Here is a 52,620-nt window from a genome sequence, read left to right on the forward strand (position 1 = left end):
CGAGGCCGGCACGGCGATCAGCAGCCCGACGAAGCCGAACAGCGCGCCGAAGGCGAACAGCGCGAACATCAGCCAGACCGGATGAAGGCCAACGCTCTTTCCCACCAGCCTCGGCTGCAGGATGTTGCCCTCGATGAACTGGCCGACGAAGAACACGCAGGCCACCGCCAGCACCATGGTCCAGTCCGGCCAGAACTGGACGAAGGCGACGCCGACGGCGAGCACCAGCCCGGTCAGCGAGCCGACATAGGGGATGAAGGAGATCAGCCCGGCGAAGAGGCCGATCAGGATCGCGAAGTTGAGGCCGGTCAGCGTGAGGCCCGTGGCATACATGGCGCCGAGCACCAGGCAGAGCGTACCCTGGCCGCGCACGAAGCCGGCGGTCGCGGTGTTGATGTCGCGCGCGATCGCCCGCACCGTCTCGACATAGTCGCGCGGCACCCAGCTGTCGACCTCGGCCACCATGCGGTCCCAGTCGAGCAGCATGTAGAAGGCGACGACCGGTGTCACCACGAACAGGCTGACCACCGAGACCAGCGCCACGCCGGAGCTCCAGATCGAGGTGAAGACGGTGGTGAGCAGGCCGAAGCCGGAGGTGAGCAGCGAGTTCAGCCCGTCGCGCAGGCTGGCGGCATTGACGCCGAATCTCTGTTCCAGCCATTGCGGATCGAAGCTGGTGATCAGCGCCTGCAGGCGGGTGAGATATTCCGGCAGCTTGCCGGCGAAATCGGCCATTTGCGTCGCCAGCACAGGGACCAGGATGACGAAGGCCAGCACCAGGACGACGATGAAGGCGATCAGGATGACCACCGTCGCCATCAGCCTGGAGAGGCCGAGACGCTGCAGCCGGTCGGCGACCGGATCGAGGAAATAGGCGAGCACCATGCCGGCGACGAAGGGCAGAAGGATGCTGGAGAAGACATACAGGAACAGCGCCAGGAACACGGCCGTGCCCAGCCAGAAGAAGATCTGGCGGCGGAACGCCAGGGACGCGGCCTCGCCAGCCGCCGCTGCCTCGGCGGCCGCTTCGATGGATCCTTGGTCAGGTGCCCGGTGTGGAGCCTTCGCCATAGCCACTCATATGCCTCAGCCAGGCCACGAGATAGGCCGCGGCCGAAGCTACGGTCAAGACCCCGGACAGCACTATGAGCGCGGGCCTGAGCGGATCAAGGTGGAGCGAAAACGCCAGTTCACCCAGCACCACCGCCGCCAGCACGATCTGGATTGCGGTGTTGGCCTTCGACACATAGAGCGGCTTCACCTCGACCGGATGCGCCATCACTGTCGACAAAAGCACCGCGCAAACGATCAGCGCGTCGCGCGAGACCATGGTGACGACCAGCCACAGCGGCAATTGCCCGATGAAGCCCATGACCACGAACACCGAGACCAGCAGGAGCTTGTCGGCCATCGGGTCGAGATAGGCGCCGAGCTTCGAAAACTGGTTGTAGCGGCGGGCGATGAAGCCGTCGACGCCGTCGGAGACGCCGGCGACGAGGAAGCCGGCGAAGGCCCAGTCCCAACGCGCCTGTAGCATCGCCAGCACCACGGCAGGCACCAGCAGCAGGCGCATGATCGTGATCATGTTGGGGATGGTCAACAGTATGCCCCGTCGCGTCTTGTCTAGAGATAGATGATGGAGATGGCGGGTGGGCGCAAGCACTACGCTCCTCATTCTCTGACGTTGGCGATTGGCGAAAGCTGCGATGCGGGCCAATCTCCCCTTCAGGGAGAACACCAGAATGTCGTATTTGTCGGGGGCAAAACCGCTGCACCGCCGCGTCATCCTTGCTCCCCGAAACCATTCATGCGAAGAGCCCGCAAGCAAAGTGGAAACAGCGACGAGCCGGACATGACCAAGCGCGATACAGCCGAGCGCAAGAACGGGCTCACCTATGCAGAGGTGGGTGTCGACATCGATGCCGGCAACCTGATGGTCGAGAAGATCAAGCCCTTGGTGCGCGCGACGCGTCGGCCGGGCGCCGATGGCGAAATCGGTGGCTTCGGCGGGCTGTTCGACCTCAAGGCCGCCGGGTTCACCGATCCGGTGCTGGTTGCCGCCAATGACGGCGTTGGCACCAAGCTGAAGATCGCGATCGACGCCGGCAAACACGACACGATAGGCATCGACCTGGTCGCCATGTGCGTCAACGATATCGTCGTGCAGGGCGCCGAGCCGCTGTTCTTCCTCGACTATTTCGCCACCGGCAAGCTCGATCCGGACCAGGGGGCGTCGATCGTCGGCGGCATCGCCGAGGGCTGCCGCCAGGCCGGCTGCGCGCTGATCGGCGGCGAGACGGCCGAAATGCCCGGCATGTATCACGGCAAGGACTATGATCTCGCGGGCTTTGCCGTTGGCGCCGCCGAACGCGGCCAGTTGCTCCCCACCGACGACATCGTCGAGGGCGACGTGCTGCTCGGCCTCGCTTCCTCCGGCCTGCATTCCAACGGCTTTTCGCTGGTGCGCCGCATCGTGGCTAGCAGCGGCCTTGCCTGGAGCGACCCGGCGCCATTCAACGACGAGGCCACGCTTGCCGAGGCGCTGCTCGAGCCGACGCGCATCTATGTGAAGTCGATCCTGAAAGCCATCCGCAACACGCATGGCATCAAGGCGCTCGCCCACATCACCGGCGGCGGCTTCCCGGAAAACATTCCGCGCGTTTTGCCCAAGGATTTTTCCGCCGAACTCGACCTCAACGCCATCGACGTGCCGCCGGTGTTTTCCTGGCTGGCCAAGACCGGCGGTGTCGCGCCGGAAGAGATGATGCGCACTTTCAACTGCGGCATCGGCATGATCCTGGCGGTGGCCTCCGGCCAGGCGGCGCAGGTGGCGGCCGTGCTGCAGGAGGCCGGCGAGACGGTGACGCCGATCGGCCGCATCGTGCCGCGTCGCGACGCCGGCGTCATCTATCGGGGCTCGATCGGCCTATGAGCAGGAAACGCACGGTCGTCTTGATTTCGGGGCGCGGCTCCAACATGACGGCGCTGATCGCGGCGGCGAGCGACCCGGCCTATCCGGCCGAGATCGTCGGCGTCATCTCCGACCGCGCGAACGCCGCGGGCCTTGCCATCGCCGCCGCGCGCGGCATCCCCACCAAGGTGATCCAGCGCTCGGACTATGGCAGCAAGGAAGCGCATGACGGCGCGATCGACGCGGCCCTTGCCGGCTTCGGCGCCGAGATCGTCGCGCTGGCCGGCTACATGCGCATACTGGGCGCCCGCTTCGTCGAGAAATGGCTGGGACGGATGGTCAACATCCACCCTGCCCTCCTGCCCGCCTTCAAGGGGCTGGACACGCATGCGCGGGCCCTGCGCGCCGGCGTTCGCATCCATGGTTGCTCGGTGCATTTCGTCACGCTCGACATGGATGACGGCCCGATAATCGCCCAGGCCGCCGTGCCGGTCATGGTCGGCGACAATGAGGACACGCTGGCCGCCCGCGTGCTCAAGGCCGAGCACCGGCTCTATTCGCTGGCGCTGGGGCTGGTCGCCGAAGGCAAGGCGCGCATGGAGAACGGCCACACCGTGCTTGCCCATTTCGCCGACGACGCCGAGAACGGTACCTCGGTGGTGATGGCGCCCGACCCGCTGCGCGAGGAGCGTGACCTCGAGCAGCTGGCGCGCATCACGCCTTGAGGGATTGAGGGTGGCATGGCGACAAGACAGCTCCTCGTCCTGCGCCACGCCAAGTCGAGCTGGGACGATCCAAAACTCGCCGATTTCGACCGGCCGCTCGGCCCGCGCGGGCTGAAGACGGCGCCGCTGATGGGGCGTGAGCTTGCCCGGCGCGGCTGGCTGCCGGACCTCGCCCTGGTTTCACCGGCATTGCGCACCCGCGACACCTGGCGGCTGGTCGCAGCGGAACTGCCGAAGAGCGTGACGACCGATTTTGCCTTGGCGCTCTACGCGGCCGCAGCGGCGGACATTCTCGCCAAAGTGCGGCAGGCAAAGGCCGGCAGTCTGCTGGTGCTCGGCCACAATCCCGGACTGGAAGATTTCGCCCGGCGCCTCGCGGGCCCAGGATCGGATGCCGGCGCGCTGCAAAAGCTCGAGGAAAAATTCCCGACGGCAGCGCTTGCCCGTTTTGATGTTGACGGGGATTGGGCGCATCTCGGCTTCGGCGGCGCGCGGCTGACGCATTGCCTGTGGCCGAAGGATCAGAAGTAGCGGCGCTTTGATTGCGAAAGGTCGGCGGGACGAGCCCGCCGCCTTGCTCCGAATGTCCCGTGAATTCAATTCCCCCAGATGCCCTGCCCCGATTCCGGCGGGAAGGATTGAGTGGTGGCCGGGTCGGTCACGGTCATCATGTCAACGCCCGCGTGCTTCGTCATGGTCTGCTTGCGGATCGAGGCGGTGAAGGCGTGGTCGACCTTGGCAGCCCGCTGGCTGGCGTTGTTCGAGCCGTAATGGTCGCTGCCGGCAAAGGCGCTGCTGGTAGCAACGAGCATCGTGGCAGTGATGAAGGCAATTCTGGACATGTTAGTGGTTCCTGATTTTGAAGATTGACTGGCAGGATTGGGTGATCTGGACGCGGTCAGCGGCCCCAGAGCCCATCGGCGATATGTCTGGCAACAGGGTCGGCGATATCCAGGTCGGATTCGGCAGCCGGCTTGGGGTCGACGCCTGCATGCCTCACCTTCATTGGTATCGAGGCGGTCAGTGCGTGGTCGACCCTGGCAGCCGGCTGGCTGGCGTTGTTCGAGCCGTAGTGGTCGCTGCTGGCGAAAGCGCTGCCGCAGACAACGAGCATCGCAGCCGCAACAAGAGCGGTTTTGGTCATATCAATGGTTCCTTATTCCTAGCGTGGGGCGGCGGCCTTGGGAGGATGGCCCCGCTGCCAACAAGACCCGAATCGGCCCGGATTTATTCCCGAGCCAGATCTTTTCTTCGCCGACCGTGGCGAAGGATGGCCGGGCTTTCTCCGAAAAAATCCACCTTGAACAAAGGGATAGAAGAGGCGGCTGCCTGACCGATTCAGGTCGCCGCCTGCTCCACAAGAGCAAAGCGGCGGGACAAGCCGGTTTGAAAAGCGTGGGCGACCGCCCTGCCCTCTCAAAGACCGCCTGCGCTCATGCCAGCTGGATGTTTGCCTTGTGGGCGGATCGATATTATCCGTTGTGTGCGTGCATCTCATCGGCCGCTGCCGGCTGCGTTCGTCGAAAGGTCGACGAGACTGCGACGGGCAGGATACCTGAACTGCGATAGAAAATGCGGCTGCTGCTTGTCGAAGACAATCGCGAACTGGCTGATTGGCTGGGCAAGACGCTGCGCCAGGCCAATTATGTCGTCGACATCGTCCATGACGGCGAGGATGTCGAGCATGCTCTTGCCGCCGGCGACCATGCGCTGGTGATCCTCGACCTTGCGCTGCCACGCATGGGCGGCCTGGACGTGTTGCGCATACTCAGGGCGCGCGGCAACCGCGTGCCGGTCATCGTGCTGACCGCGAACGCCAGCCTCGACGGGCGCGTCAAAGGCCTGAACGAAGGCGCCGATGACTATCTGGCCAAGCCGTTCCAGGTCGAGGAGCTGGAGGCGCGCATCCGTGTCCAGTTGCGGCGCGTCAACGACCGGACCGCGCCCCTCGTCGCTTGCGGCGATCTCGTCTTCGATACCAACACGCGGCTGTTTTCGCTGGCAGGCGAGACGCTGGCGCTGACGCCGCGCGAGCACGCCGTGCTGGAGCAGCTGATGGTCAAGGCGGGACGCACTGTGAGCAAGGCGGCGCTGTCGTCGGCGATCTTTGATTTCGAAACCGACGCCGACCCCAGCGCCATCGAGATCTATGTGCATCGCCTGCGCAAGAAGCTCGAGGGATCTCGGGTCCAGATCGCCACCTTGCGCGGCCTCGGCTATCTGCTACGCCATGAAGATTAGGCGTCATGAGGATTAGCAGCCTCCGCCTGCAATTGCTGGCCTGGGTGGTGCTGCCACTCGCCGGGCTCGCCACCATCAATCTGTGGACCAGCCATGGCAATGCGCTGGCGACCGCCGATCTAGTCACCGACAGGATGCTGCTGGGCTCGGCGCGGACCATTGCCGAGCGGGTTGCCATGACCGACGGCGTGCTCGACGCCACCATCCCGCCGGCGGCCATCGAGATGTTCGATACCGGCGACCGCGACCGCGTCTACTATCAAGTCAAGACAGCCAGGGGCCGGCTGCTGACCGGTTATCCCGACCTGCCCGAGGCGCCCAAGGCACCCAGCACAGAAGCAACCTTCCGCGACCAACGGCTGCGGCTGCTTACCTTCAGCCACACTGTGATCGGCGCCGGGGCGGATTCGCCCATAACAGTCACCGTGGGCGTCACGCTGGCCGGCCATGACGCCATGGTGAACCGCCTGTGGCTGAGCGACTTTACGCAGCAACTGGCACTGGTCGCCATTGCCGGGGTGTTCGTCCTGCTCGGCCTGCATCGCGGCCTGGCACCGCTGATCAGGCTGCGCGACGCGGTGCGGTCGCCCAGTCGAAACGACCTCGATCCGGTCAAAGTGCCCGGCGCGCAAAGCGAGATTCGACCGCTGATCGACGCGCTCAACGCCTATATGGAGCGGGTGCGGGCGCAGATGGCGGCGCAGCGCCGCTTCATCGCCAATGCCGCGCACCAGTTGCGCACGCCGCTGGCGCTGTTGTCGACGCAGGCGAGCTACGCTCTGCGCGAAAGTGCGGCCGACCAACGCCAGGAGGCGCTGGTTGCGCTGCAGGCCAGTTCCGGCCGGCTGGCGCGGCTGGCCGAACAGCTCTTGACCCTGTCCCGGGCCGAGCCTGGAAGCCGGCGGCCGCGCGCCGATCGCATCGACCTGACGGAAGCCGCCCGCCATGTGCTGGAGACGCAAGCGCCGGCAGCGCTCGCGCGCAACATCGATCTCGGGTTCGACGAAAGCGGGCCGGTGCCGGTGGTCGGCGACGGCACCATGTTGCGCGAGATGATCGTCAACCTGGTCGACAACGCGCTGCGCTACACACCGGCTGGCGGCACCGTCACCGTCGGGCTGGCCGCCAGCGATGGCGAAGCGGTGCTGACGGTCGCCGACGACGGGCCGGGCATCCCGGCGGACCAGCGGGAGCATGTCTTCGAGCGCTTCTACCGCCTTGGCGACGCCGCCCAGGAAGGCAGTGGTCTCGGCCTCGCCATCGTGCGCGAGGTGGTCGAAAATGCCGGCGGCCGCGTCAGCCTCGCGGATGGCGCGGCCGGCGGCCTGGTGGTCGAGGTGCGGCTGCCGCTGGCTGGCGGCTAGCCTGCACCGGTTTTGGGAAGCCTGCCGCTCACTGCGTCTCGTGCAGCGGCTGCGGCCGCCACTTCGCCAGCCGGTTCTCGACCAGCGTCATCAGGTACTCGGCGCCGAGCGCCACGACCATGACGATGACGATCGCGGCATACATGCCGGCCGCGTCGAACGAACCCTTGGCGATGTTGATCAACAGGCCGATGCCGAAGCGCGAGCCGACGAACTCGCCGACGATGGCGCCGATGATGGCGAAGCCGAAGCTGACATGCAGGCTGGCGAAGATCCAGCTCATCGCCGACGGCACGATCACCGAGCGCGTCAATTGCCAGTCGGAGGCGCCGAGGATGCGGGCATTGGCGATCATCGCGCGATCTGCCTCGCGCACACCCTGGAAGGCGTTGTGGAAGACGACGAAGAACACCATAACGAAGGCCAGCGCCACCTTCGAGGCAAGGCCGAGGCCGAGGATCATGATGAAGATCGGCGCCAGCACGACGCGCGGGATCGAGTTGATCACCTTGATGTAGATGGAGAAGATGTCGGCAGCCATGCGGTTGCGGCCGAGCGCGACGCCGATGATGATGCCGGCGACCGAGCCGGTGACGAAGCCCAGCACCGATTCCTCCATAGTGACATAGAGGTGGTACCAGAGCGGACCTTCCGATGTCCCCTCAGTGATCCATTCATAGAGCCGCCCGGCGATCGCGCTCGGCATGGCGTAGAAGAAGGGATCGATCCAGGCCATGCGGCCGGCGACTTCCCACAAACCGAGGAAGGCGATCAGGATCGCCAGCCGCCAGAAGATGACGGTGTGGCGGCGATGCGCGGCCGCCTTGGCGGCCGCCGCCTCGATCTCGGCGTCCGAGGTCCCCGGCCTGAAGCTGCCGGTCGAGATATTGATGGTGGCGTCTGTCATAAAGGCCTCCCTCACGCCGCAGCGCGGGCGTAGCTAGTCTCGACCTCTTCCTTGAGGTCCGCCCAGATGGTGCGCGAATAGTCGATGAAACTCTGCTCGTAGCGGATGTCGGCCACCACGCGCGGGCGCGGCAAGTCGATCGTGTAGACGGATTTCACCGTCGCCGGCCCGGCCGTCAGCACATAGACCTTGTCGGCCAGCGCGATGGCTTCCTCGAGATCGTGGGTGACGAAGACCACCGATGCCCTGGCCTCGGACCACAGGCGCAAGAGCTCCTCATGCATGAGCACGCGGGTCTGCACGTCGAGCGCCGAGAACGGCTCGTCCATCAGCAGGATCTCGGGGCCATTGATGAAGGTCTGGGCCAGCGCCACGCGCTTGCGCATGCCGCCGGAAAGCTGGTGCGGATAGTGGTGCTCGAAGCGCGCCAGGCCGACGCGTGCCAGCCAGTTGTGCGCCGAGGCATGGGCCTCCGCCTTCGGCTTGCCGCGGAACAGCGGCCCGGCCATGACGTTCTCGATAACGGTGCGCCATGGAAACAGCGCGTCCGTCTGGAACACAAAGCCGATGCGAGGGTCTATGCCCTTGACCGGCGCGCCCATGACGCGGACCTCGCCGGCGCTCGGGTTGGCGAGCCCGGTGACGAGGTTGAGCGTCGTCGACTTGCCGCAGCCGGTCGGGCCGACAACCGCGACAAACTCGCCGCGTTCGACCGTCATGGTGAAATCGCGGATCGCCGTCAGCGACTTGCCGGTGGGGGAGAGGAAGCGGCGGCTGACATTGATCAGCTCGATCGCCGGAGCGGTCTTTTGGACGGCCATGATTGTGCAAACTCCAATAGCGGGCGACCGCCGCGCGGGGGATCGCCGGACGTGGAAACAGGATAGGGCGCCGGCACGAGGTCGGAACCTCGCGCCGGCCTGTCCGCTATTTCACGTTCTTCACGAATTCCGTTGTGTAGGTCTTGGAAAGGTCGATCTGCTTGCCCTGCAGTTCCTTCTTGAAGGCCGACAGCACGGTCAGCACCGTCTCAGGGCCGCCCTGCGGCATCACGCCGTCCGGAGTGAACATCGCCTTGCCGGCATCGAGGGCCTTCACATAGCCTTCCTTGTCGCCGGCATAGTAGTCCTTCGGCATCTTTTCGGCGATCTCGGCGCCGCTGTGTGTATTGATGAACTTCAGCGTCTTGACAAAGGCATTGGCGAGCTTCTGCACCGTGTCCTTGTGCGCCTCGACCCAGTCTGTCTGCATGTAGAGGGACGCGGCCGGATAAGTGCCGCCGAGCGCCGCCTTGGTGCCTTCCAGCGTGCGCATGTCGACGAGGACCTTCGCTTCCCCGGTCTTGAGCAGCCGGCTGATGGTCGGCTCCGTCGTCATGCCGGCCTGGATCTTGTCCTGCTGCATGGCGGCGATGAAGGTGTTGCCGGCGCCGACCGGGACCGAGGTGAATTCGCCGAGCTTCACGCCGTTCTTGACCGCGAGATATTCGGTCAGGAAGTTGGTCGAGGAGCCGAGTCCAGTGACGCCGAGGCTCATGCCCTTGAAGTCGGCCGGGGACTTGATCTCGGGATGCTTGGCCGAGACGAGCTCGACCTCGCCGGGAGCCTGGCTGAACTGGACGACGGATTCGACGAACTTGCCCTTGGCCTGCAGGTCGATGCTGTGATCGTAGAAACCAACCACGCCCTGCACGGCGCCCGCCAGCATCTCGTTCTCGGCATCGACGCCGGCAGGCTCGTTGAGCAGCTCGACGTCGAGGCCCTCATCCTTGAAATAGCCGAGCGCCTCGGCGAGCTTGGCGGGCAGGTAGATCTGTTTTTCATAGCCGCCGACCATGATCGAGATCTTGTCGGCCGCCGAAGCCGTTGTTGCGCCCGCCGCTACGATGGCGAGTGTCAGCGCCGCTGAACGCAAGGCGCACTTCGAAATGAAACCGGTCACGAAATTTCCTCCACCTGGGCGGCGCGCCTTGGGGCGGCGCCGCATTTCCTCCTTGCCGGCCGCTCCCAGGCCGGTCACGGCAAGCGCCGCGACGCTGTGATGGCATGCCTAAGCTTTCAGGTGGCTTTCAGTCATTTTAGCGGCTGCCGAAATGGAACCCGGCGTGATTGCCGGCTAGGAGGCGCCGAGACCCAGCACGTCGCGCATGGTGTACTCGCCGGGCGGGCGGCCCGCCACCCAGAGTGCGGCGGCGATCGCGCCCCGCGCGAACATCGAGCGGTCGCCGGCCGAGTGCGAGAGCGTCAGCACCTCGCCATTGGCCAGGAAGCTGACGCTGTGCTCGCCGACGATGCTGCCGCCGCGCGCCACCGCGAAGCCGATCTCACCGGCCGGACGCGGACCGGTGACGCCGTCGCGGCCGCGCCGCGCCACGTCTTCCAGCGCGACGCTCCGTCCCTGCGCGGCCGCCTCGCCCAGCATCAGCGCCGTGCCGGACGGCGCATCGACCTTCGAGCGGTGATGCGCCTCGAAGATCTCGATGTCGCAATCGCCGGGGCCGAGCGCGCGGGCCGCCTGCTCGACCAACCCGGTCAGCATGTTGAGGCCCAGCGAGTAACTGCCGGAGCGCACGATGGCGATTTTCTTCGCGGCGTCGGCAATCGCGGCAAGCTCGGCGCCGTCGAAGCCAGTCGAGCCGATCACCAGCGCCGGGCCGCCATGCAGGGCGCAAGCCTCGGCAAGCTCAGCCGACGCGGCCGGCGTGGTGAAATCGATGACGACGTCGGCGAGCGCCAGCGCGTCGTCGCGGCTGACCAGATCCTCACCCGTGGAGCCTGGCCGGTGGAAGCGGGCGGCGAGTTCGAGGCGCGGGTCGGCCGCCACGGCTTCCACCATCGACCGGCCCATGCGTCCAAGCGCGCCAGCGATGGCTATCTTGAGCGACTTCGGCATTGCGGCTCCCGTGGCAAAACGAGTCAGAACAATCAGCTGGAACAACGCTTTGCAAGATTGATTCACTCGACGGGAGCGCCATTCGTCTTCAGCATCATGCCGGCGATCTCCTTCACCAGCTTGGCGGCGACCAGCGCCGTCTGGTTGGAGAGGTCCTGGCGTGGATTGTATTCGACGACGTCGGCGGCGACGATTGGCTGGTCGATTGACTGGATCAGGCCGATCACTTGGCGGGTGGTGAACCCGCCTGGTTCGCGATGGGAAATGCCGGGCGCGAAGGCCGGATCGAGAGCGTCGATATCCATCGAGACATAGACGGGCGTCTTGAGGTCAAGCTGCAGCCCTTCCTTGAAGTGCCACATCTCCACCACCTCAACACCGAAGCGCTTGAACTGGCCTCGGTGGTGGTCGTTGACGGTGCGCAAGCCGATCTGGATCAGCCGGTCGGCAAGCCGCTCCTCCATGATGCGCGCGAAGGGAGACGTGTGCGAGCGCGGATTGTCGTCATAGGCATGGTAGATGTCGGGATGCGCGTCGATATGCAGGATCGTCAGGCTGGGATTGCGGCGCCGCGCCGCTCGTAGCACCGGCCAGGAGATCGCGTGGTCGCCGCCGAGCGAGATCAGCGGATAACCGGCATCCAACGCGCGGCCGACCTCGTTTTCGATCCGCTCCCACGGATCGCCGGGTTGCGTGAAATCGATGTCGCCGTGATCGATGAAGCGGTCGCTCAGGTCGAAGCCGGTTTCCGACCATGAACTGTAGGCATCGCTTTGCAGCTCGCGCCGGATCAGCGCCGGCGCTTCGGCCGCACCGCGCAGCCAGGAAGAATTCTCGTCATGCGGAATGCCCAGAAGCGATATCTTGCTCACGTCATCCTCCCTCGTCGCAACTGATAGGTTGCCTCTATAGACGCGGGAGCTGGCGGCTGCGACGGGAGGCGCTTAGGCCAGATCGCGGGATCAGGCGCTAAGCTCTTGCGCCTTGCGCAGCCACACCTTGTTGTCGTGCAGCGCGGCACCGCCGTAGGGCGCGGGCGCATCGGCGCCGGTCAGCACGTTGATGCCCTCGCCGCGTTCATGCGCGCTGTTCGGCCAGATGCCTTCGGCGATCACCACGCCGCGCCTGATGCCGTCGAAGAATTTGGCGTGCAGCACCAGCTCGCCGCGCTGGTTGCCGACCTCGACGCGGCCGCCATCGGCAAGTCCGAGCTCGGCGGCATCCTCGGGATGCAGGAGCAGCACCGGCTTGCCTTCCTTTTCCTTCGACACGGGCGTCTCGGCAAAGGTTGAGTTGAGGAAGTTGCGCGCCGGCGAGGTGGTCAGCCGGAACGGGTGCTCTTTATCTGCAACCTCGATTAGTTCGACATGGTCGGGGAATTCCGGCAGCCGCTCCACCGGCCCGAACAGGCCCATGCTCTTCGGCGGCCGGTTGGGCGCCGACTGCCCCGCCCAGTCGGGACGGAAGCGGAACTTTCCATCCGGATGGCCGAAGCCGTTGATGAAATGCGCCGCCTCGAAATCAGGCTGCACATCGACCCACTTCTGCTCCTTCAGGCTGTCGAAGCTGCCGAGCCCGCGTTTGCCGAGGATGATGTCGATATGCTGCCGCTCGGTCAGGCCAAAGCCCGGCCTGTCGCCGACGCCGAGCCGTTTTGCCAGCTCCTCGATGACATAGTGGTTGGTGCGCGGACCTTCCGGCGGATCGATCAGTTTTGGTCCCGCCGTGATGTGCTGATTGCCGCCGCCCTTGTAGATGTCGTCATGCTCCAGGAACATCGTCGCCGGCAGCACGACATCGGCGAGGCTGGCCGTGTCGGTAATGAACTGCTCGTGCACGCAGGCGAACAGGTCGTCGCGCAGGAAACCCTGCTTCACCAGCCGCTGCTCGGGCGCAACATTGACCGGATTGGTGTTCTGGATGAGCAGCGCCGTCACCGGCGGTCCGCCATAGAGCGCGTCCGCTGCCCCGGTCAGCACCGGGCCGATGCGCGAATGATCGAGATGGCGGATCTTGGGATCGCGCATCGCCGTACCTTCGAGCACGTCCTGGTTCAGCTTGAAGATGCCCGAATTGGAGTGGAAGGCGCCACCGCCCTCATATTGCCAGGCGCCGGTTACGGCGGCGATCGAGGCCGCCGCATGCATGTTGACCGAGCCGTTGCGCTGGCGCGAAAAACCGTAGCCCAGGCGGAAATAGGTCTTCCTGGTCGTGCCGACGAGATGCGCGAAGGCCTCGATCTCGGCGACGTTCAACCCGGTGATCGCAGCTGCCCATTCCGGCGTGCGCGTCTTGAGATGTTTCTCCAGCCCGTGCGGATCGTCGGTGTATTTCTCGAGATAGGCGCGGTCGGCAAAGCCGTCGCGGAAAAGCACATGCATGACCGCGCAGGCCAGCGCACCGTCGGTGCCGGGCTTCAGCACCAGGCCCATATCGGCCTGCTTCATCGTCGCGTTCTCATAGACGTCGATGACGACGATCTTGGCCCCGCGTTCCTTGCGCGCCTTGATCGCGTGCGTCATGACGTTGACCTGCGTGACCACGGCATTGGTGCCCCAGATCACCACGCAGTCGGACTTGGCCATCTCGCGCGGATCGGGACCGCGCAACGCGCCTGCCCCCACCATCCAGCCGGTCCAGGCGAGGTTGGTGCAGATCGAACCGAAGAAGCCGGAGTACTTCTTCGCGTGGCGCAGCCGGTCGATACCGTCGCGCTGCACTAGGCCCATCGTTCCGGCATAGTAGTAGGGCCAGACCGTCTCGGAACCGTACCGCTCCTCGGCCTTGATGAACTTCTCGGCGACGAGGTCGAGCGCCGCATCCCAGCTCGATTCCTTCCAGGCGCCGTCGCCTTTGGCCCCCGCCCTGACGAGCGGCTTCAGCAGACGGTCCGGGTGGTGGACGCGGTCGGCATAGCGCGCGACCTTGGCGCAGATCACGCCTGAAGTGTAGCTGTTGGCCTTGGCGCCATAGACGCGGCCAATGCGTTTCTCATCGAGTAGCTCGACTTCGAGCGCGCAGGTCGACGGGCAGTCATGCGGACAGGCCGAATGGCCGATCCTGAGCTTGGCATGTTGGTTCATGGACCCTGTCTAGCGGCTTTAAGGCGCGGCGTGTAGGTCCAGATTGGGCGTGGATTTGTGCTGGCTTGCGAGGATGTGCTGCGCAGCGCGGTTGCGACGATGTAATCTTTGCGCGGCGCCCGAGCTGCCAATCTCCCCCTTGCGGGGGAGATCACGCGCTCGACCGCGCCGCCTCGAACTCCGCCCCCTTACATCCCGAACCACCGCGCCCGGCGGCTGGAGCCGAAATGCTCCTTGTCGGCCCTGAGCGCCAGCGAGGCTTCGTGGTAGGTGCCGGTCGGCTTCGGACCGGAGAAGAAATCGACCTCGACCTTGCCGATGCGGCCGCCGCCGAACTCGATGTAGCAGGTGCCGAAGCCGTCATATTGTTTCGCCGTGCCGCTGTTGGAGAGCTTGACGATCAGGTCACTGGCGACGGCGCGCGCGGCGCCCTCGGCGAACACGCCGGCTTTCGGCGTGCCGGTGTTGGCGCCGTCGCCCACGGCATAGACCCCGGCAAAGCTGGTCTCCAGGGTCCTCGGATTGACTGTGATCCAGCCATTCTCGGTCATGCCGCTGGCAATCACCACGTCGGGCACGCGGTGCCGGGGCACGCCGAGGAACAGGTCGAATGGCATCTCCACCCCGTCGTCGAGGATCGCGACTTTCCTCGCATTGTCGATGGAAGTGACGCGGCGGCCCGGAATGAAGCCGATGTTGCGCTCGACGAAGGCGGAGACCAGCGCGCGCGAGGTTTCCGGCGACGGGGGCACAGGGCTCGGCAGCGGCAGCACGAAATTGACCTCGCAGGCCTCGCGCACGCCGCGCTTGACCAGATAGTCGTGCAGCATGAGCGCGCATTCGCTGGGCGCCGGCGGGCATTTGTAGGGCGCGCCGCAAACCCCGACCAGCGCCCTTCCCTTGGTGAAGGTGGGCAGCACGTCGCGCAGCCGCTCGGCGCCGGCGACCGTGTAGAATTCATTGGTTCCGGCGAGCCCCGGCGTCGCCTCGAAATCATAGTCGGCGCCAAGCGCCACGATGAGGAAATCGGCCTCATGGACGCCGGCATCGGTGGTGACGCGCCGGCTTTCTGGGTCTATCGCCGTGACCGTCTGCCTGAGCAGGCGCACGCCCGGCTTGGCATAGTTGGAGTAAGGCAGGCGCACCTGATCCGCAGTCTTGTGGCCGAACATGACGTCGAGCTTGGAAAAGCCGAAGACGAAGGCGTCGCTCTTGTCGATCAAGGTGACGTCGATGTTGGCGCCGAAGGTCTCGGACAGCAGGCTGGTGAGTTCGAGGCCGCCAAAGCCCGCCCCAAGGACGAGGACGCGCGGTTTGCTGGAAGTGTTCATGTTACCCTCTGGTTGTTTGCTTGGAATGACGCGCGTCGTACCCGGAGTTCCCCCTAGTACCAGTGGCTGAGCGTGGCGGCGTCCTCGGCGAAGATCACGCCGAAGAAGCCGTCAATCATTCTCAGCGTGTCGGCATCGCTCATGCCGGGCAGCGCCGGGAAGTCGCCTTCCATATCCACCTTGGTCCTGCCACCCATCGGCGTGTAGCTATGGGTGAACCGCGCGCCGTCGAAGGCGCCGCCGGTCAGCCTGGTTTCGATGCCGCGCGGCGGATCGAGCGTATGCTGGACCTGCATGACGAAGGTGGTTCCGTCGGGATTATAGACCTCGGCGTCGAGCGTGACGACATTGCCGGCCACGCCGGCGAGCCGATGGCTCTTGAAGGCCAGATGCCGGTGGTTGCCGGCGCTCATATATTGGAACAGCCGCTCCAGCGTGGTTTCGAAGACGGCGATGGCGGGCTTGCTGTAGTGCACGGTCATGGCGGTCAGCTCCTCCGATGGTGCTTGGGCGCGCGGCCGGGAAGGGTCTCGCCGCTCCCCGGCCGCGGCTCACGCGGCCACGGCTCAGGCTTGCGGCTGCGGGACGATGCGGATGTAGGGCTTCGGCGCCTTCCAACCGTTCGGGTAGATCTTGGCCGCCTCGTCGTTCGACACCGAGCCGGCGATGACGACGTCCTCGCCCTGGCGCCAGTTGACCGGCGTCGCGACCCGGTGCCTGGCGGTGAGCTGCAGGGAATCGATGACGCGCAGGATCTCGTCGAAGTTCCGGCCGGTGGTCATCGGATAGGAGATCAGCAGCTTGACCTTCTTGTCGGGCCCGATGACGTAGACGTTGCGCACTGTCTGGTTGTCGGCGGCGGTGCGGCCCTCCGACGTGTCGCCGACGGTCGCCGGCAGCATGTCGTAGAGCTTGGAGATCGAAAGCGTCGGGTCGCCGATCATCGGGTAGTTCGGCGCGTGGCCTTGCGTCTCCTTGATGTCCATGGCCCAGCTCTGGTGCCTGTCGACGGGATCGACGCTGAGCCCGATGATCTTGACGTTGCGCTTGTCGAATTCAGGCTTGAGCTTGGCCATGTAGCCGAGCTCGGTGGTGCAGATCGGCGTAAAATCCTTGGGGTGGGAGAAAAGGACTCCCCAGGAGTCGCCGAGCCAGGAATGGAAGCTGATATGGCCTTCGGTGGTCTCGGCTTCGAAGTCCGGGGCGGTGTCGTTGATGCGGATAGACATGTGCGTTCTCCTCTTGGGAATGGGTTGACGCGCCCATACTGGCCGGCCCGCGTTCCTCCACCGTTCCCCGAATGCGCTTTGCGTGTGCCGGCCCTTTCCATCGATGCAGTTGCATGACTATGGTGCGCGGGGCGGCTGGGGAGTCAAAATGCGCGTAAAGGTGGATTTGCTTGGCCAGTTTCGTGTGTCCGTCGATGGACGCGCGTCTTCCGCGGCGGCGTGGCGGCGTACGAGCAGCGTGACGCTGGTCAAATTGCTGGCGCTTGCACGGCGTCACCGGCTGCACCGCGAGCAGGTGATGGATGCGCTGTGGCCGGACCTTGAACCTGATGCGGCGGCCGCCAATCTGCGCAAGGCCGTCCACTTCACCCGGCGCGCGCTCGGCGCGCATGACATCATCGCGCTCGACGGCGAGATCGTGGCGCTGGCGCCCGGCGCCGAGCTTGCCGTCGACGCCACCCTGTTCGAGGCCGAAGCGACGGCGGCGCTGCAGGCGAACGATCGCGCGGCCACGGAACAGGCTGCCCAGCGCTACGCCGGCGACCTGCTGCCGGAGGACCGCTACGCCGAATGGGCCGAGGAGCCGCGCCAACGGCTGCGCGAGCTCTATGTGCGCGTGCTGGAGGCCGCCGGCCTCTGGGAACGATTGCTGGCGGTCGACCCCGCCGACGAGCGCGCCGCGCGGGCACTGATGCAGGTGGCGCTCGACGCCGGCAATCGCGGCGAGGTCGTACGGCAGTTCGAGCGGCTGCGCGAAAGCCTGCGCGTCGATCTCGGTGTCGGCCCGCAAGCGGCAACGGTCGTCATCTACGAGAAGGCGCTGGCGCTCGGCGGCGCGCAGCCGACCGGAATCGCCGAGCGGGTGCGCGGGCTTTTGGCTTGGGGCATTATCCAGCTCAACAGCGGCGACTTCGGCGATGCCGGGCGCAAGGGCACGGAAGCTCGCACCCTGGCGATTGCCGCCGAACTCGGGCGCGAGGTCGGCGAAGCAAGCGCGCTGATCGGGCTCGCCGCACATATGCAGGGGCAATGGCAGGAGCTTTTCCAGTCCGAGTTCGTCGACTGGGTTCGCGGCGCGCCAAGCGTTGCCTCCAGCGTCTTCGATGGGCACCTGTGCCTGGCGGAATTCTGCCTCTACCGGGCCGGCGGACACGAGCATATGGCCAAGGCGGCGCGCGAGCTGCTCGGCATCGCCGAGGCCGCCGGATCGGTCCCCGGCCGCGTGCTTGCCTCGCTGATCCTCGGCGAGGCGGAGCTTTTCTCCGGCCGGCTGACCGCGCCCGAGGAGCTGTTGACCCGCGCCGGACAGCTCAGCGCCGAGGCCGGAGCCCCGTTCGGCGAGGCGCTGGCGCTGCATCGGCTTGGCGAGATCGCTTTGGCGCGCGGCCAGAAATGGCGCGCCGGCCGGCTCCTGCAGAAGGGATTGCGCCTTGCCGAATCGACGTGGCTCGCCCCGCATCTGCTGATCCGTTTCCAGGCACTGGCGGTCGAGGCGGCGGCGACGCAATCGCAGGCGATTGAGGCGATCCGGCAAGGTGACCGCCGGCTCGCCGAAAAATGCACCTGCCAGCCCTGCTCGATGGGGTTTCGCGTCGCATCCTCGATCGCGCTGGCCGAGGCCGGCGAGCTCGACCAGGCGAGCCGGCGCATCGACGAGGCCGAGCGGTTGGCCGGCATGTGGCAAGGCGGACCCTGGGTCGCCGCCGTCTGGGAAGCGCGCGGCGTGCACCGCCAGGCGCGGGGCGAAAGCGACCAGGCCTCCGCGCTATTGCGCGAAGCGGCCGCCCGCTACGCCGACCTCGGCCGCCCGCGCGACCAGGAGCGATGCCTGGCGCGGGCGCAGGCAGTGGAGGTGCGGCTGGCGGGGTAAGTGGCACCTCCCCTTCTCCCCTTGTGGGAGAAGGTGGCCGAGCGAAGCTCGGACGGATGAGGGGTGCTGGACGGAGTGCTACTTCGAAGATTCTAGACGCTTGAAATCTCTCGATATTCTCACGCCGCGTTTCTTCCAACACCCCGCATCCGTCTCGGCGCTGCGCGCCGATCCACCTTCTCCCACAAGGGGAGAAGGAAGAACTACGCGCCCTACTCCGCGATCCCTTCCTCGTACTCGGCCGACATGGTCAGCCACTTGTCCTCGTTCTGCGCCAGTGTAGCCGCAAGCTGCGAGCGCTCCTTGGCCAGTCGCGTCGCGGTCGAGGGGTCTTTCTCGTAGATCGCCGGATTGGCGAGCTCGTCCTCTATCAGGTCGATGCGCTTGCGGGTGCGATCCATCAGCGCCTCGGTGGCGCGGATTTCCTTCGCCAGCGGTTCGAGCGCGGCGCGGCGTTGCGCGGCCTCGCGGCGGCGGTCGGCCTTGGAGGCCTTGTCCGCTTCCTTCTGCTCGCGGCGATTGGAGGAAACGCCGGTGACCAGCGTCTTGTAGTCTTCGAGGTCGCCGTCATAGGGATTGACCGCGCCGTCCTTGACCAGCCACAGCCGGTCCGCCGTCGCTTCCAGCAGATGGCGGTCGTGCGAGATCAGGATCACCGCGCCCGGAAAATCGTTCAGCGCATGGATCAGCGATTCACGGCTGTCGATGTCGAGATGGTTGGTAGGCTCGTCGAGGATGAAGAGGTTCGGGCCCTCGAAGGCCGACAGGCCCATCAAGAGGCGCGCCTTCTCGCCGCCGGAGAGATCCTTGGCGGCGGTGTTCATCTTCTCGGTCGTCAGGCCGAACTGGGCGACGCGGGCGCGCACCTTCGATTCCGGCGCCTCCGGCATCAGCCGGCGCACATGCTCATAGGCGTTTTCCTCGGGGCGCAGATCGTCGAGCTGGTGCTGCGCGAAAATCGCCACCTTGAGGCCCGGCGCCACCGTCATGGTGCCGGTCTCGGCCTTCAGGCGGCCGGCGAGCATCTTGGCGAAGGTCGACTTGCCGTTGCCGTTGGCGCCGAGCAGCGCAATGCGGTCGTCGGCATCGATGCGCAGCGTCATCTTCTTCAGGATCGGATTGCCCTCGCTGTAGCCGACATTGACGCCATTGAGCGCAACGATCGGCGAGGCCACCGTCTTCACCGGCTCGGGGAAGGAGAACGGCCGCACCGTGTCGTTCACGATCGCCGCGATCGGCTTCATCTTCTCCAGCGCCTTCAGCCGCGACTGCGCCTGCCTTGCCTTCGACGCCTTGGCGCGGAAACGCTCGACGAAGGACTCCATGTGCTTGCGTGCCGCTTCCTGCTTGACGCGGCTCTTCTCCTGCAGCTCGCGCTGCTCGGTGAGCTGGCGCTCGAACTGGTCGTAGCCGCCGCGCCAGAGGGTCAGCTTCTTCTGGTCGAGATGGACGATGGAGTTGACGGCGCGGTTGAGCAGGTCGCGATCGTGCGAGATCAAAAGCACGGTGTGCGGGTATTTGGAGACGTAGTTCTCCAGCCACAGCGTGCCTTCGAGGTCGAGATAGTTGGTCGGCTCGTCGAGCAGCAGCAGGTCGGGCTCGGAGAACAGCACGGCCGCCAGCGCAACGCGCATGCGCCAGCCGCCGGAGAAGGACGAAGCCGGACGCTTCTGCGCGGCGTCGTCGAAGCCGAGGCCGGCAAGGATGGTGGCCGCGCGGGACTCGGCCGAATGCGCGTCGATGTCGGCCAGCCGCGTGTGGATCTCGGCGATGCGGTGCGGATCGGTGGCGGTCTTTTCCTCTTCGATCAGCGCCTGGCGCTCGGCATCGGCCTTGAGCACGATGTCGATCAGCGGCTCCTCGGTGCCCGGCGCTTCCTGCGCCACCTGGCCGATGCGGGTGTTCTTGGGCAGGCTGATCGAGCCGGTCTCGGAGGGGAAATCGCCGGTGATCGCCTTGAACAGCGTCGTCTTGCCGGTGCCGTTGCGGCCGACCAGGCCGGCCTTGGTGCCGGCCGGCAGGGTCAGCGAGGCATGATCGAGAAGCAGGCGCCCCGCCATGCGCAGCGAGAGGTCGTTGATGATAAGCATGGCCGCGCTTTTGCACGGCTGGCCCACGCTTCGCAAGTGCCAGCCTCGCGGCATGGCTCGCCCCGAGGCCAGCGCTGGCCAAATTGCAAAATGCGCGGCCGGCGGGAACCAGATGCGCGGCGAGGCGTTTGGAGCCGGTGATCCGCTATTTCGCCCTCGCCTTCATCTTTTTCCAGGTCGCCACGACAGCCGCGCTGGCGACGCAGGTGGTGCTGTTTGAGGGCCAGACCGCTGACGTGCAATCCTTGCAACTGGCGGGGGGAGCAAGCGGAGCACCAACGCTGCCTCTCGTGGGGGACGTGGCGAGCAGGCCAGAGCGGGGCGCGAAGCAACACCTGCTGATCCAAATTGATACCGGAAAACCAATCTGAGCATCTCCGGTGAATGACTGAGAGGCCGGTGGGACAGCGCCCCTGTTCGGCCTGACATCTCCTACCTCGATGCATCGCGGATAGTGGGCGCTTGCTCGAAACCGGAATGTTACCGGTACACTGGCGGTTTTCGGCCGAGAAATCGATATACCAGACAACTTGAAGTTCAGCCTTAGCATATATTAGCGCCCGGCGTGTGCGTGCGATATGCGATGGCCGGAAAAATCTTCCCGCGCACGCGTGATGCTTTGCGAAAAGTTGATTTCATTTTCTGGCTGATACTGTGATCTTAGGTTCGCGCCGCGAGTCGCCTCGAGCGCCAACGATAAATTTCTTTGCTCAGGAGCCACGATGGACGAGGCAGCGAAAGATCTGCGCGCGCTCAGATTTGTCGCCGACATGACGCGGAAGTTGGCGAAGATGCTTTCGCGTACGCGCTACCACATGCTCGTCTATTTTCTCGAGATGACGGCGGTCGAAGCCGAAAGCCTGGCCGACGCGCAGGACCCGAAGCTGACGGGTTCACGGAAGCCGCCCGAGCCCAAGAACTGACCATGCGGGAGACTGCTCCACCCCGATGGGAACGGGATGGATTTTTTCGTTAGCTTGGGAGAAGCGCCGCGCCTTTCGGCTCACAAAGAAACGCCACGGCATTGATTTGTGCGGCGTGTCGGGCCGGTCGGCAGACGACCAACTGTGGCGCCCTGGCCGTTCGCCAAGGCGCCATGCAAACTGAACGCGCCACGGCGCCGCAACGCGCGGGGCGCTACCCGAGGGAAATCAGGCCTTGGCCTTGCGCTTCGCCACCTTGGCGGATTGAGCCGCCGGCTTGCGGCCGAGCCCGGAGGATTTGGCCAGCGCCGAGCGGGTCGCCGAATAGCTGGGCGCCACCATCGGATAGTCGGGCGCGAGGCCCCATTTGGCGCGGTACTCGTCCGGCGTCAGGCCATGATCAGTGGCGAGATGCCGCTTCAGCGACTTGAACTTCTTGCCGTCCTCCAGACAGACGATGTGGTCCGGAAACACCGAGCGCTTCGGATTGACGGCCGGCGTCAGCACCGGCGTCTCCTTGACGGCGGCGACACTGGCCAGCTTGCGCACCGAGGCGCTGACGCTGGCAATGAGGTCCGGCAGACCGGAGGCCGGAAGCGGATTGTTGCCGACATAGGCCGAGACAATGTCGGCGGTCAGTTCAATTGCGGTCTTGTCGTCGATATTGTGCAATTTTTTTCCCTCTGCCGGCGATCAAGTCACCAGCTCTAGTTGTAGACTTTTGACGATGTATCGATTTGACCGTGCTCCCCAACGGGTCCACTAGAGTCAATAAACCCGGCAGACTCAATACGGGCTGATATTTTAATAGGGCGCTGGCACCGCGCAATTTAGAAAATCTAATACTTGGAAGCGGCAGACTTGGATGGGCCGGAATCGGCTAAAATTTCGAGAATACGCTTCCAACGGGCGCAGCGACCGAAATCTTTCTGCTCAATCGCCTTTTCTGCCTTCATCGCGGCGTAAAGCGGCGCCTCGGCGCCGAATTCCCTTACCAGCCAATGCGCTTCCTGTCTGGCGCGCCGCTCGTCTTCGTCAAGCATGGTTCCCTGCCTCCGGACCTTCGATGCCCACAGCAATGCAACTGCCGATGACGAGGACGGCGCCGGCAATGGCCGTCGTCGTCAGCGTTTCGCCCGACAGCGCCAAAAGCAGCGTCGAGGCGATCGGCGTGAGATAGGCGGCAACCGCAACCTTGCCGCCCCGGTCGAGCTTCAGCGCCCGCGACCAGAAGTAGTAGCCGAGCCCCATCGGGCCGGCGCCGAGATAAAGCCCGGCAACGAGATAGATTCCAACCGGCCAGGCGACGCCGTCGCGCAGGCACCAGGCGAAGGTCAGGGCCACGCCGGCGAGCGCGGAGGGCAGCAGGAAACGGTCCGGCGGCGTCGCCAGGCGGCCGACGGCGATCGAATAGAAGGCCATGCAAAGCGCCGAGCCGAAGGCTGCGAGATAGCCGGCGAGATTGCCCTGGAACCATGACTGCTCGCGCCCGCCCGAGATGACCAACGCCACGCCGAGAAAACCGAGCGCGGCGGTGATGCCGAGCAGCACGGGGCGGCGCGGGCTGTCCAGCACGATGATGGCGGCCGCCACCATCAGCGGCCAGGTGTAGGCGACGAGGTTGGCCTCGATCACCGGCATCGCGGCAAAGGCGATGTATTGCAGGACCATGGTGCCGACGAGGCCGATGAAGCCGATAGCGATGGCGGCGAGATTGTTCGCTGGCCTCGCCTGCTCCCCTTGCGGGAGAAGGGGAGAAGGAAAGGCGCGTAGCCTGATCACCGCAAAGACCAGGGCTGCTCCGGTGAATTGGAGGAACTGCACCAGCGACACCGGATGATCTTCAAGCAGGGACTTGCCGACCAGCGCATTGGTCGACCACAGCGCCACCGCGCCGGCGGCGAAGGCCAGCGCGGCTGCGGGAGCCGATCCATCCCGGCCGATCCGGGATGGCGTCCTGTTTTCCTGCCTGGCCATGACCTGTTCCGAATTGTGGATCAGTAAAGCAAGCTGGTTCCCGCCCATGGCCTCACTACCATGATTCCCTGGCGCCGCCGGAGACCGGATCGGCGACCGGCTGCGGCGCGGGATGTTCCTCGGCAAAACGGCGATAGGCCGGCAGCTGGTTGTTCCAGACGTCCTCGGCCAGTTCGTTCACCCATTCGCGGTCGTGGTCGTTGTCGGCGGCGAGGTAGAACATGCGGTTGTCGTCGACATAGGGCTTGGCGACGGAGCGCTGGTTGAGCACCAGGGTGACGCGCGAGCCGTGCTGGATAGGGGCGGTGCGATGCAACACGCCGAGGAACTGGCCGAGCGTGGCATAGTTCATCTTGTGGTCGATGCGCATGATACGGTTGCGCGGGATCTCGCGGCCCGATTCCAGGATCGCCCGGCCCGTCTCGGAATCGTCGCAGTAGATCTCCAGATGGCCGCCGATCAGCGGATCGCTGATCGACAGCGGGATGAGCTCGGTGACCGGCACGCCGTCGCAGTGCCATTCGACGGCGCCGTCCTTGGGATTCATGAAGGTGACCGTCGAGCCGACGATCGACAGCGGATAGGGCTCGAGCTTTGTGCCCATCATGTCGGAAAGGCGCTCCAGGCGGAGCTTGTCGTTCAACATCTCCTTGATCTCGGGAATGTAGCGGTCGGCGCCGGTGATGAAGGTGAGATCGAGATGCTTGTGCACGGCATGGCTGGCCTTCAGCTTCAAGGCGGCCTCCTCGATCGCGGCAAGCAGCGCCGGGTCGTAGCCGTGCAAATACTGCGCGACGCCGAAACTCGACACTTTCCAGGCTGTGTCGTGGCCGATGATGGCTTCACGGCTCATCGCATAGCGTAGATCGGGAATGCTATGGGCGTTCATTCTACTTCTCCAGGGTGGGGGCAACACTTGGTAAACAGTCGATTAATCCGCCCACCCCTGTAAATTTAGGAATGCTGGTGCTACCGTAAGCGGAGCTTAAGGTCGAAAACGGTGCGTCTGCTCAGTCAGGTCAACCTCAATTCGCTGAAGATCGTCGAGAGTGCTGCCCGGCACGGGAACTTCACGCGCGCCGGCGAAGAACAGTTCATCACCGCTTCCGCCGTCAGCCAGCGCGTTAAAAGCCTGGAAGATCAGTTGCGCTTCAAGATTTTCCAGCGTGGCGGCAACGCCGTGTCCCTGACGCCGGAAGGCGAGACCTACGTGTCACGAGTGCGCGAAGCCCTGGAGCGGATCGTGGCAGCCAGCATGGAAGCGACCGGGCAATCGCAGGCGCATGTGCTCAAGATCTCGGTGCTGCCGACCTTCGCGGCGCGCTGGCTGTTCCCGCGCCTGCCGGCGTTCCAGCGGCAATATCCAGACATCGAGATGCGGGTGTCGACGTCCTATGCCACGCATGAGTTCGCGACGTCCGAATACGACCTGGAGATCCGCTACGGCGACGGCAGCTTCCCCGGCCTGCAGGGGGACCTGCTGTTCAAGGAAGATTTGACGCCTGTGTGCAGCCGCAAGCTCTTCCACGAGATCCTCGGCGACAAGCCGCTGTCCAAGGTGACGCCGGATGACCTGCGGCATTTCACGCTGCTCCATTCCGACACCTGCACCCAGAACTGGCAGTCGTGGCTGGGCTTTGCCGGGGCGAGCTTCGTGCTCGGCGAGACCAAGAACATCTATTTCGATTCCTGCATGATGTCCTATGAGGCGGCGAACGCCGGCATGGGCTTTGCCGTCGCCAACCGCGCCTATATGGCGAGCGACATCCGCGCCGAACGGCTGGTGGCGCCGTTCGCGATCCACCACCCCAACACCGCCGGCTGGTACTTCGTCAGCCCCGACACCCAGCACGCGGCGCGCAAGGTTGTGTTGTTCAAGCAGTGGGTGATGGCCGAAGCGGCGCTGACGCAGCGCCAGCTGGACCAGGAGATCGCCGGGGTGCCGGTGAAGCGGGCGGCGATGGCTTGAGGTACCACACGCTGTTTCTGATTCTATACTTCCCACTGGTTCAAGGCATGTGGGCGGTCGATCAGGTACAGAAGACGATGTCCTGCCGCAACTCTGGGTTTTTGTTGTAGATTTCACACAATAGCTGGAATTCAGCCGGATTTCCCCTACTTCCAGCAGTCTTCCCCAACCTATCCCCTGACCCAGCGGCAAGACTCAGCTATGATCTGTCTTGCGGCGGGCCTGACTTTCCCGCTTGGCCGGCGCTTTCCGCTTCCTCCCAAGCAGCGCCGGCCTTCTTCTGTGGCAACAGCTACCAGATTTGCCTGAGCTGCCCTGTGCGTCACTGCGCCGGCTGTGTGCCCTGCTGGTCACCGCCGGTGGTCGATTTCGGCACCGGGTTCGTGTCGACCTGCGGGTTCTGGTCGACGGGCGCCTTGGTCGGCGGGATGTTGTTGTCGCAGGCGGCGAGCGCGAGCCCCAAGGCCAGCAGCATCAAAAGCCTCATCATGACAACCTCCTCTCGTTCGCCCCTTTCACCAGGGCAAACGAGACGATACCGGTTTGGTTGCACCGCAAGCTGGGTCGCATCGGAGGGCGGCGGAACAAAATGCCCCCTCCCCGATTGGTCCGCTGAAGGAGAATATGGTCATGATCCGTCTGCTGATTGCTGGCCTGTTCGCCTATGCGACCTATCGCTTCACCAAGAAGGTCATCGACGAGGTGCCCGACGGCTTCGAGCCACTGCCGCTGCCGGAGGAACGCCGGTCATTGCGGCGCCAGCGGGCGGCGATGGGTGTGGAGCCACGGCGGTAGCAGACTTGGTTCCTCGCCCGCACGCGAGTGGAGGAGACGAAAGGCGTCGCGAAATCATTGCGAACAAAGCGGAAACGATGCTTGATGGGCGATGAACCTCGCCATCCGTGATTCGACCCTCCAGCCCGCCTACCTCGACAAGCTCAACGCCGAGCAGCGGCTGGCCGTGGTGCATGGCGACGGCCAGGTGGCCGCACCTCTGCTGGTCATCGCCGGCGCGGGGTCGGGTAAGACCAGCACGCTGGCGCATCGGGTGGCGCATCTCATCGTCAAGGGCGCCGATCCGCGCAGGATCCTGCTGATGACCTTCTCCCGCCGCGCTGCGTCCGAAATGGCCAAGCGCGTCGAGCGGATCGCCGGCGAGGTGCTGGGGCGCGATGCTTCCGTCATCACCGATGCGCTCTCCTGGGCCGGCACTTTCCACGGCATCGGCGCCCGGCTCTTGCGCGACTATGCGCTGGAGATCGGCCTCGACCCCGCCTTCACCATCCATGACCGCGAGGATTCCGCCGACCTGATGAACCTTGCCCGGCACGAGCTGGGGTTTTCCAAGACCGAGAGCCGCTTCCCGGCCAAGGGCACCTGCCTGCAGATCTATTCGCGCGCCGTCAACGCGCAGGCGCCGCTCGGCGAGGTGCTGGGCGCGGTGTTTCCCTGGTGCGCGGGCTGGGCGGAACAGCTGAAGGCGCTGTTTTCGGCCTATGTCGAGGCCAAGCAGGCGCAGAACGTGCTCGATTACGACGACCTGCTGCTCTACTGGTCGCAGATGGCGACCGAGCCGGAGATCGCGGCGCATCTGTCGTCGCGCTTCGACCATGTGCTGGTCGACGAATACCAGGACACCAACCGGCTGCAGGCCTCGATCCTGACGGCGCTGAAGCCGGACGGCTCCGGGCTGACGGTGGTCGGCGACGACGCCCAATCGATCTATTCGTTCCGCGCCGCGGAAGTGCGCAACATACTCGACTTCCCAAAGCAGTTCGCCCAACAAGCGGCGATCGTCACGCTGGAGCGCAACTACCGCTCGACCGAGACGATCCTGGCGGCTGCCAATGCGGTCATCGGCGAGGCTTCCGAGCGCTTCACCAAGAACCTCTGGAGCGAACGCAGATCATCCGAGAAGCCGCTCCTGGTCAGCGTGCGCGACGAGGCCGAGCAGGCGAGCTATGTCTGCCAGGCGATCCTCAGCGAGCGCGAGGCGGGCACGGTGCTGAAGTCGCAGGCGGTGCTGTTCCGCGCCTCGCATCACAGCGGGCCGCTGGAGATCGAGCTGACCCGCCGCAACATACCTTTCGTCAAGTTCGGCGGGCTGAAGTTCCTTGATGCCGCCCATGTCAAGGACATGCTGGCGGTGCTGCGCTTCGCCGAAAACCCGCGCGACCGCGTTGCCGGCTTCCGCGTGCTGCAGCTGATGCCGGGCATCGGGCCGTCGGCGGCCGCGCAGATCGTCGAGACGATGGCGACGTCGCTTGACGAGGCGATGGGGCTGGCCCGCTACCGGCCGCCACAGCGTGCGGCCGAGGACTGGCCTTCCTTCCTGTCGCTCTACGAGGGCCTGCGCGCCGGCGCCAAATGGCCAGCCGACCTCGAAAGGATCAGGCTCTGGTACGAGCCGCATCTGGAGCGCATGCACGAGGACGCGACGATGCGCAGGGCCGATCTCCTGCAGCTCGAGCAGATCGCTTCAGGCTACCCGTCGCGCGAGCGCTTTCTCACCGAGCTGACGCTCGACCCGCCGGACGCCACCAGCGACGAGGCCGGCCCTCCGCACCGTGACGAGGATTATCTCATCCTGTCGACCATCCATTCGGCTAAGGGCCAGGAATGGAAGAACGTCTTCGTGCTCAACACCGTCGACGGCTGCATCCCGATCGACCTCGGCGTCGGCAGCAAGGAGGATATCGAGGAGGAGCGGCGCCTGCTCTATGTGGCAATGACGCGGGCCAAGGACAGGTTGCATCTCGTCATGCCGCAGCGTTTCTTCGTGCACGGCCAGGCTGCGCGCGGCGACCGCCATGTCTATGCCGCGCGCAGCCGCTTCATCCCGGCCTCGATGCTTGGCGCCTTCGAGCAGACGTCCTGGGCGAGCGTGCAGGCGAAGGAGGATCCGCGCCACCAGCCTCAGGTTCGCGTCGATCTCGGCCAGCGCATGCGCGGCATGTGGAAATAGGCGAAGCCTTGCCTGCGGCTTCCTTTGCCGGCAACCAAAGTCAGGAGCTCGCGTTAACCCGCGTTCAAAGCGGAGCGCGACGATGGACCCTGTAGCAGCGGCGGTAATGATCCTGCTTTCCTGCAGCCCGGACATGGTGTCCTGCCATCCGGCACAGACGCGTCCAGTCGTGTATCAAGACATGGCACAGTGCACCGCCGCGCTGCCCGACAGACTGCGGGGAAGCGGCATGATCGGCAGATGCCGGCCCGTTGATGCGGCAACGCTCAAGACAGTCGCTGAGGGGAAGGAGCTGGCATCCGTGCGCGTGACGCGCGGAACCGGCGCCAATGCCGTTTCCATGGATTATCTGGTCCTCCATGCCCCGGATGCGACGGACTGATTGGTCTGCATCGTCGCTGGCCCGCTCACGAAACGTGTCAAGGACGCTCTTCATCGCGATGGAACCATCTGCCGCCGAGCGGGTTCCCGTTAGCAAGACCTAATGCAAAGGAGGCAATTATGAAGAAGATGATCCTCGCGGCCGCGCTTGGCCTAGCAACGCTGGCGCCTACCGTAGTTCCGGTACAGGCTGCAAGTCTGACGATTACTACTGACAACGGCCCACGATACAGTGACGATTACCAGTGGCGCCGTTACCATCGCAACTATGCCATGCGTGATTATGACCGTGACTATCGACCCGACTGGCGCCATCACAATCGTGACAACGACCGCTGCCGCGTCAGGGTACATAAGCGCTGGCACCACCACCGGCTGGTGATCAAGAAGGTGTGGAGTTGCGGCTTGCACAGGGGCTGGTGACCTCAGGGACATGGCGCAAACCAGGCTTGAGTTCGAGCTTCGGTGAGCGCCTGTCCAACCCTGAGCAGACATTCCTTGCAAGCCGACGAATGCTCCGCTCAGGCCTTTCGTTTGTCGCAGATTCCTGTCGGAAAACCGTGGGACAGTTGTCAGGGATCTGCTTTGGCAGAAGGGTTCCAATGCGCTTCGTTCCCGCCACCATGAGCTGGCGGCAGCGGCTTGGCCAATTGGCCGGACGACTGTTCGTCAATGTCGTTGCCGCGCTCATCGCCGGCGTCGCCATCCTCTTCCTGGCGCTGTCGGCGCACCATCCGGGGCCCTCCGCGCCGGACCAGCTCATCACGACCGCGGCGCCATAACATCGGCCCGGATTCCATCTATCCCCTGTAGCGCAGCGCCTCGACCAGCACGGTGAAGGCCGGCGAGGACTGGCGGCGGCTGGGATAATAGAGGTGGTAGCCGGGAAAGGGCGGGCACCAGTCGGCGAGCACACGCACCAGCCGTCCGTCGGCGATATGCTTTTCCACCTGGTCCTCCGGCAGAAAGGCGACGCCGAGGCCGGCAAGCGCCGCCTTCAGCCGCAGCGAGATGTTGTTGAACACCAGGCGGCCCTCGACGCGCACGCGCAATTCGCGGGCACCTTTCTCGAACTCCCAGGCATAGACCCCGCCATAGGTCGGCAGGCGGATGTTGATGCAGTCGTGGCCCATCAGGTCCTGCGGCACTTTCGGCCGCTTGCGGGTGGCGAAGTAGGACGGCGCACCGACCACGGCCATGCGCATGTCCGGCCCGATGCGCACCGCGATCATATCCTTGGCTACCTGCTCGCCGAGGCGCACGCCGGCGTCGTAGCGCTCCGCAACAATGTCAGTGAGCCCATAGTCGATGATCACCTCCGCCCTGATGTCCGGGTAGTCGGGCAGCAGCCTTTCCAGCGCCGGCCCTAATATGGTCTCGGCCGAATGCTCGCCGGCGGTGATCCTGAGCGTGCCGGCCGGCTTGTCGCGAAAGGCACTCAGCGCGGCCAGCTCGGTCTCGATCTCCTCGAAGCGCGGACCGATGGTGTTGAGCAGACGCTGGCCGGCCTCGGTCGGCGAAACGCTGCGCGTGGTGCGGGTGAGCAACCTCAGTCCCAGTCGTTCCTCGAGCGCGCGCATGGTGTGGCTGAGCGCCGATTGCGAGACGCCGAGCTGGGCGGCGGCCTTGGTGAAGCTGCGCTCGCGCGCCACGGCGAGGAAGGCGAGAAGGTCGTTGAGGTTTTCGCGCGGCATATATGAATCGTCCTCATAGGTTCATGCGCATTATACCATCTAATCCTTCGCCGCCGCAGCCGCTACATCCCACCCATCAACGAGGCGGCACACGGTCCCCTCGCCCAAGCGAAGGACATGGCAATGGACATCACGAGAAACGGCTCGCAGCCGTCGGCCAAGGGCCCGGCCGACTATTTTACCGGCCAGGTGCGCCTCGACGCGCGCTTCAACAGAGACGAATCCCGCGTCGGCGGTGCCACCGTCACCTTCGAGCCTGGCGCCCGCACCGCCTGGCACACGCATCCACTGGGCCAGACGCTGATCGTGCTGTCCGGCGCGGGTTTCGCGCAGCGCGAAGGCGGCCCGGTCGAGGAGATCCGCCCGGGCGACATCGTCTGGTTCGCGCCGGGCGAGAAGCATTGGCACGGCGCCCAGCCGGCCACCGCCATGACCCATATCGCCATCGCCGAAGCCCTCGACGGCAAGGTCGTCGACTGGATGGAGAAGGTCAGCGACGAGCAATATTCGCGCTGATCACGGCCACGGCATCGAGGCAAGGGTATCCTGGAGATCATCCTCGTCGGGCCTATCTGGCGGCACAGGTCCGCCGGTTCAGCACTTCCATCCACAAGGAGAAGACAATGCAAAAGCGCACGTTAGGAAACAGCGGCCTGGAAGTCTCGGCCATCGGCCTCGGCTGCATGGGGATGAGCCAATCCTACGGGCAGCCCATGGAGACGGCGGACGCGGTCCGTCTTATCCGGTCGGCATTCGAGCGGGGCATCACCTTCTTCGACACCGCGGAGGTCTATGGACCGTTCAAGAATGAGGAGGTTGTCGGCGAGGCGCTGCAGCCGATCCGCGACCAGGTGGTGATTGCCACCAAGTTCGGCATCGACATCGCCGGTACGGCCGGACACAGCGGCATGGACAGCCGGCCCGAGCATATTCGCGACGTCGTCGAGGCGTCGCTCAAGCGTCTGCGGACCGACCGCATCGACCTGCTTTACCAGCACCGCGTCGATCCGGTCGTGCCCATCGAAGAGGTGGCCGGCACGGTGAAGGACCTGATCAGCCAAGGCAAGGTGAAATACTTCGGCCTCTCGGAAGCGGGCGTGCGCACGATCCGGCGCGCGCATGCGGTGCAGCCGGTCGCGGCGCTGCAAAGCGAATACTCGCTCTGGTGGCGTGAACCCGAGGAGGCGATCATGCCAGTCCTCGAAGAACTGGGGATCGGCTTCGTGCCCTTCAGCCCGCTGGGCAAGGGCTTCCTCACCGGCGCCATCAACGCCAACACGACATTCGACAGCAGCGACTTCCGCAACACAGTCCCCCGCTTTGCGGCGGAGGCCAGGAAGGCGAACCAGGGTCTGGTCGATGCGATCGGCGCGATCGCGGCCGGCAGGAAGGTGACTCCCGCACAGGTCGCGCTCGCCTGGCTGCTGGCGCAAAAGCCGTGGATCGTTCCGATCCCCGGCACCACGAAGCTCAATCGCCTCGAGGAGAACATCGGATCAGCCGCCGTTGCGCTGTCGACGGACGATCTTCGCAACATCGAGAACGCGGTCTCGGCGATCGCCGTGCAGGGAGATCGCTATTCCCCGCAACAGGCGGCGAGGATCGATCGCTGAGCACAAGGAAATCAGGAAAAGCAAAACCATGGCACAAGGTATCGAAGACAAGGTCGTCGTCATCACCGGAGCCAGCAGCGGGCTCGGCGAAGCCACGACGCGGCTTCTCGCCAAGGATGGCGCCAGGCTGGTGCTGGGCGCGCGCAGGCTCGACCGGCTGAAGGCGCTGGCGAGCGAGCTGTCGCTCGGCCAGGACGCTGTCCTGCAGACCGACGTGACACGGCGCGACGAGGTCCAGCGCCTCGTCGACCATGCGGTGAAAACGCATGGGCGCATCGACGTCATCCTCAACAATGCCGGCCTGATGCCGCATTCGCCGCTGGAGCGCGGCAAGGTCGAGGATTGGGACCGGATGATCGATGTCAACCTCAAGGGCGTGCTCTACGGCATCGCCGCTGCGCTTCCCTACATGAAGGCGCAGAAGAGCGGCCATATCATCAACGTCTCGTCCGTCGCCGGCCATAAGGTCGGCCCCGGCGGCGCGGTCTACGCCGCAACCAAGCACGCGGTGCGCGTCATCTCCGAGGGACTGCGGCAGGAAGTAAAACCCTACAATATCCGCTCCACCATCATCTCGCCCGGCGCGGTGGCGACGGAATTGCCCGAGAGCGTCACCGAGGCGGACGTCGCGCAAGGCGTGCGCGAGCTCTACGAGCGCTGGGCCATCCCGGCCAGTTCCTTCGCCAGCATGGTGGCTTTCGCCATGAGCCAGCCGGAAGAAGTCGACGTCAACGAGATCCTGTTTCGGCCGACAAGGCAGGAATACTAGGGAGTAGGAAGTGGGCATCAGGGAATGGGGAACCACTGCCTACTGCCTACTGCCTCACATTTCATGGAACCACCCGCCGCCTGCCGCGTTCTCTGGCGTTCGACCCCCGATCGAGAGTGGCGGCCGCCGCTTTCTTCGCCCAACCCAAGAGGCCAGAATGCACGACAGGATGTTCTTCACCCCGGTCGCCCTTACCGTTGGCGCCGGCCACAAGCGCATGATCGCGTCGCTGTTCGACATGCATGAATTCCTGACCGACTTCCCGCCGTCACGGCGACGGCTGAGCTATGGCGCCGCGGTGAAGGCCTGTGAGGCCGCTCGGGCCGGAGAAATCTCCGTCGATGCGGCGCGTGACGCGCTGATCGCCTTCGCGGTCACCGCCGGCATCCTGTGGCCCGCCGCTCAGCCCGCCGTCTCGGTCAAGCCGGTGGCGCGCAGCTTTGGCGGCTATGCGGCATGAAGTGAATGAGTAGCGGATAGGGAAGGCAGCGAATGCGCCAGCCGGCGCAAAGCTATTCGCTACTCGCTATTCGCTATTCGCTTATCTTAATGAACCGTCGCGGCGTCGTCGGTCAGCGTGCCGAGCAGCGCGGCCGTCGCGAAGCTGACCTGGTCGCGGCCGTTCGACTTTGCCTTATAGAGGTGGCTGTCAGCCGTCCGGTACATGTCGGCAAAGGTTGTGTTGCCGCTGAAGGCGACGCCGCCGATGCTCACTGAAAGCGGGCAAGGCCGGCCGTCGGGCGAGAATTCCACCTCGCGGATGCGCCGCCTGATCCCTTCGGCGACCAGCCAGGACTGCGACGCATCGGCGCCGGGAAGAAAGACCGCGAACTCCTCGCCGCCGATGCGGCCGACAATATCGGCGCCGCGCAGCTGGCCCTTGATCGTCTTGGCGATCAGCTTCAGTGCCTGGTCGCCGCAGTCATGTCCGAGACGGTCGTTGATGGTCTTGAAATGATCGGCATCGACGATCAGGAAGGCGCCAGCATCGACGACCGCCTGGCTGCGGGCCTGATCGAGATAGGCCTCGACGAGCATCGAGAAGGCGCCGCGGTTGAACACCGCCGTCAGGCTGTCGGTGGCCGCGACGATGCTCAGCGCCTTCTGCGCGACCGCCAGCTGGCGCATCTTGAACATCAGGAAGAAGAAGAACGACCCCGCCAGCACGAGCGGCAGCAAGAGGTCCGTCATCTGCGCCCGCCACAGCGCATCGGGCGACAGCAAGGGAAAATTGTAGGAATCGACGAAGAAGGCCGCGGCGATGCAGACCGCCGTGCCGGCAATGGTAACGGCGATGACCCTGCCCCAGCTCGTCGGGGACAAATCGATGCGCATTCCGTTGCTCCCACTACAACTGGCCTATCTTGAAGCCGGAGCGCAAACGAATTCCTAACATATTAGTTGCAATTCAAATGTGGTTAACCGCTTGTCGAAAAGCGGGCAGCCCTATCGCAAAAAAGCGCACCATCCATGTGGCATACCCGCCACCCGAGTGGCGGGTGGCGGGCGTAGCGACTGCGACTGGCGGCCGTCGCACAGCGTTGCGGCCGGCGCCGGAATTGTCAGCGGCGCGCGATCAGCAGGCAGAGCTGCCGCAGGTCTCGGTCATAGGTGCCCTCGCTGGCGAGCACGTCGACGCAGCGCTTCTTCATCCGCGCAAGCTGGCCGCTCGACATGTTGGCGACCACCCCTGGCAGAGCCTGCGCGCTGGTAGTTCCCGCAGTGCCAAGGGTGCCAGGAACGCCAAGGGGGCCAGGAACGCCTAGCGTTCCAGCACCAATACCGACACCGACATTGGCGTTCGTGCCGCTCGTTCCGCCGAGTGTTATCCCCAGCGCGCCGTTGGTACCATTGCCGGTGCCCAGCGTTGCGTCGGCGCCAGCGCCGTTGGTTCCACCCAGGGACACCGTAGCGGTGCCACCGCCGCCACCGATCGTGGCATCGCCATTGGCGCCACTCGTGCCGCCGATCGAAGCGGTGGCATCGGTGCTGCTGCCGCCGAAGGAAGCACTGGCGTTGGCCCCGTTGGCGCCGCCGACATTGCCGCTGGCTGAGTTGCCGCCGATGGACGCGCCGCCGAGGCCACCAAGGCCAACGTCAGCCGCACTTACAGGAATGGCAAGAATTACGACAATTGCTCCGCTGGCGAATGTTCTGGTGATTTTCCGCACGATACTAGACATGGCACTCTCCTTGGTTGCCCTTCCAGTTCCCGCACTGCAATCTCCTGGAAAAAATCCACTACATTGCTCATGCATCAAGGGCTACGCTTTGAGATGCATTCCAGTTTCACCGCACTTTGTGTTTCCAAGAATCTTAGTTTTTGAACATTTCATAGCCCCGCTAAAACAAGGCGCGGTTTATTCTAAAACTTTAGAAATTCCTAATATAATACAACCCAACCGTCAGGCGTAGGCGCGGCCTTCCTCGCTGCGCTGGAACAGCACCAGGTCGAGCGGCACAGAAGGTCGGCCAAGTACGGTCAGGATCATGTGCGCATGGCCGCGGTGGTGGGTCTGATGGTTGAAGAAATGGCTGAGCGCCGGCGCCAGCCGCTGCGAGATGGTGCGCATGTCCGAAAGGGTCATGTAGGAGAAGCGGCCGGCGAGTGCCTTTTCGCTCGTGCCGTCGATCCAGTTGATGATCCTCTTGTCTTCCGCCTCGCGCGCCAGCCTGAGGACAGACAAAGCGCGGTGGATGATCCTGTCGGTGCTCGCCGGCGCGTCGCCCTCGCCGCTGAAGCGCTTCATCCAGACGCGGTCAGCGACCAGAAGATGGTTGAGCGTTCCCATCATCGAGCCGAAGAAGGCGCCGACATCGCGCTCGAACTCCGCGTCATTGAGATCGGCGGCCGCATCGTAGATGCGGCCGTTGGCCCACTGGTTGTAGGCTGCAAACATCATGAAATGCTGTTTCATCTCTCCGGCCCCGCTCGCGTTCCAGTTCAGGCCTACCTAAACCCTTGGAGGATTCGCGCCAATGACGATTCTAAGGGAGTAAGGGAATAGGCAGTACGGCAGTAGGGAAGATATGGGGCACACCTACTGCCCTACTGCCCTACTGCCCTACTGCCCTACTGCCCTACTGCCTATTCCCTTACCCTCCCCAAATGCGACAAAGTGGACGTGCCTGAGTCGCTTCGCGTGCCTCATCGCCGCCTTGATCGGGGCAAAGAAGAAGCAGCCGGCGGACCCGGGCAATCACACGAAGGCAGCGCTGCGCATGGCATCGGCCCCGGATTTCTCCGACGAATTTCGCCTCGGGCTCATCACCCTCATGCAGTGGCGCCGGGACGTCAGGCGTTTCAAGACGGCGCCGCTTCCCGACGGCACGCTGGACCAGCTGCTGGCGCTGGCCAGCATCGCGCCATCCGTCGGCCTCAGCCAGCCCTGGCGCTTCGTCGTTGTCGATGCCCCGGAGCGCCGCGAGGCCGTGCGAGCCTGCTTCGAGCATTGCAATGCCGAAGCGCTGCAATGTTTTTCCGGCGAGCGCGCGGCGCTTTATGCGCGGCTGAAACTCGCCGGGCTGGCCGAGGCGCCCTGCCAGTTCGCGGTCTTCGCCGACCGCACGACGGCGCAAGGCCATGGGCTCGGCCGCTTGACCATGCCCGCCACCATCGACTATTCGGCTGTCATGGCGGTGCACACTCTGTGGCTGGCGGCTCGCGCCGAAGGCATCGGCATGGGCTGGGTGTCGATCCTCGATCCGGCCGAGATCGCCCGCATCCTCGACACACCGCCGGAATGGACGCTGATCGGCTATTTCTGCCTGGGCTACCCCAGCGAGGAGGATTGCGTGCCGACGCTGGAGCGCGAGGGCTGGGAACAGCGGCGCCCGCCGGTGGTGATCCGGCGGTAGGAGCGGTGGCGGAGCGTGGCCGCCACGAATGGAGCGCAAGATGTTCCGATACGAAATGCAGGCCGAAATCTGGGTCTATCCGGGCAAGGGCGGCTGGCATTTCGTGACGTTGCCGGCCGAATTCGGTGCGCGGATCAGGACGGCGATGGCGGGAATGGCGCGGCCGTGGGGCTCGCTCGGCGTCGAGGCGGTCATTGGCGAGACCCGCTGGCGCACCTCGCTGTTTCCCGACAAGGCATCCGGAAGCCTGCTCTTGCCGATCAAAGCTTCGGTGCGGCAGCGCGAAGGCCTTCGGGCAGGCGACACGGCGGCATTGGCGATCGAGATATCGCTGTAAAAGAACGATCCGTCACTTCGCTCCATCTCTAGCGACGAGCCTGACGCAGATCGGGTCGCCTTTCTCAATACGGGCGCATTGCCATTCCGGGCCGAAACCGAAATTCTCCGTTGGCCCCAGCCTCGGAAACACCAGCAGGACAAAGAGGGCGACGCCGACAAACACCGCCACGAACAGGATCCCGGCGATATCCCCGCGTCTCAGATAGGGCCAGTTCATTTCACGCCGCGCCCGGCATCCTTCTTTCTGGTCCCGAGGCCCCCATTGTCGCGCAAAGAGCCGCCCTTGGCCAGAACGCCGTCGGCAGGTGCTTCCCTTGGCGCTCCCCTTGGCAAGGGGCGAAGCGGCTTGTATAGAGCCCGCCACCCCGCAATCCATTCTCATCACAAGGACGACCCAATGGCGATCGAACGCACCTTTTCCATGATCAAGCCGGACGCGACCCGGCGCAACCTGACCGGCGCCATCACCAAGATGCTGGAAGATGCCGGCCTGCGCATCGTCGCCTCCCGCCGGGTGTGGATGAGCCGCCGCGAGGCGGAAGGCTTCTACGCCGTGCACAAGGAACGCCCGTTCTTCGGCGAGCTGGTGGAATCCATGTCCTCGGGCCCGACCATCGTGCAGGTGCTGGAAGGCGAAAACGCCATCGCCAAGAACCGCGACGTGATGGGCGCCACCAACCCGACCAACGCTGCCGAAGGCACCATCCGCAAGGTGCATGCGCTGTCGATCGGCGAGAATTCCGTGCACGGCTCGGACGCGCCGGAGACCGCCGCGCAGGAGATCAAGTACTGGTTCTCCGACACCGAGATCGTCGGCTGAACGAACCCGTCCAGCACGATTGAAAAGGCCGGCGCTTCGCCGGCCTTTTTGTTGGCGGCGTCGGAGATGTCAGGCGGGCTCCTCCGCAAGCCACCATTGCGCTAAGCTTGGGCTTCACCGACCCCGGAACCCGCCATGACCAGTGCCATTCCCGGCTTCTTCCAAGGCACCGAAATGCCGTCGAGCGCCTGGTGGGAGGCGCTGTGGCCAGACCCCGCCGGCGTGCTCGCCGCAACGGGCTTGAGACCCGGCACGGAGGCGATCGACCTTTGCTGCGGCGATGGTTGGTTCACCTTGCCGATGGCGGGAATGGCCCGGCACGTCGTTGCCATCGACATCGATGCCGACCAGTTGGAGGCCGCCCAGCGGCGGCTGACGGAACACGGCGTAGCCAATTGCGATTTCGTCGCGGGCGATGCCTACGAGCTTGCCCGGCTCACGCCCCGGCCGGCCGATTTCGTGTTCATGGCCAACGCTTTCCATGGCGTTCCGGACCAGGCACGGCTGGCGCGCGCCGTTGCCGCCACGCTTCGCCCTGCAGGCCTGTTCGCCATCGTCAACTGGCACCAGCATCCACGCGAGACAACCACCGTGCTCGGCGAACCGCGCGGACCGAGGACCGAGCTCAGGCTGTCGCCGCAACAAACCATCGCGGCCGCCGAGGCGGGCGGCCTGAAATTCGCCGGACTGGTCGAGGTGCCGCCCTACCACTATGGCGCGCTCTTCGAGAGGGCGAAGGGCTGATCGCCGGCCGCAATCGAAAACGGTCGCGGATGGACGCCGGTTGCCAGCCGACCCTTAGGCGGATCAGCGTTCCATGGAATCGCTGAACCGCCCTAAGTATTTGTTTTGACGCAATTTCGGACGGAAAACCGCTGCGCACTTTTTCTGGAATTGCTCTAGCGGATCAGTGGCGTGTCCCAGAGGTCGCCGAGCAGCGTCTTCAGTTCATGAAAGCGCTTCTCGCCAAGTTCCTCGGCCCATTCCCGTTCGACGTCGAGCAATATGTCGGCCATCTTCTGGTAGGCGGCTCGCCCGCGGTCGGTAAAGTTGACGATCGTCCCGCCGCTTTCGTCAGGGGCGGCTGAGCGCGTGACGTAGCCCATTCCTTCCAGCGTTTTCAGCAGCTGGTTCATGGCCTGCTTGCTCATGGCGGCGCGCTCGGCAAGCGCGCTCGGCCGCATGCCGTCCGGGCCGGGATACTGGATCACCGCCATATGCGGCGGGCTGATATCGTCGAAGCCGGCTGCCCTGAGCTCCCGGATCAGCTTACGATGGATGGCCATCGCCGGCACGCGCAGCAGCGCGCCGATCAATGGAGGCTTCTTCGGAGGATCTTCCGTGGATGATGGCATTGACACTATGGTAAATTGAGTTTACTCATTTCGGTAAATTCGATTTACCACACAGGAGGATGGAATGCTAGAGAAAACCAGGCAGGTTCGCGTCAATCCGGCGGACGAGACGATCAGCCATGACGGCCTTGCCGTTCGCTTCCTGCTCACCGGCGAACAGTCTAACGGCAGCATCGCGACCTTCGAGCTGACGGTCCCCGGCTCGCAGCGGCTGCTCGCCCCGGCGCACAGCCACGACCACTATGAGGAAACCTGGTATGGGATCGAAGGCTCGCTGACGCTGACCGTCGACGGGCACCAGTATGACATCGGGCCTGGACAAGCGTTGTGCATTCCGCGCGGCGCCGTCCACCGTTTCGACAACAACACCGCCGAGACCGCCAAGGTGCTGTGCGTGGTGACGCCAGCCGCGATCGGTCCGGAATATTTCCGCGAGGCCTTCGCCATCTTCAGCACCGGCGGCCCGCCCGACCGCGCGAAAATCATGGACCTGATGCGCCGCTTCGGCCTGACACCGGCGCCACCGCCATCGCAGGCGTAATCCCGTCAGGAGTGGTGCGCTCGCGGCGCAGCATATGGGAGAACGAGATCCCGCCGCCCCTCACGGCGGGCTTCCCTGTTACTTCGGTTGGCGCTCTTTCACATTCGCATGCAAGTTCGCTGCATCCGTGTCGGTGGATGGCGTCTTGGTTTCCTCACCGACAAACGGACTGCCCTGCCCAGGCGCGAGGTCGCCGCTATGGCCGGCCTTGTTGGTCTGGAAGGGTTGGCCGTCGGGGCTGAGGCCATGCTGAGTGGCATTGAACAGATGGTCGTCCGCCCTGGCGAGGCCAGCGAAGGCAATCAACGATACGCCTGTGGCAGCAAGGATGAGCGCGTGCATTTTCATATCTGGAACTCCTTTTGAGTGGCCAGATCGAGCCGCATTCGGTCTGGCGGCTTCAGTGAAGGGACTTCTCCCTTTTGCCTGCCCGCCATCTGAGGAAGTAACGCTTCGGCCGTTCGGACTATTCCCGGCTGTCGAGATTTTCCGGTAATCAACTCGCCGCGTTGAAGCGCAGTATTTCGCGGCCGTCCTTGTCGGCGATGGTGAGCTTGCCGGCATCGACATGGTAGGAGGCGGCCTTGGCGAGCGCCTCGAACAGCGCCTTCTCCTCGGCCATGACCTCAGGGGCGCAGGCCATGTAAGTCGAGCCGATGTCGCTGATGGCGATCTTTTCGCCATCCACCTTGGCGGTGGCGAAATAGGCGTTGCAGGGGCCCTTGCCGCCGGCCTTGCCGGCTTCGCCGATGCGGAACGTCGCCTGCGGCTGCGAAATCACGCCGATGCCGTCGATATATTCGATCAGCCAGCTCTGGCCGATCAGCGCATCCGCCTTCGGGTCCGGCGCCACCATCTTCAGCACGATGGTCTCAGGCTTGTCGCTCAGCGGGTCGACCTGAAGGCGCGTATCGGTGATGAAAAGCAGCTTGTCGTCGACGGTGATGCGCGCCTGCAGCGCATAGGTCATGTTCGGGCGGATGACCTGCGGGTCGAAGCTGATCTCGAACTTGATCGGCACCTGGCCCGCCGGCGCCACCTTGCGCTCGCCGATGATGGCGGCCGGCGCGTCGGCCAGCGACACGTCGGCAAGCTCGACGGAGAGCACGGCGTTGGGCGGCAGCGCGATGCGCTCGCGATACATTACCTCGCCCTGCAGCTTCTTTTCGGCGGCAACGGAGAGTTCCGGCACCGCAAGCACGCCAACGACCAACGGCACCAGGCCGAAGATGAAGAACTCAGCGATCCTGTCCAGCATGACCCAGCTCCCCTAGGTTGCGCCAGCCTGCGAAGCGTCCTGCAGGATTAAGGTCAATGCATGGCCACGGGGTGGATTTAATCGGTCGGCTTCGTCTTCCAGCGGCCGGCTGCCTCGTCGTCGGCCTCCTTGGCCTCGACCCAACCGCCCTCGGAACCATCGGCATGGTGCTCCTTCTTCCAGAAGGGCGCGCGCGATTTGAGGTAATCCATGAGGAAATTCGCCGCCTCGAATGCCGCCTGCCGGTGCGCCGAGGCGGCCACCACCAGCACGATGTTCTCGCCGGGCCGGACCTTGCCGTGGCGGTGGATGACGGTCAGCCCCTGGAGGGGCCAGCGCTCAATCGCCTCGGCAGCGATGCGGCCGATCTCGGCCTCGGCCATCCCGGGATAATGTTCAAGCTCTAGCGCCGAAAGCGCGCCCTGCTCATCGCGGCAAAGACCGGAGAAGGTCACGACGGCGCCGATGTCGGCGCGGCCCGCGGTCAGCCTGGCGATCTCGGCGGCGACGTCGAAATCTTGGCGCTCGATGCGCACCGTCGGCCGCACGGCGCCGGGCACGGTTTCAGCCCCCGGTCATCGGCGGGAACAGCGCGATCTCGCGCGCGCCCGCGATCTTTTCGCGGTGGCCGACATGTTCCTGATTGATGGCGACGCGGATGACGTCGGGAAATTGCAGCGCGTTCTCGTATTCCTCGCCGCGCGACTTCAGCCAACGCAAGAGATCTGCCACCGTCTCGATGCCGGCGGGAAGTTCGACATCCTCTTCCGGCTTGCCGATCCGCTCGCGCACCCAAGCGAAATAGATGAGCCGCGTCGCCATTCTACTCGTCCATGATGTGCTTGAGGCCGGCGCGGAAATAATCGTAGCCGGTGTAGAGCGTGACCAGCGCCGCGATCCACAGCAGCACCAGTCCGGTCTGCGTGGTCAGCGGGAAAATCTTGTCGCCGGCGGGGCCCGCGAGCAGGAAGGCGATGGCGACCATCTGGATGGTGGTCTTCCACTTGGCGAGCTGGGTGACCGGCACCGACACTTTAAGCGCCGCCAGATATTCGCGCAGGCCGGAGACCAGGATCTCGCGGCACAGGATGATGATCGCCGCCCACAGCGACCAGCCGGCGATGCCGGCATGACGGTCGGTGTCGGCGGCCAGAAGCAGCAGGCAGGTGGCGACCAGCAATTTGTCGGCGATTGGATCGAGCATCTTGCCGATGTTGGAGGTCTGCTGCCAGGCGCGCGCCAGATAGCCGTCGAAATAATCGGTGATGGAAGCGAGCAGGAAGATGACCAGCGCCGACCAGCGGGCGAAGTCGCTCGACTTCAGATGTCCCTCGAGGAAAAAGCACAGCACCACCAGCGGCACCGCGATGATGCGGGCGTAGGTGAGGATGTTCGGCAGGTTGAACGCGCGCTGGGCCATGTCGTTTTGGGTACTCTCTCCGCTGCGTACTCAAATCAGAAGGGAATGTGGGGGGTCAACAGGTCAGATTCGATTGGTCAGGCGAAAATAGGCGCAAGAATGGTCAGCTGTCATGAAAATGGTTGTAGACCAGCTTGGCCATCTGTTCCGAAATGCCGTCGACTTTGACCAGATCCTCGATCGCGGCGCGGCTGACCGCCTTGGCGGTGCCGAAATGCAAGAGCAGCGCGCGCTTGCGGCCCGGGCCTATGCCGGCGATCTCGTCGAGCGGGCTCTTGACCATCTCCTTCTTGCGGCGGGCACGATGCGAGCCGATGGCGAAGCGGTGGACCTCGTCGCGCAGCCGCTGGACGAAATAGAGCACGGGATCGCGCACCGGCAGCGAAAAAGAGTCCCTGCCCCTGACAAAGAAGCGCTCGCGGCCGGCGTCGCGGTCCTGGCCCTTGGCGATACCGATCGCGGCGACGCGGTCCTCGATGCCGAGATCGGCGAGGATCTTGCGCACCGCCGTCATCTGGCCCTGGCCGCCGTCGATGAGGATGACGTCCGGCCAGGCCGGAAAGCCGCTGTTGGCCTCAATGCCGTCCTCGCCATCATCCCCGCCGGCGGCGCCTTCCACCTCCTGCGGCGTGTCGCCATGCTCCTTCAGCAGGCGCGAGAACCGCCGCTCCATCACTTCGCGCATCATGCCGAAATCGTCGCCGGGCGTGATCTCGGTCGAGCGGATGTTGAATTTCCGGTACTGGTTCTTCACGAAGCCTTCCGGCCCGGCGACGACCATGGCGCCGACGGCGTTGGTGCCCATGATGTGCGAATTGTCGTAGACCTCGATGCGCACCGGCGGCTTTGCCAGGCCGAAGGTTCCAGCAAACCCCGACAGCAGGCGCGCCTGCGTCGAGGTTTCGGCGAGCCTGCGGCCGAGCGCCTCGCGCGCATTCTGCAGCGCGTTGTCGGTCAGGTCCTTCTTCTCGCCGCGCTGCGGCACGGAGATCGACACCTTGCGGCCGGCGCGGGTCGACAGCGCCTCGGCCAGAAGCTCTTGCTCCTCGACGGCTTGTGACAGCAGGATGGCGCGCGGCGTCGGCTTGTCGTCATAGAACTGCGCCAGGAACGAGCCCAGCACCTCCGCCGGCTCCAGCGCCGGGTCGGCCTTGGGGAAATAGGCGCGGTTGCCCCAGTTCTGGCCGGTGCGGAAGAAGAACACCTGGATGCAGGTCTGGCCGCCCTCCTGGTGGATGGCGAAGACGTCGGCCTCCTCCACCGTCTGCGGGTTGATGCCCTGGTGGCTCTGCACATGCGAAAGGGCCGCCAGCCGGTCGCGATAGATGGCGGCGCGCTCGAAATCGAGCTCCGCTGACGCTTCCTGCATGGCGGCGGAGATTTCCGTCTTCACCTTCTGGCTGCGGCCGGAGAGAAAATCCTTCGCCTCGGCGACCAGCCCGGCATAGTCCTCCTGCGAGATCTCGCCGGTGCAAGGTCCGGCACAGCGCTTGATCTGGTAGAGCAGGCAGGGCCGGGTGCGGTTCTCGTAAAAGGAGTTGGTGCAGCTCCTCAGCAGGAAGGCGCGCTGCAGCGAGTTGATGGTGCGGCCGACGGCGCCAGCGGAAGCGAAGGGGCCGAAATAATCGCCTTTTCGCGAACGCGCGCCGCGATGCTTATAGATGCCGGGCGAGACATGGTCGCCGGTGAGCAGAATGTAGGGGAAAGACTTGTCGTCCCGCATCAGCACGTTGAAACGGGGCCTGAGCCGCTTGATGAGGTTTGCCTCGAGCAGCAGCGCCTCGATCTCGGTGCGGGTGACGACGAACTCCATCGTCGCCGTCTCGCGCACCATGCGGCCGATGCGGGCGGTGTGGAAACGCCCCTGCGCATAGTTGGTGACGCGCTTCTTCAGGCTGCGCGCCTTGCCGACATAGAGCACGTCGCCGGCGGCATTCATCATGCGGTAGACGCCGGGCGCGTTGGGCAGCCGCTTGACCAGCGTCTGGATCACCTCGGCGCCGACCATGCCGTCGGCATCGCCGGCATGCGGCGACCAGTCTATCGCCGTGAAGGCGACATCCGGTCCGACGGTCTCCGGCTCGACGATCTCCTCGGCCGACTCGTCCTCGAGGTCGAGGTCGGGCGGCAGGTCGTCGGCGACGCCGTTTCCTTTGTGCGTTTGGGCGGGACTCATTCCACCATGCCTGTCACATCCGGCGTCTGCCACGCAAGGTGCTGACCGCCGTCGAGCGCGATCATCTGGCCGGTGACCGAGCGCGCCTGCCAGAGGTAGCGGATTGTGGCGCCGAATTCGGACAAATCCGGGCCGCGCTTCAGGATCAGCCCGGCGACCTGCCTGTCGAAATCATGATCGTCCTGGCGGGCGTTCTTCAAGGTTGGGCCGGGCCCGATGGCGTTGACGCGGATGCGGGGGCCAAGCGCCTGCGCCAGCATCTCGGTCTGCGTCCACAGCGCCGACTTCGACAGCGCATAGGAGAAATAGCGCGGCGTCGGGCGCCAGACGCGCTGGTCGATGATGTTGACGATCAGCCCCTCCTCGCCTTGCGGCAGGGCGCGCGCGAAATTCTGCGCCAGAAGCGCCGGCGTCTTGACATGAATGGCGAAGTGGCGGTCCCAGGCCTGCCAGTCGAAATCCTCCACCCGGTCGTCGACGAAAAGCGAGGCATTGTTGACGAGCAGCCTGACCGGCCCAAGCGCCGCCTCCGAGCGGCCGACCAAGTCGCTGACGGCGTCCATGTCGGTGAGGTCGGCGGCGACCACGGCGGCGCGGCCGCCCTCGCGCCTTATGCGCTCTGCCAGCGCCTCGGCCTCGGCGCCTGAGCGGTTGGCATGGATGGCGACGGCAAAGCCGTGTGCCGCCAGATCCTCGACGATCGCCTTGCCGATCCGTTTTGCGCCACCCGTCACCAGCGCCGTCGCGATCTTCGTCATCTGTCAATCCTCAATCGGCGCCTCGATTCCGCTAGCCGGCACATTATGACGGGCCGAGGGGTTAAGCGCCGTTTCCTCCTGGGGCGGGAATGTGGCGAAGCGGCCTCGCCGCAACCTTTGCGTGATCCGGAATCGCGCCGGCAGGATCGCAATATAGGACGCTGGACTCCTTGCACCAAGCCGCGTGCAGCGCAGCATGGAAGACCTCCTGACATTTCGCTGTTGCGAAGATGCAACGTCACGGTTCAGCCTCATTCGCGCCGGGGAATGACCCAAGTTCAGGTTCGCTTCAGCCGCATTTCGACACGACATTTGGAACCGTTGAGCGCCGGGTCCGTTTATCCCCCCGGACGGGTCTTGGGGCGCTCATGAACAACAAGCCTATGTGTCCTGTGGCTTAAGGAGTAAAGAACAATGAAAGCCAACCTCAAATTCGCGCCGCTCGCGGTCGCGCTCGGGCTCTTCGCCCTTGGCGGTACCGCCTATGCCGCCGACGTCGTCTCGGAAGAGCCGCCGGCACCCGCCCCGGTTGCCGAACTCCCCGTCGCTTCCTGGGCCGGCCCCTATGCCGGTCTCAGCGCCGGCTACGGCTTCAGCGGCCATGCCGATGCCCGCGATGCCGGCACCAACATCAAGACCAAGGGTTTTGTCGGTGGCGTCTTCGGCGGCTATCAGTGGCAGCAGGAGAACTTCGTGTACGGTGCTGAAGCCGATATCGGCTACAACGGCACCAAGGGCTCCAGCAACGGCATCGAAGCCAAGTCCGGCCTCGAAGGCTCGCTGCGTGCCCGTCTCGGCTACAGCGTGACCCCGGAAATCCTGCTCTACGGTACCGGCGGTCTTGCCGCCAAGAACCAGAAGATCGACGACGGCGTCTCCAGCGACAGCAAGGCGATGCTCGGCTGGACGGCCGGTGTCGGCACCGACATCAAGATCACCGACAACGTGTTCGGCCGTGTCGAGTACCGCTACACCGACTACGGCGACAAGGACTTCGACAATGTCGGCAACGTCAAGTCGAAGGACAACCGCGTCACCTTCGGCGTCGGTATGAAGTTCTAAGTCGTCCAAGCCACGACACGAAAAAGCCGGGCCTCGCGCCCGGCTTTTTTTGTGGCCAGCCAGCCACCCAGCTTTGCCGCAATACCTGGCACCTTCAGCCGGACCTCAACGCGGTTCGGTGGGCTGGTGGACCTGACGGCCGCTGCTGGAAACCGTCATGCGTCGGAATCGTCGGCAGCCGATCGAGCCATTTCACGCGTGAGGGCATAAATACCTGCGCATCGGGCTGGTAGTCATCCGGGTTGGTCATGGTGGCGGCATGCACGTGTATCTCGTGAGGCCACCTGTCCGAACGGAAATAGAGACGCGTCCCGCAGGACGGGCAGAACCCGCGAAAGGTGTCCGGGCTGCTTTCATAGTGCCTGATGTCGCCGCTCCAGCTCAGCTGCTCCGGCCGCATGCCCAGGAAGGCCGTCAACGGAGCGGACGTGGCGCGCTGGCAATCGGCGCAGTAACAGACCAGATTGCGCGTGATGTCCCCGGAATATGTCCAGGTGACCGCCTCGCACATGCAGCGTCCTGTCAAAAACGCCATGGCTTTCCTCCCCGCCGGCCGCATGACAGCGCCGGTTCACGACATCAGCCGATGCAACAGGGATACGCTGCTCCATCGCCTTAGATGCGCCTGTTTGCGACCTTGGCCGGCTTCGACTTCGGCGGCAGCGTCTCGACGAAGGCCAGGGCAAGATCGAGCCAGCGGGCGAGATCGGTTTCGGTCGCCGTGCCTTCCGGCGCGACGTGGACGTAGCCCTCCATTGCGCGCCCGCCCATTTCCATCGGGCGCGCATGCGGACGGGCGACCGCCACCGCATGCGCCACCTTGCCGACGCGCACCAGCAGCCCGCGCTTCGAGGTGCCGATCAGCATGTTGCCGTTGAGCATGAAGCAGGTGCCGCCGAACATCTTCTGTTCGGTGAAGGCGCGCCCGCCAAGGGCGGCGCGCAGACGCTCGAGCATCGGGTCGAGAGCGACGCCGGTTTGGGTGACTGCCTTCGCCATGTTCACCACTCCGCAATTTGCGTGGCTTCAGGCAAGCACGAATGCGGGCGGCGGTTCAAGCCCACTTTGCCTTCTCTCGTTGTGGGAGAAGGATCGGTGACTAGGCCGGCACCGCCGGCTTCAATTCCGGGAACTTCTCGTCGAAGCGCGCCGCCCAGCGGGTCAGCCGGCCGCGGCCCTTTTCCCATTTGCCGGCGAAGCGCAGCGCCAGGTAGCCGAGGGTGGCGCGCAGCGCCATCTGGCCGGCGGTGATCTTCTTCGGCAGCTTCGGCGGGTTGGCGTTGAGCAGGTCGAGCGCCGCGGCGATCTTCGCCCACTGGCGGTCGAGCCAGGGCTGATAGACCATCTCTTCCGGCCGTGTGCGCCGCTCATAGACCATCGACAGCGCGCAATCGCAAATGCCGTCGGCCAGCGCCTCCAGCACCTCAGCCTCCAGCCGCTTGTCGGGATTGCGCGGGAACAGGGCGTTCTTCGACACGCGATTGAGGTGCTGGGTGATCGCCCGGCTGTCATGGATGGTGCGGCCGTCGTCGAGCACCAGCACCGGGATCTTGCCGAGCGGGTTGGCGCCGATCAATTCGGCCGGCTTCTCCTCGGTCTTGACCGGCACGAGGTCGACGGCGATACCGGCGTAAAGCGCGGCCATGCGGACCTTCGAACTGTAGGGAGAGGTGGAGGCGTAGAGCAGCTTCGGCATGATCGGTTTCCTGATTGTCTGCGCGCACTGTTGACCGATCATGGCCGGCAAGACAACGGCCAGTGGCGCGAAACCGGAAAGCCAATGCCTCGGCAGCGAAACTGCTGGGAAGTCGGAAAACAAAAAAGCTCCCGGAAGTTTTGCCGATGGCAAAGTCCCGGGAGCTTTAGGAAGGGCGTCTGCTTCGTCCGAAGCTACGCGATTACTTCTTGGCGGCCGGCTTCTTTGCCGGAGCTGCCTTCTTCACTGCCGACGTCGACTTGGCGGCGGCTGCCTTCATCGGAGCCTTGGCGGCGGGCTTTGCCGCTGCCTTGGCCGCAGGCTTCTTGGCGGCAGGCTTCGCTGCTGCCTTGGCTGCGGGTTTCGCCGCTGCCTTGGCTGCGGGTTTCGCCGCTGCCTTGGCGGCGGGCTTGGCCATGACCTTGGCGGCCGGCTTCTTGGCTGCGGGTTTCGCCGCTGCCTTCGCCGGCGCCTTGGCTGCTGCCTTCGGCGCTGCCTTCTTCACTGCAGGTTTCGCGGCAGCCTTCGGTGCCGCTTTCTTTGCCGGCGCTTTCGCTGCCGGCGCCTTGGTTGTCGTCTTTGCCATGCGATGCCCCTTGCGTTTTGCCGGCGATCGTTAGTGATCCGGCGTGCTAATGCATATCTGACTCGCGGCTTTCTAGCCAGCGAAGCATTACACTGAATTTCGCAGATTAAATTTCGGTTACGGCGAAAGCATGCTCGCAATGATCGGAACAGAAGCCCGCGGAGATTCTTCACAGCTCGCAACGAACTTCAACGAGAGAAATTTGAGGCGTCGCGACTCATGCGATCTTCTCGTCAAGCTCGCGAACTCTTGCAACGGTGTCGATCGCGTGCGGCCACAAGAAGAGCAATCTTGTCGCCTTGCTTGATAGGTCGGCCGCAGAACAGCACAAAGTGAAATGCGAGCTTATGGCTTATATTTAATAAGGCCGAGTAAGTGGCGATGAAGCTGCATATGTTGGGGAGACAGCACCCCTCTCTGTCCTGACGGCTTTCGTCACTCGGAAAGCCAGGCAGTTGGCTTTCCGTCCGCTGTGCGGGCCGCTCCTCAATCCCCGCCTGGGGGAGATTGGATGTCAGGCCGGCTTTCGCCAATCGCCAATGCTGCAGGATTGAATGGAGGCGGCGAAACAGCTGATCTCCCCCTTGTAGGGGAAATGTCCGGCAGGACAGAGGGGGCGCGCAAGATCGCAGCACCTCTTGTCCCGCGCAGTCGCTTTTCCCTTGAAATCCAAGGCTTTCCAGCCGTCAGACCCGCGCCGGCTCGCACACGATCTGCAGCCGCCGCGAAGGTTCTGCCTGGTGGAGATGGACGGCAAACGTATCCCATGGCGGCGCGACGGAGATCTGCGCGAGGATGCGGCCGATCTCGCCGCGATGATAGCCGCCGTGGATGACGACATGGGTCAGCATCTCCTGGCGAGACATCATCGCCTTGTCGCCGTCGGTGAAGACGAACGGAACCGGCTCAGACAGAAGCTGCGGCGCCACCGCGTCGAGATAGTCGCGATACCAGCGGTCCATCGCTTCGACATCGTCGCGCAGCGCATCGAGCGACGGCGTGTCCTCGGTATTGTCGGAAACATAGCAATGGCGCATGCCGGAAAGATGCGCGGCGAATATCTTCGACACGACGAGATTGTGATTGAGCAGACGGATAGCTGCGTGGCGCTCGTTTGCATGCGCATCCGCATCAAGCTGGTCCAGCTTTTCCAGCAGCTCGCCGTTGGCCCAGGCCTGATAGATGAAGAGGCTGCGAAGCAGGGAAAGCGCGCTCATGGCCGTTGTTCCTTTTTTCAAAAATGTGAGTATGTTGTTTACATTCTCGCGAGGTGGAACAAGCATGTCTACTCGCATTGCCAAGCCGCGCATGCGCATGCGCAAGCTGCCGCGCCAGGCGCGTTCGCGGGCGACCGTCGAGGCGATCATCGAGGCGGGTGCTCATGTTCTGAGCGAGCTCGGATGGGCGGGCTTCACCACCAACAAGGTGGCCGAGGCGGCCGGCGTCAGCATCGGCTCGCTCTACCAATATTTTCCCGACAAGCTATCGCTGCTCGAGGCGATCCGTCGCCGCCATTTCGATCAGGTGCTGTCGGTGATCGCCGAATCAGCCGAAGGCGGCAAGCCGCTCAAGCGATTCGCGCAGGACCTTGTGCGCGGCATGATCGAGGCGCACAGCATCCATCCGACGTTGCATCAGGTGCTGCTCGACGAGGCGCCGGGCGATCGCGGCTCGCGCGCCGCGCACGCCTCGTTCCAGACCCGCTATCTCGAGCACTACACGGCCGCCGTGGCGCAGTATCGCAGACGGCGGAAGGACGTCGAGACGATCGCGCGCGTGCTGTCCTCGGCGGTCGAGGGCGTGATCCACAATGCGGCGCGACGGGACATGCTGGATGCGCCGGAGCTGCGCAAGCAACTCGTCGAGCTGATCTGCGCTTACCTCTCCGGCGCAAGCCGGAGTGCACGGACGGGATAGCGCGCTTCCTTGCTCACGCCTGATAGCCTAGGCAGATGGCGCGCCCAGCGCGACGACGGCGCAGGCGCCGGCGCGGCGTCAGTTCCTCGCCGAGGAAGAACCGGCCGATGAAGGCGGCGAAGACGACGCTGGTTTCGCGGATGGCAGGCAGAAAACCGCTGCGCACTTTTCCTTGGAATTGGTCTAGCGCAGGACGCGGCAGCGGCCGTTATAGACCATCCATCGGTCGAAGCCCGAGACGCAGAATTCGACATTGTCGCCGATCGAGGCGAAGCCCTGGCCTTCCTCGATCAGGTACCAGATGGTGCGGGCGCGGCCATCGGACAGCCCGACGGTGGCGCCGCAATAGCGGCGGCCGATCGGCCATTTCTCGCTGGCCGGCAGGTAGCGGTGCTGGTGGATGCGGCGGAAATCGGTGATCGCGACATCCGGCAGATGCGGCACGTGCTTCACCTGATAGGCGAAGCGGTTGGTGATCTTGTTCAGCACCCAGGCCTCGCCGCAGACGCCGCTGTCTTCGTCGGAATAGACGGCGAGGTCGGCGGCATGCGCCGCCTGGGTGAAGCCAAGCGATGTGCCAAGCGGCGTGCAGAGCGAGATCAGCGCGGCAAGAGCGGAACGAGCGAAGCGAGTCATGGCAGCCTCTCGAGATCGATTGCGCGCACTGTGCGGATTCGCTTGGCGGCGGTCAAGCGGTTGCGATGGCAATGGTTTCCAAGGCGTGGCCGCCGGCATCGGCGGCGGTGCAGGCCATCTCATCCGCGAGAGCCGGCGGCCGTCGTCACGCCAACGGCCTTGGTGGAGGCCACGCCGCGCGGTCAGCGCCCTACTCGCCCGCCAGCCAGTCCAGTGTCCAGCGCGACGGCTGCGCGACTGCCATGACCTTGTGCAGGGCCGGCAGCAGGATCCGCAATTCGCTTTCCAGCGTGAACGGAGGATTGACCACCACCATGCCGCTGCCGTCGAGGCTGGGCTCGCCGGACGGCGGCCGGATCTCGAAGCCGATGTCGAGCAGTTTCGGGATATCCGCCTCCTTCAGCGCCGCCCTGAACGCCGCGACTGCCTTGCGGTCCTTGATCGGATACCAGAGCGCATAGAGGCCGCCCGGCCAGCGTCTGTGCGCCCTCGCCAGCCCGTCGACGAGGCGGGAGAATTCCCCTTCCTCCTCGAAGGGTGGGTCGACGAGCACGAGACCGCGCTTCTCCTTCGGCGGCAGATGCGCGCCGAGCGCCAGCCAGCCGTCGAGCTCGATCACCCTTGCCTGGATATCACCGGCGAAGACGGCTTTGAGCCGCGCCGCGTCCTGGGGATGCAATTCGAGCGCCGTCAGCCGGTCCTGCTTGCGCAGCAGCTGCCTGGCGATCAGCGGCGAGCCCGGATAGGTCTTCATCTCGCCATTGGGGTTCAGCGCGCGAACGGCTTCGAGATAGGGCGCCAGCAGCGCGGCGGCCCTCGCATCCAGCTGCACGCCCACCAGCCGGCCGATGCCGCCCTGCCACTCGCCGGTCTTCTGCGCTTCCACCGACGACAGGTCGTAGCGGCCGATGCCGGCGTGAGTGTCGATGACGCGGAAGGCCTTGTCCTTCTGCTTCAGATAATCGACCAGCCGCGTCAGCACGACATGCTTGACGACATCGGCGAAGTTGCCGGCGTGGTAGGCGTGGCGATAGTTCATGCCGCGCTCAATTCGACGAGCCGCCGCGGCCCCAGCGCGGTGGTGGCGGCTGCGAGTTGGGGTTCTGCGGCCGGCCGCCGCGGCCGAACGCCAGGGACAGGACCAGCCCGATCAGCCCTGCGCCCATCACCGCGTAGCCGACCGGCCGTGCCCGCTCGTCGATGGCGCCGGCTTCGGCGCGCAGCACGAGATCGACCGCCCGGATGGGGATGCCCTCGGCATCGC

The 52,620-nt window shown here is 64.8% G+C and carries 66 protein-coding genes (2 of these 66 running past the window's edge); 25 read left to right on the forward strand and 41 right to left on the reverse strand.

All coding sequences use genetic code 11. From position 1 onward, the window contains the following. Positions 1-1,071: the 5' portion of an AI-2E family transporter gene (locus tag JG743_RS23045; protein WP_202293013.1), read on the reverse strand. The gene continues 132 nt to the left of window position 1, outside the view; 1,071 of the gene's 1,203 nt are visible here — the first part of the coding sequence; its start codon is at positions 1,069-1,071; its stop codon lies beyond the left edge, outside the window. Continuing rightward, positions 1,043-1,600, reverse strand: a complete 558-nt coding sequence (locus JG743_RS23050) for a CDP-alcohol phosphatidyltransferase family protein (protein ID WP_202293014.1) — start codon at positions 1,598-1,600, stop codon at positions 1,043-1,045. The genes JG743_RS23045 and JG743_RS23050 overlap by 29 nt, the downstream gene beginning before the upstream one ends. A 252-nt stretch (positions 1,601-1,852) precedes the next feature. Between JG743_RS23050 and purM the strand changes: the two genes are divergently transcribed. From purM to JG743_RS23065, 3 genes are read left to right on the forward strand one after another with little or no spacing between them, the layout of a single operon-like run. Beyond that, on the forward strand, positions 1,853-2,932 hold the full coding sequence (purM, locus tag JG743_RS23055) for a phosphoribosylformylglycinamidine cyclo-ligase (RefSeq protein ID WP_202293015.1): 1,080 nt from the start codon (positions 1,853-1,855) through the stop codon (positions 2,930-2,932). Next, on the forward strand, positions 2,929-3,636 hold the full coding sequence (gene purN / locus JG743_RS23060) for a phosphoribosylglycinamide formyltransferase (protein WP_202293016.1): 708 nt from the start codon (positions 2,929-2,931) through the stop codon (positions 3,634-3,636). The genes purM and purN overlap by 4 nt, the downstream gene beginning before the upstream one ends. Positions 3,637-3,651: 15 nt before the next feature. Beyond that, positions 3,652-4,167 carry a SixA phosphatase family protein gene (locus JG743_RS23065; protein WP_202293017.1) on the forward strand — a complete coding sequence of 172 codons (516 nt, stop codon included), beginning with the start codon at positions 3,652-3,654 and terminating at the stop codon, positions 4,165-4,167. A gap of 65 nt (positions 4,168-4,232) precedes the next feature. Here JG743_RS23065 and JG743_RS23070 read toward each other — a convergent pair whose 3' ends face one another. Beyond that, positions 4,233-4,478: a DUF680 domain-containing protein gene (locus tag JG743_RS23070; RefSeq protein ID WP_202293018.1), complete on the reverse strand. Its 246-nt coding sequence runs from the start codon at positions 4,476-4,478 to the stop codon at positions 4,233-4,235. 56 nt (positions 4,479-4,534) lie between these two features. After that, positions 4,535-4,780 (reverse strand): DUF680 domain-containing protein, encoded by a 246-nt coding sequence (locus JG743_RS23075; RefSeq protein ID WP_202293019.1) that lies wholly within the window; start codon positions 4,778-4,780, stop codon positions 4,535-4,537. Between the two features lie 428 nt (positions 4,781-5,208). Between JG743_RS23075 and JG743_RS23080 the strand changes: the two genes are divergently transcribed. Further along, on the forward strand, positions 5,209-5,877 hold the full coding sequence (locus tag JG743_RS23080; protein WP_202293020.1) for a response regulator: 669 nt from the start codon (positions 5,209-5,211) through the stop codon (positions 5,875-5,877). 5 nt (positions 5,878-5,882) lie between these two features. After that, complete coding sequence (locus JG743_RS23085; protein WP_202293021.1) at positions 5,883-7,241, forward strand: sensor histidine kinase; 1,359 nt, start codon at positions 5,883-5,885, stop codon at positions 7,239-7,241. A 28-nt stretch (positions 7,242-7,269) separates the two neighbouring features. Here JG743_RS23085 and JG743_RS23090 read toward each other — a convergent pair whose 3' ends face one another. The 9 genes from JG743_RS23090 to JG743_RS23130 all read right to left on the reverse strand — a co-directional run bounded on the left by JG743_RS23090 (position 7,270) and on the right by JG743_RS23130 (position 16,683). After that, the gene (locus JG743_RS23090) at positions 7,270-8,148 is read right to left on the reverse strand and encodes an ABC transporter permease (RefSeq protein WP_202293022.1); all 879 of its coding nucleotides are present in this window, start codon (positions 8,146-8,148) and stop codon (positions 7,270-7,272) included. Positions 8,149-8,159: 11 nt separating this feature from the next. Continuing rightward, positions 8,160-8,969, reverse strand: a complete 810-nt coding sequence (locus tag JG743_RS23095) for an ABC transporter ATP-binding protein (RefSeq protein ID WP_202293023.1) — start codon at positions 8,967-8,969, stop codon at positions 8,160-8,162. Between the two features lie 106 nt (positions 8,970-9,075). Next, on the reverse strand, positions 9,076-10,089 hold the full coding sequence (locus JG743_RS23100) for an ABC transporter substrate-binding protein (RefSeq protein WP_202293024.1): 1,014 nt from the start codon (positions 10,087-10,089) through the stop codon (positions 9,076-9,078). 174 nt (positions 10,090-10,263) lie between these two features. After that, entirely contained in the window at positions 10,264-11,040 is a 777-nt protein-coding gene (dapB, locus tag JG743_RS23105; protein WP_202293025.1) for a 4-hydroxy-tetrahydrodipicolinate reductase, read from the reverse strand. A 62-nt stretch (positions 11,041-11,102) separates the two neighbouring features. After that, complete coding sequence (gene speB / locus JG743_RS23110; RefSeq protein ID WP_202293026.1) at positions 11,103-11,912, reverse strand: agmatinase; 810 nt, start codon at positions 11,910-11,912, stop codon at positions 11,103-11,105. A 90-nt stretch (positions 11,913-12,002) separates the two neighbouring features. After that, entirely contained in the window at positions 12,003-14,123 is a 2,121-nt protein-coding gene (locus tag JG743_RS23115) for a molybdopterin-containing oxidoreductase family protein (protein WP_202293027.1), read from the reverse strand. Between the two features lie 188 nt (positions 14,124-14,311). Further along, positions 14,312-15,454, reverse strand: a complete 1,143-nt coding sequence (locus JG743_RS23120) for an NAD(P)/FAD-dependent oxidoreductase (protein WP_202293028.1) — start codon at positions 15,452-15,454, stop codon at positions 14,312-14,314. A gap of 53 nt (positions 15,455-15,507) precedes the next feature. Next, positions 15,508-15,936: a hypothetical protein gene (locus tag JG743_RS23125; protein WP_202293029.1), complete on the reverse strand. Its 429-nt coding sequence runs from the start codon at positions 15,934-15,936 to the stop codon at positions 15,508-15,510. Positions 15,937-16,020: 84 nt separating this feature from the next. Further along, the gene (locus JG743_RS23130) at positions 16,021-16,683 is read right to left on the reverse strand and encodes a peroxiredoxin (protein WP_202293030.1); all 663 of its coding nucleotides are present in this window, start codon (positions 16,681-16,683) and stop codon (positions 16,021-16,023) included. Positions 16,684-16,831: 148 nt separating this feature from the next. On the opposite strand from JG743_RS23130, the gene JG743_RS23135 reads away from it, so the two are divergent. Further along, the gene (locus JG743_RS23135) at positions 16,832-18,553 is read left to right on the forward strand and encodes a BTAD domain-containing putative transcriptional regulator (protein ID WP_202293031.1); all 1,722 of its coding nucleotides are present in this window, start codon (positions 16,832-16,834) and stop codon (positions 18,551-18,553) included. Between the two features lie 212 nt (positions 18,554-18,765). Here the strand turns inward: JG743_RS23135 and JG743_RS23140 are convergent, their stop codons facing one another. Further along, the gene (locus JG743_RS23140; protein WP_202293032.1) at positions 18,766-20,643 is read right to left on the reverse strand and encodes an ABC-F family ATP-binding cassette domain-containing protein; all 1,878 of its coding nucleotides are present in this window, start codon (positions 20,641-20,643) and stop codon (positions 18,766-18,768) included. 128 nt (positions 20,644-20,771) lie between these two features. Between JG743_RS23140 and JG743_RS23145 the strand changes: the two genes are divergently transcribed. Both JG743_RS23145 and JG743_RS23150 read left to right on the forward strand, forming a co-directional pair. Then, the gene (locus JG743_RS23145) at positions 20,772-21,014 is read left to right on the forward strand and encodes a hypothetical protein (RefSeq protein ID WP_202293033.1); all 243 of its coding nucleotides are present in this window, start codon (positions 20,772-20,774) and stop codon (positions 21,012-21,014) included. A 351-nt stretch (positions 21,015-21,365) separates the two neighbouring features. After that, positions 21,366-21,566 (forward strand): hypothetical protein, encoded by a 201-nt coding sequence (locus JG743_RS23150; RefSeq protein ID WP_202293034.1) that lies wholly within the window; start codon positions 21,366-21,368, stop codon positions 21,564-21,566. Positions 21,567-21,794: 228 nt separating this feature from the next. Here the strand turns inward: JG743_RS23150 and JG743_RS23155 are convergent, their stop codons facing one another. From JG743_RS23155 to JG743_RS23170, 4 genes are all read right to left on the reverse strand, one after another. Continuing rightward, positions 21,795-22,238, reverse strand: coding sequence for a MucR family transcriptional regulator (locus JG743_RS23155; protein WP_202293035.1), 444 nt, complete (start codon positions 22,236-22,238; stop codon positions 21,795-21,797). Between the two features lie 167 nt (positions 22,239-22,405). Beyond that, on the reverse strand, positions 22,406-22,609 hold the full coding sequence (locus tag JG743_RS23160; RefSeq protein WP_202293036.1) for a hypothetical protein: 204 nt from the start codon (positions 22,607-22,609) through the stop codon (positions 22,406-22,408). After that, positions 22,602-23,543, reverse strand: a complete 942-nt coding sequence (locus tag JG743_RS23165; RefSeq protein ID WP_202293037.1) for a DMT family transporter — start codon at positions 23,541-23,543, stop codon at positions 22,602-22,604. Before JG743_RS23165 ends, JG743_RS23160 begins: the two co-directional genes overlap by 8 nt. Before the next feature lie 55 nt (positions 23,544-23,598). Beyond that, positions 23,599-24,432 carry a hypothetical protein gene (locus JG743_RS23170; protein ID WP_202293038.1) on the reverse strand — a complete coding sequence of 278 codons (834 nt, stop codon included), beginning with the start codon at positions 24,430-24,432 and terminating at the stop codon, positions 23,599-23,601. Positions 24,433-24,543: 111 nt separating this feature from the next. Between JG743_RS23170 and JG743_RS23175 the strand changes: the two genes are divergently transcribed. Continuing rightward, positions 24,544-25,512 carry a LysR substrate-binding domain-containing protein gene (locus tag JG743_RS23175; RefSeq protein WP_202293039.1) on the forward strand — a complete coding sequence of 323 codons (969 nt, stop codon included), beginning with the start codon at positions 24,544-24,546 and terminating at the stop codon, positions 25,510-25,512. Between the two features lie 322 nt (positions 25,513-25,834). Here the strand turns inward: JG743_RS23175 and JG743_RS23180 are convergent, their stop codons facing one another. Further along, entirely contained in the window at positions 25,835-26,002 is a 168-nt protein-coding gene (locus JG743_RS23180) for a hypothetical protein (protein ID WP_202293040.1), read from the reverse strand. A 140-nt stretch (positions 26,003-26,142) separates the two neighbouring features. On the opposite strand from JG743_RS23180, the gene JG743_RS23185 reads away from it, so the two are divergent. The 5 genes from JG743_RS23185 (at position 26,143) to JG743_RS23205 (ending at position 29,640) form a co-directional block, all read left to right on the forward strand. After that, on the forward strand, positions 26,143-26,307 hold the full coding sequence (locus JG743_RS23185) for a hypothetical protein (RefSeq protein ID WP_202293041.1): 165 nt from the start codon (positions 26,143-26,145) through the stop codon (positions 26,305-26,307). Between the two features lie 91 nt (positions 26,308-26,398). Further along, the gene (locus JG743_RS23190; protein WP_202293042.1) at positions 26,399-28,477 is read left to right on the forward strand and encodes an ATP-dependent helicase; all 2,079 of its coding nucleotides are present in this window, start codon (positions 26,399-26,401) and stop codon (positions 28,475-28,477) included. A gap of 82 nt (positions 28,478-28,559) precedes the next feature. Then, complete coding sequence (locus JG743_RS23195; protein WP_202293043.1) at positions 28,560-28,859, forward strand: hypothetical protein; 300 nt, start codon at positions 28,560-28,562, stop codon at positions 28,857-28,859. Positions 28,860-28,978: 119 nt separating this feature from the next. After that, complete coding sequence (locus JG743_RS23200) at positions 28,979-29,281, forward strand: hypothetical protein (RefSeq protein WP_202293044.1); 303 nt, start codon at positions 28,979-28,981, stop codon at positions 29,279-29,281. 179 nt (positions 29,282-29,460) lie between these two features. Next, positions 29,461-29,640, forward strand: coding sequence for a hypothetical protein (locus tag JG743_RS23205; protein ID WP_202293045.1), 180 nt, complete (start codon positions 29,461-29,463; stop codon positions 29,638-29,640). Positions 29,641-29,658: 18 nt separating this feature from the next. Here the strand turns inward: JG743_RS23205 and JG743_RS23210 are convergent, their stop codons facing one another. After that, positions 29,659-30,552 (reverse strand): LysR family transcriptional regulator, encoded by an 894-nt coding sequence (locus JG743_RS23210; protein ID WP_202293046.1) that lies wholly within the window; start codon positions 30,550-30,552, stop codon positions 29,659-29,661. Between the two features lie 123 nt (positions 30,553-30,675). Between JG743_RS23210 and JG743_RS23215 the strand changes: the two genes are divergently transcribed. The 4 genes from JG743_RS23215 (at position 30,676) to JG743_RS23230 (ending at position 33,394) form a co-directional block, all read left to right on the forward strand. Further along, entirely contained in the window at positions 30,676-31,068 is a 393-nt protein-coding gene (locus JG743_RS23215; protein ID WP_202293047.1) for a (R)-mandelonitrile lyase, read from the forward strand. Between the two features lie 107 nt (positions 31,069-31,175). Next, a complete protein-coding gene (locus tag JG743_RS23220; RefSeq protein ID WP_202293048.1) occupies positions 31,176-32,165 on the forward strand; it encodes an aldo/keto reductase in 990 nt (329 codons plus the stop codon). Positions 32,166-32,193: 28 nt separating this feature from the next. Continuing rightward, positions 32,194-32,934 (forward strand): SDR family oxidoreductase, encoded by a 741-nt coding sequence (locus JG743_RS23225; RefSeq protein ID WP_202293049.1) that lies wholly within the window; start codon positions 32,194-32,196, stop codon positions 32,932-32,934. A gap of 157 nt (positions 32,935-33,091) precedes the next feature. Further along, positions 33,092-33,394, forward strand: a complete 303-nt coding sequence (locus tag JG743_RS23230) for a DUF982 domain-containing protein (RefSeq protein WP_202293050.1) — start codon at positions 33,092-33,094, stop codon at positions 33,392-33,394. A gap of 86 nt (positions 33,395-33,480) precedes the next feature. On the opposite strand, the gene JG743_RS23235 is transcribed toward JG743_RS23230, so the two are convergent. The 3 genes from JG743_RS23235 to JG743_RS23245 form a co-directional block, all read right to left on the reverse strand. Further along, positions 33,481-34,269, reverse strand: a complete 789-nt coding sequence (locus JG743_RS23235) for a GGDEF domain-containing protein (protein ID WP_202293051.1) — start codon at positions 34,267-34,269, stop codon at positions 33,481-33,483. 227 nt (positions 34,270-34,496) lie between these two features. After that, positions 34,497-35,117: a hypothetical protein gene (locus tag JG743_RS23240; protein WP_202293052.1), complete on the reverse strand. Its 621-nt coding sequence runs from the start codon at positions 35,115-35,117 to the stop codon at positions 34,497-34,499. A gap of 222 nt (positions 35,118-35,339) precedes the next feature. Continuing rightward, on the reverse strand, positions 35,340-35,852 hold the full coding sequence (locus tag JG743_RS23245; protein ID WP_202293053.1) for a DinB family protein: 513 nt from the start codon (positions 35,850-35,852) through the stop codon (positions 35,340-35,342). A 304-nt stretch (positions 35,853-36,156) separates the two neighbouring features. On the opposite strand from JG743_RS23245, the gene bluB reads away from it, so the two are divergent. Then, the gene (bluB, locus tag JG743_RS23250) at positions 36,157-36,792 is read left to right on the forward strand and encodes a 5,6-dimethylbenzimidazole synthase (protein ID WP_202293054.1); all 636 of its coding nucleotides are present in this window, start codon (positions 36,157-36,159) and stop codon (positions 36,790-36,792) included. 40 nt (positions 36,793-36,832) lie between these two features. After that, the gene (locus tag JG743_RS23255) at positions 36,833-37,129 is read left to right on the forward strand and encodes a DUF1905 domain-containing protein (protein ID WP_202293055.1); all 297 of its coding nucleotides are present in this window, start codon (positions 36,833-36,835) and stop codon (positions 37,127-37,129) included. A 12-nt stretch (positions 37,130-37,141) separates the two neighbouring features. Here JG743_RS23255 and JG743_RS23260 read toward each other — a convergent pair whose 3' ends face one another. After that, entirely contained in the window at positions 37,142-37,348 is a 207-nt protein-coding gene (locus JG743_RS23260; RefSeq protein ID WP_202293056.1) for a hypothetical protein, read from the reverse strand. Between the two features lie 180 nt (positions 37,349-37,528). Between JG743_RS23260 and ndk the strand changes: the two genes are divergently transcribed. After that, entirely contained in the window at positions 37,529-37,951 is a 423-nt protein-coding gene (gene ndk / locus JG743_RS23265) for a nucleoside-diphosphate kinase (RefSeq protein ID WP_202293057.1), read from the forward strand. A gap of 135 nt (positions 37,952-38,086) precedes the next feature. Next, positions 38,087-38,695, forward strand: a complete 609-nt coding sequence (locus JG743_RS23270; RefSeq protein ID WP_202293058.1) for a class I SAM-dependent methyltransferase — start codon at positions 38,087-38,089, stop codon at positions 38,693-38,695. 155 nt (positions 38,696-38,850) lie between these two features. Here JG743_RS23270 and JG743_RS23275 read toward each other — a convergent pair whose 3' ends face one another. Then, positions 38,851-39,267: a MarR family winged helix-turn-helix transcriptional regulator gene (locus JG743_RS23275; protein ID WP_244672887.1), complete on the reverse strand. Its 417-nt coding sequence runs from the start codon at positions 39,265-39,267 to the stop codon at positions 38,851-38,853. A gap of 103 nt (positions 39,268-39,370) precedes the next feature. On the opposite strand from JG743_RS23275, the gene JG743_RS23280 reads away from it, so the two are divergent. Then, positions 39,371-39,847 (forward strand): cupin domain-containing protein, encoded by a 477-nt coding sequence (locus JG743_RS23280; RefSeq protein ID WP_202293060.1) that lies wholly within the window; start codon positions 39,371-39,373, stop codon positions 39,845-39,847. A gap of 78 nt (positions 39,848-39,925) precedes the next feature. On the opposite strand, the gene JG743_RS23285 is transcribed toward JG743_RS23280, so the two are convergent. From JG743_RS23285 to JG743_RS23315, 7 genes are all read right to left on the reverse strand, one after another. Next, complete coding sequence (locus tag JG743_RS23285) at positions 39,926-40,195, reverse strand: hypothetical protein (protein WP_202293061.1); 270 nt, start codon at positions 40,193-40,195, stop codon at positions 39,926-39,928. Between the two features lie 148 nt (positions 40,196-40,343). Beyond that, entirely contained in the window at positions 40,344-41,105 is a 762-nt protein-coding gene (locus JG743_RS23290) for a YbaY family lipoprotein (RefSeq protein ID WP_202293062.1), read from the reverse strand. Between the two features lie 77 nt (positions 41,106-41,182). Then, positions 41,183-41,665, reverse strand: coding sequence for a molybdenum cofactor biosynthesis protein MoaE (locus JG743_RS23295; protein WP_202293063.1), 483 nt, complete (start codon positions 41,663-41,665; stop codon positions 41,183-41,185). 4 nt (positions 41,666-41,669) lie between these two features. Further along, the gene (gene moaD / locus JG743_RS23300; RefSeq protein WP_202293064.1) at positions 41,670-41,927 is read right to left on the reverse strand and encodes a molybdopterin converting factor subunit 1; all 258 of its coding nucleotides are present in this window, start codon (positions 41,925-41,927) and stop codon (positions 41,670-41,672) included. Between the two features lies 1 nt (position 41,928). Further along, a complete protein-coding gene (gene pgsA / locus JG743_RS23305; RefSeq protein ID WP_126055601.1) occupies positions 41,929-42,525 on the reverse strand; it encodes a CDP-diacylglycerol--glycerol-3-phosphate 3-phosphatidyltransferase in 597 nt (198 codons plus the stop codon). Positions 42,526-42,628: 103 nt separating this feature from the next. After that, a complete protein-coding gene (uvrC, locus tag JG743_RS23310; protein ID WP_202293065.1) occupies positions 42,629-44,701 on the reverse strand; it encodes an excinuclease ABC subunit UvrC in 2,073 nt (690 codons plus the stop codon). After that, positions 44,698-45,459 carry an SDR family oxidoreductase gene (locus JG743_RS23315; protein WP_202293066.1) on the reverse strand — a complete coding sequence of 254 codons (762 nt, stop codon included), beginning with the start codon at positions 45,457-45,459 and terminating at the stop codon, positions 44,698-44,700. The genes uvrC and JG743_RS23315 overlap by 4 nt, the downstream gene beginning before the upstream one ends. A gap of 414 nt (positions 45,460-45,873) precedes the next feature. Between JG743_RS23315 and JG743_RS23320 the strand changes: the two genes are divergently transcribed. Continuing rightward, the gene (locus JG743_RS23320; RefSeq protein ID WP_202293067.1) at positions 45,874-46,521 is read left to right on the forward strand and encodes an outer membrane protein; all 648 of its coding nucleotides are present in this window, start codon (positions 45,874-45,876) and stop codon (positions 46,519-46,521) included. Between the two features lie 94 nt (positions 46,522-46,615). Here JG743_RS23320 and JG743_RS23325 read toward each other — a convergent pair whose 3' ends face one another. The 5 genes from JG743_RS23325 to JG743_RS23345 all read right to left on the reverse strand — a co-directional run bounded on the left by JG743_RS23325 (position 46,616) and on the right by JG743_RS23345 (position 50,020). After that, the gene (locus tag JG743_RS23325) at positions 46,616-47,056 is read right to left on the reverse strand and encodes a GFA family protein (protein ID WP_202293068.1); all 441 of its coding nucleotides are present in this window, start codon (positions 47,054-47,056) and stop codon (positions 46,616-46,618) included. 80 nt (positions 47,057-47,136) lie between these two features. Further along, complete coding sequence (locus JG743_RS23330; protein ID WP_244672888.1) at positions 47,137-47,520, reverse strand: TfoX/Sxy family protein; 384 nt, start codon at positions 47,518-47,520, stop codon at positions 47,137-47,139. 100 nt (positions 47,521-47,620) lie between these two features. After that, positions 47,621-48,217 (reverse strand): glutathione S-transferase family protein, encoded by a 597-nt coding sequence (locus JG743_RS23335; RefSeq protein ID WP_202293070.1) that lies wholly within the window; start codon positions 48,215-48,217, stop codon positions 47,621-47,623. Positions 48,218-48,419: 202 nt separating this feature from the next. After that, the gene (locus JG743_RS23340) at positions 48,420-48,803 is read right to left on the reverse strand and encodes a hypothetical protein (protein ID WP_202293071.1); all 384 of its coding nucleotides are present in this window, start codon (positions 48,801-48,803) and stop codon (positions 48,420-48,422) included. Between the two features lie 686 nt (positions 48,804-49,489). Next, positions 49,490-50,020 (reverse strand): DinB family protein, encoded by a 531-nt coding sequence (locus tag JG743_RS23345; RefSeq protein ID WP_202293072.1) that lies wholly within the window; start codon positions 50,018-50,020, stop codon positions 49,490-49,492. A 64-nt stretch (positions 50,021-50,084) separates the two neighbouring features. Here JG743_RS23345 and JG743_RS23350 point away from each other — a divergent pair, with 64 nt between their 5' ends. Beyond that, positions 50,085-50,720 carry a TetR/AcrR family transcriptional regulator gene (locus JG743_RS23350; protein WP_342215665.1) on the forward strand — a complete coding sequence of 212 codons (636 nt, stop codon included), beginning with the start codon at positions 50,085-50,087 and terminating at the stop codon, positions 50,718-50,720. A gap of 13 nt (positions 50,721-50,733) precedes the next feature. Here JG743_RS23350 and JG743_RS23355 read toward each other — a convergent pair whose 3' ends face one another. The 4 genes from JG743_RS23355 to JG743_RS23370 all read right to left on the reverse strand — a co-directional run. Next, on the reverse strand, positions 50,734-50,886 hold the full coding sequence (locus JG743_RS23355) for a hypothetical protein (RefSeq protein ID WP_244672889.1): 153 nt from the start codon (positions 50,884-50,886) through the stop codon (positions 50,734-50,736). A gap of 17 nt (positions 50,887-50,903) precedes the next feature. Next, positions 50,904-51,356, reverse strand: a complete 453-nt coding sequence (locus tag JG743_RS23360) for a hypothetical protein (protein WP_202293073.1) — start codon at positions 51,354-51,356, stop codon at positions 50,904-50,906. A gap of 190 nt (positions 51,357-51,546) precedes the next feature. Then, positions 51,547-52,395, reverse strand: coding sequence for a 23S rRNA (adenine(2030)-N(6))-methyltransferase RlmJ (locus tag JG743_RS23365; RefSeq protein ID WP_202293074.1), 849 nt, complete (start codon positions 52,393-52,395; stop codon positions 51,547-51,549). A 7-nt stretch (positions 52,396-52,402) separates the two neighbouring features. Beyond that, positions 52,403-52,620: the 3' end of a hypothetical protein gene (locus tag JG743_RS23370; protein WP_202293075.1), read on the reverse strand. The gene runs 403 nt beyond the window's last position; 218 of the gene's 621 nt are visible here — the last part of the coding sequence; the start codon falls outside the window, past its right edge; it ends in the stop codon at positions 52,403-52,405.

This window comes from Mesorhizobium sp. 131-2-1 (assembly GCF_016756535.1).
Lineage (GTDB): Bacteria > Pseudomonadota > Alphaproteobacteria > Rhizobiales > Rhizobiaceae > Mesorhizobium.

Bases quoted from the DNA above. Each gene is read 5' to 3' on its own strand.
- purM (WP_202293015.1), top strand. From the start codon at position 1,853: ATGACCAAGCGCGATACAGCCGAGCGCAAGAACGGGCTCACCTATGCA.
- purN (WP_202293016.1), top strand. From the start codon at position 2,929: ATGAGCAGGAAACGCACGGTCGTCTTGATTTCGGGGCGCGGCTCCAAC.
- JG743_RS23065 (WP_202293017.1), top strand. From the start codon at position 3,652: ATGGCGACAAGACAGCTCCTCGTCCTGCGCCACGCCAAGTCGAGCTGG.
- JG743_RS23070 (WP_202293018.1), bottom strand. From the start codon at position 4,478: ATGTCCAGAATTGCCTTCATCACTGCCACGATGCTCGTTGCTACCAGC.
- JG743_RS23075 (WP_202293019.1), bottom strand. From the start codon at position 4,780: ATGACCAAAACCGCTCTTGTTGCGGCTGCGATGCTCGTTGTCTGCGGC.
- JG743_RS23080 (WP_202293020.1), top strand. From the start codon at position 5,209: ATGCGGCTGCTGCTTGTCGAAGACAATCGCGAACTGGCTGATTGGCTG.
- JG743_RS23085 (WP_202293021.1), top strand. From the start codon at position 5,883: ATGAGGATTAGCAGCCTCCGCCTGCAATTGCTGGCCTGGGTGGTGCTG.
- JG743_RS23090 (WP_202293022.1), bottom strand. From the start codon at position 8,148: ATGACAGACGCCACCATCAATATCTCGACCGGCAGCTTCAGGCCGGGG.
- JG743_RS23095 (WP_202293023.1), bottom strand. From the start codon at position 8,969: ATGGCCGTCCAAAAGACCGCTCCGGCGATCGAGCTGATCAATGTCAGC.
- dapB (WP_202293025.1), bottom strand. From the start codon at position 11,040: ATGCCGAAGTCGCTCAAGATAGCCATCGCTGGCGCGCTTGGACGCATG.
- JG743_RS23115 (WP_202293027.1), bottom strand. From the start codon at position 14,123: ATGAACCAACATGCCAAGCTCAGGATCGGCCATTCGGCCTGTCCGCAT.
- JG743_RS23120 (WP_202293028.1), bottom strand. From the start codon at position 15,454: ATGAACACTTCCAGCAAACCGCGCGTCCTCGTCCTTGGGGCGGGCTTT.
- JG743_RS23125 (WP_202293029.1), bottom strand. From the start codon at position 15,936: ATGACCGTGCACTACAGCAAGCCCGCCATCGCCGTCTTCGAAACCACG.
- JG743_RS23130 (WP_202293030.1), bottom strand. From the start codon at position 16,683: ATGTCTATCCGCATCAACGACACCGCCCCGGACTTCGAAGCCGAGACC.
- JG743_RS23135 (WP_202293031.1), top strand. From the start codon at position 16,832: ATGCGCGTAAAGGTGGATTTGCTTGGCCAGTTTCGTGTGTCCGTCGAT.
- JG743_RS23140 (WP_202293032.1), bottom strand. From the start codon at position 20,643: ATGCTTATCATCAACGACCTCTCGCTGCGCATGGCGGGGCGCCTGCTT.
- JG743_RS23150 (WP_202293034.1), top strand. From the start codon at position 21,366: ATGGACGAGGCAGCGAAAGATCTGCGCGCGCTCAGATTTGTCGCCGAC.
- JG743_RS23160 (WP_202293036.1), bottom strand. From the start codon at position 22,609: ATGCTTGACGAAGACGAGCGGCGCGCCAGACAGGAAGCGCATTGGCTG.
- JG743_RS23165 (WP_202293037.1), bottom strand. From the start codon at position 23,543: ATGGCCAGGCAGGAAAACAGGACGCCATCCCGGATCGGCCGGGATGGA.
- JG743_RS23170 (WP_202293038.1), bottom strand. From the start codon at position 24,432: ATGAACGCCCATAGCATTCCCGATCTACGCTATGCGATGAGCCGTGAA.
- JG743_RS23180 (WP_202293040.1), bottom strand. From the start codon at position 26,002: ATGATGAGGCTTTTGATGCTGCTGGCCTTGGGGCTCGCGCTCGCCGCC.
- JG743_RS23185 (WP_202293041.1), top strand. From the start codon at position 26,143: ATGATCCGTCTGCTGATTGCTGGCCTGTTCGCCTATGCGACCTATCGC.
- JG743_RS23190 (WP_202293042.1), top strand. From the start codon at position 26,399: ATGAACCTCGCCATCCGTGATTCGACCCTCCAGCCCGCCTACCTCGAC.
- JG743_RS23195 (WP_202293043.1), top strand. From the start codon at position 28,560: ATGGACCCTGTAGCAGCGGCGGTAATGATCCTGCTTTCCTGCAGCCCG.
- JG743_RS23200 (WP_202293044.1), top strand. From the start codon at position 28,979: ATGAAGAAGATGATCCTCGCGGCCGCGCTTGGCCTAGCAACGCTGGCG.
- JG743_RS23205 (WP_202293045.1), top strand. From the start codon at position 29,461: ATGCGCTTCGTTCCCGCCACCATGAGCTGGCGGCAGCGGCTTGGCCAA.
- JG743_RS23210 (WP_202293046.1), bottom strand. From the start codon at position 30,552: ATGCCGCGCGAAAACCTCAACGACCTTCTCGCCTTCCTCGCCGTGGCG.
- JG743_RS23215 (WP_202293047.1), top strand. From the start codon at position 30,676: ATGGACATCACGAGAAACGGCTCGCAGCCGTCGGCCAAGGGCCCGGCC.
- JG743_RS23220 (WP_202293048.1), top strand. From the start codon at position 31,176: ATGCAAAAGCGCACGTTAGGAAACAGCGGCCTGGAAGTCTCGGCCATC.
- JG743_RS23225 (WP_202293049.1), top strand. From the start codon at position 32,194: ATGGCACAAGGTATCGAAGACAAGGTCGTCGTCATCACCGGAGCCAGC.
- JG743_RS23230 (WP_202293050.1), top strand. From the start codon at position 33,092: ATGCACGACAGGATGTTCTTCACCCCGGTCGCCCTTACCGTTGGCGCC.
- JG743_RS23235 (WP_202293051.1), bottom strand. From the start codon at position 34,269: ATGCGCATCGATTTGTCCCCGACGAGCTGGGGCAGGGTCATCGCCGTT.
- JG743_RS23240 (WP_202293052.1), bottom strand. From the start codon at position 35,117: ATGTCTAGTATCGTGCGGAAAATCACCAGAACATTCGCCAGCGGAGCA.
- JG743_RS23245 (WP_202293053.1), bottom strand. From the start codon at position 35,852: ATGAAACAGCATTTCATGATGTTTGCAGCCTACAACCAGTGGGCCAAC.
- bluB (WP_202293054.1), top strand. From the start codon at position 36,157: ATGGCATCGGCCCCGGATTTCTCCGACGAATTTCGCCTCGGGCTCATC.
- JG743_RS23255 (WP_202293055.1), top strand. From the start codon at position 36,833: ATGTTCCGATACGAAATGCAGGCCGAAATCTGGGTCTATCCGGGCAAG.
- JG743_RS23260 (WP_202293056.1), bottom strand. From the start codon at position 37,348: ATGAACTGGCCCTATCTGAGACGCGGGGATATCGCCGGGATCCTGTTC.
- ndk (WP_202293057.1), top strand. From the start codon at position 37,529: ATGGCGATCGAACGCACCTTTTCCATGATCAAGCCGGACGCGACCCGG.
- JG743_RS23270 (WP_202293058.1), top strand. From the start codon at position 38,087: ATGACCAGTGCCATTCCCGGCTTCTTCCAAGGCACCGAAATGCCGTCG.
- JG743_RS23280 (WP_202293060.1), top strand. From the start codon at position 39,371: ATGCTAGAGAAAACCAGGCAGGTTCGCGTCAATCCGGCGGACGAGACG.
- JG743_RS23285 (WP_202293061.1), bottom strand. From the start codon at position 40,195: ATGAAAATGCACGCGCTCATCCTTGCTGCCACAGGCGTATCGTTGATT.
- JG743_RS23290 (WP_202293062.1), bottom strand. From the start codon at position 41,105: ATGCTGGACAGGATCGCTGAGTTCTTCATCTTCGGCCTGGTGCCGTTG.
- moaD (WP_202293064.1), bottom strand. From the start codon at position 41,927: ATGGCGACGCGGCTCATCTATTTCGCTTGGGTGCGCGAGCGGATCGGC.
- pgsA (WP_126055601.1), bottom strand. From the start codon at position 42,525: ATGGCCCAGCGCGCGTTCAACCTGCCGAACATCCTCACCTACGCCCGC.
- uvrC (WP_202293065.1), bottom strand. From the start codon at position 44,701: ATGAGTCCCGCCCAAACGCACAAAGGAAACGGCGTCGCCGACGACCTG.
- JG743_RS23315 (WP_202293066.1), bottom strand. From the start codon at position 45,459: ATGACGAAGATCGCGACGGCGCTGGTGACGGGTGGCGCAAAACGGATC.
- JG743_RS23320 (WP_202293067.1), top strand. From the start codon at position 45,874: ATGAAAGCCAACCTCAAATTCGCGCCGCTCGCGGTCGCGCTCGGGCTC.
- JG743_RS23325 (WP_202293068.1), bottom strand. From the start codon at position 47,056: ATGGCGTTTTTGACAGGACGCTGCATGTGCGAGGCGGTCACCTGGACA.
- JG743_RS23330 (WP_244672888.1), bottom strand. From the start codon at position 47,520: ATGGCGAAGGCAGTCACCCAAACCGGCGTCGCTCTCGACCCGATGCTC.
- JG743_RS23335 (WP_202293070.1), bottom strand. From the start codon at position 48,217: ATGCCGAAGCTGCTCTACGCCTCCACCTCTCCCTACAGTTCGAAGGTC.
- JG743_RS23340 (WP_202293071.1), bottom strand. From the start codon at position 48,803: ATGGCAAAGACGACAACCAAGGCGCCGGCAGCGAAAGCGCCGGCAAAG.
- JG743_RS23345 (WP_202293072.1), bottom strand. From the start codon at position 50,020: ATGAGCGCGCTTTCCCTGCTTCGCAGCCTCTTCATCTATCAGGCCTGG.
- JG743_RS23350 (WP_342215665.1), top strand. From the start codon at position 50,085: ATGTCTACTCGCATTGCCAAGCCGCGCATGCGCATGCGCAAGCTGCCG.
- JG743_RS23360 (WP_202293073.1), bottom strand. From the start codon at position 51,356: ATGACTCGCTTCGCTCGTTCCGCTCTTGCCGCGCTGATCTCGCTCTGC.
- JG743_RS23365 (WP_202293074.1), bottom strand. From the start codon at position 52,395: ATGAACTATCGCCACGCCTACCACGCCGGCAACTTCGCCGATGTCGTC.